The organism is Blautia sp. 1033sp1_1033st1_G9_1033SCRN_220408, from assembly GCF_040929965.1.
In the GTDB taxonomy this organism is placed as follows: Bacteria; Bacillota; Clostridia; order Lachnospirales; family Lachnospiraceae; genus Blautia_A; species Blautia_A ammoniilytica.
In genome coordinates this window covers 115,343-171,864 of sequence record NZ_JBFKZO010000006.1, presented here as the reverse complement: position 1 = coordinate 171,864, position 56,522 = coordinate 115,343, and the positions used below count along the sequence as shown (strand labels likewise).

The 56,522-nt window shown below is 39.6% G+C and carries 58 protein-coding genes, 5 pseudogenes and 1 riboswitch (1 of these 64 cut by a window edge); of the genes and pseudogenes, 45 read left to right on the top strand and 18 right to left on the bottom strand.

Going from position 1 to position 56,522, the window contains the following annotated elements:
* The first annotated feature begins 437 nt into the window (after positions 1-437).
* The 5 genes from AB5916_RS07015 to AB5916_RS06995 all read left to right on the top strand — a co-directional run bounded on the left by AB5916_RS07015 (position 438) and on the right by AB5916_RS06995 (position 3,797).
* Positions 438-908 (top strand): LURP-one-related/scramblase family protein, encoded by a 471-nt coding sequence (locus AB5916_RS07015; RefSeq protein ID WP_368189945.1) that lies wholly within the window; start codon positions 438-440, stop codon positions 906-908.
* A 45-nt stretch (positions 909-953) separates the two neighbouring features.
* Positions 954-1,172 (top strand): aspartate dehydrogenase, encoded by a 219-nt coding sequence (locus AB5916_RS07010; protein ID WP_226845395.1) that lies wholly within the window; start codon positions 954-956, stop codon positions 1,170-1,172.
* A 78-nt stretch (positions 1,173-1,250) separates the two neighbouring features.
* Positions 1,251-1,937 carry an MBL fold metallo-hydrolase gene (locus AB5916_RS07005; protein WP_117526569.1) on the top strand — a complete coding sequence of 229 codons (687 nt, stop codon included), beginning with the start codon at positions 1,251-1,253 and terminating at the stop codon, positions 1,935-1,937.
* On the top strand, positions 1,934-2,290 hold the full coding sequence (locus AB5916_RS07000) for a VOC family protein (protein ID WP_158422941.1): 357 nt from the start codon (positions 1,934-1,936) through the stop codon (positions 2,288-2,290). Before AB5916_RS07005 ends, AB5916_RS07000 begins: the two co-directional genes overlap by 4 nt.
* A 163-nt stretch (positions 2,291-2,453) precedes the next feature.
* Entirely contained in the window at positions 2,454-3,797 is a 1,344-nt protein-coding gene (locus AB5916_RS06995) for a transposase (RefSeq protein ID WP_368189942.1), read from the top strand.
* Positions 3,798-3,824: 27 nt separating this feature from the next.
* Here the strand turns inward: AB5916_RS06995 and AB5916_RS06990 are convergent.
* Positions 3,825-4,049 (bottom strand): annotated as a pseudogene (locus AB5916_RS06990) (transposase); the annotation flags it as partial.
* Between the two features lie 107 nt (positions 4,050-4,156).
* On the opposite strand from AB5916_RS06990, the gene AB5916_RS06985 reads away from it, so the two are divergent.
* From AB5916_RS06985 to AB5916_RS06905, 17 genes and pseudogenes are all read left to right on the top strand, one after another.
* Positions 4,157-4,567 carry a peptide deformylase gene (locus AB5916_RS06985; RefSeq protein ID WP_158422678.1) on the top strand — a complete coding sequence of 137 codons (411 nt, stop codon included), beginning with the start codon at positions 4,157-4,159 and terminating at the stop codon, positions 4,565-4,567.
* A 29-nt stretch (positions 4,568-4,596) separates the two neighbouring features.
* The gene (locus AB5916_RS06980; protein WP_158422679.1) at positions 4,597-4,869 is read left to right on the top strand and encodes a hypothetical protein; all 273 of its coding nucleotides are present in this window, start codon (positions 4,597-4,599) and stop codon (positions 4,867-4,869) included.
* Positions 4,870-4,898: 29 nt separating this feature from the next.
* Complete coding sequence (locus AB5916_RS06975; protein ID WP_158422680.1) at positions 4,899-5,321, top strand: N-acetyltransferase; 423 nt, start codon at positions 4,899-4,901, stop codon at positions 5,319-5,321.
* A gap of 13 nt (positions 5,322-5,334) precedes the next feature.
* Complete coding sequence (locus AB5916_RS06970) at positions 5,335-5,769, top strand: flavodoxin family protein (RefSeq protein WP_368189939.1); 435 nt, start codon at positions 5,335-5,337, stop codon at positions 5,767-5,769.
* Between the two features lie 63 nt (positions 5,770-5,832).
* Positions 5,833-5,985, top strand: coding sequence for a hypothetical protein (locus AB5916_RS06965; protein ID WP_317258470.1), 153 nt, complete (start codon positions 5,833-5,835; stop codon positions 5,983-5,985).
* Between the two features lie 2 nt (positions 5,986-5,987).
* Positions 5,988-6,512, top strand: a complete 525-nt coding sequence (locus AB5916_RS06960) for a DUF1801 domain-containing protein (protein ID WP_368189937.1) — start codon at positions 5,988-5,990, stop codon at positions 6,510-6,512.
* 166 nt (positions 6,513-6,678) lie between these two features.
* Entirely contained in the window at positions 6,679-7,272 is a 594-nt protein-coding gene (locus tag AB5916_RS06955) for a class I SAM-dependent methyltransferase (RefSeq protein WP_368189935.1), read from the top strand.
* Positions 7,236-9,710 (top strand): DEAD/DEAH box helicase family protein, encoded by a 2,475-nt coding sequence (locus AB5916_RS06950; RefSeq protein WP_368189934.1) that lies wholly within the window; start codon positions 7,236-7,238, stop codon positions 9,708-9,710. The genes AB5916_RS06955 and AB5916_RS06950 overlap by 37 nt, the downstream gene beginning before the upstream one ends.
* A 31-nt stretch (positions 9,711-9,741) precedes the next feature.
* Positions 9,742-9,957, top strand: a complete 216-nt coding sequence (locus AB5916_RS06945; protein ID WP_118051491.1) for a hypothetical protein — start codon at positions 9,742-9,744, stop codon at positions 9,955-9,957.
* A 208-nt stretch (positions 9,958-10,165) separates the two neighbouring features.
* Positions 10,166-10,534, top strand: a complete 369-nt coding sequence (locus AB5916_RS06940) for a VOC family protein (protein WP_173729182.1) — start codon at positions 10,166-10,168, stop codon at positions 10,532-10,534.
* A 16-nt stretch (positions 10,535-10,550) separates the two neighbouring features.
* Positions 10,551-10,920 (top strand): annotated as a pseudogene (locus tag AB5916_RS06935) (DUF188 domain-containing protein); the annotation flags it as partial.
* A 1-nt stretch (position 10,921) separates the two neighbouring features.
* Positions 10,922-11,317: pseudogene (locus AB5916_RS06930) on the top strand (arsenate reductase family protein).
* 97 nt (positions 11,318-11,414) lie between these two features.
* Entirely contained in the window at positions 11,415-12,392 is a 978-nt protein-coding gene (locus tag AB5916_RS06925; protein WP_368189955.1) for a bifunctional oligoribonuclease/PAP phosphatase NrnA, read from the top strand.
* A 42-nt stretch (positions 12,393-12,434) separates the two neighbouring features.
* Positions 12,435-13,961 (top strand): DNA methylase, encoded by a 1,527-nt coding sequence (locus AB5916_RS06920; protein WP_368189953.1) that lies wholly within the window; start codon positions 12,435-12,437, stop codon positions 13,959-13,961.
* A 15-nt stretch (positions 13,962-13,976) separates the two neighbouring features.
* On the top strand, positions 13,977-14,390 hold the full coding sequence (locus AB5916_RS06915) for a hypothetical protein (protein WP_173729180.1): 414 nt from the start codon (positions 13,977-13,979) through the stop codon (positions 14,388-14,390).
* 73 nt (positions 14,391-14,463) lie between these two features.
* Positions 14,464-15,453 carry a helix-turn-helix transcriptional regulator gene (locus AB5916_RS06910; protein WP_368189932.1) on the top strand — a complete coding sequence of 330 codons (990 nt, stop codon included), beginning with the start codon at positions 14,464-14,466 and terminating at the stop codon, positions 15,451-15,453.
* A 327-nt stretch (positions 15,454-15,780) separates the two neighbouring features.
* Positions 15,781-15,990, top strand: a complete 210-nt coding sequence (locus AB5916_RS06905) for a helix-turn-helix transcriptional regulator (protein WP_262583227.1) — start codon at positions 15,781-15,783, stop codon at positions 15,988-15,990.
* A gap of 102 nt (positions 15,991-16,092) precedes the next feature.
* Here AB5916_RS06905 and AB5916_RS06900 read toward each other — a convergent pair whose 3' ends face one another.
* Positions 16,093-16,707, bottom strand: a complete 615-nt coding sequence (locus AB5916_RS06900; protein ID WP_317258471.1) for a sugar O-acetyltransferase — start codon at positions 16,705-16,707, stop codon at positions 16,093-16,095.
* Positions 16,708-17,030: 323 nt separating this feature from the next.
* On the opposite strand from AB5916_RS06900, the gene AB5916_RS06895 reads away from it, so the two are divergent.
* From AB5916_RS06895 to AB5916_RS06855, 9 genes are all read left to right on the top strand, one after another.
* Entirely contained in the window at positions 17,031-18,008 is a 978-nt protein-coding gene (locus AB5916_RS06895) for a LacI family DNA-binding transcriptional regulator (RefSeq protein WP_158422690.1), read from the top strand.
* A gap of 92 nt (positions 18,009-18,100) precedes the next feature.
* A complete protein-coding gene (locus tag AB5916_RS06890) occupies positions 18,101-19,045 on the top strand; it encodes a sugar ABC transporter substrate-binding protein (protein ID WP_158422691.1) in 945 nt (314 codons plus the stop codon).
* Between the two features lie 82 nt (positions 19,046-19,127).
* On the top strand, positions 19,128-20,606 hold the full coding sequence (locus AB5916_RS06885; RefSeq protein ID WP_158422692.1) for a sugar ABC transporter ATP-binding protein: 1,479 nt from the start codon (positions 19,128-19,130) through the stop codon (positions 20,604-20,606).
* 12 nt (positions 20,607-20,618) lie between these two features.
* Complete coding sequence (locus tag AB5916_RS06880; protein WP_368189929.1) at positions 20,619-21,575, top strand: ABC transporter permease; 957 nt, start codon at positions 20,619-20,621, stop codon at positions 21,573-21,575.
* Between the two features lie 16 nt (positions 21,576-21,591).
* Entirely contained in the window at positions 21,592-22,974 is a 1,383-nt protein-coding gene (locus AB5916_RS06875; RefSeq protein ID WP_368189927.1) for a hypothetical protein, read from the top strand.
* Positions 22,975-23,041: 67 nt separating this feature from the next.
* Positions 23,042-23,935 (top strand): hypothetical protein, encoded by an 894-nt coding sequence (locus AB5916_RS06870; RefSeq protein WP_158422695.1) that lies wholly within the window; start codon positions 23,042-23,044, stop codon positions 23,933-23,935.
* Positions 23,932-24,975: a carbohydrate kinase family protein gene (locus AB5916_RS06865; protein WP_368189925.1), complete on the top strand. Its 1,044-nt coding sequence runs from the start codon at positions 23,932-23,934 to the stop codon at positions 24,973-24,975. Before AB5916_RS06870 ends, AB5916_RS06865 begins: the two co-directional genes overlap by 4 nt.
* Before the next feature lie 255 nt (positions 24,976-25,230).
* Positions 25,231-25,515, top strand: coding sequence for a transposase (locus tag AB5916_RS06860; protein ID WP_158422697.1), 285 nt, complete (start codon positions 25,231-25,233; stop codon positions 25,513-25,515).
* Between the two features lie 292 nt (positions 25,516-25,807).
* Positions 25,808-26,182 (top strand): transposase, encoded by a 375-nt coding sequence (locus AB5916_RS06855; protein ID WP_368189923.1) that lies wholly within the window; start codon positions 25,808-25,810, stop codon positions 26,180-26,182.
* Positions 26,183-26,203: 21 nt separating this feature from the next.
* Here AB5916_RS06855 and AB5916_RS06850 read toward each other — a convergent pair whose 3' ends face one another.
* Together AB5916_RS06850 and AB5916_RS06845 are read right to left on the bottom strand one after the other, a co-directional pair.
* A complete protein-coding gene (locus AB5916_RS06850) occupies positions 26,204-26,782 on the bottom strand; it encodes a helix-turn-helix domain-containing protein (protein WP_158422701.1) in 579 nt (192 codons plus the stop codon).
* Positions 26,776-27,081, bottom strand: coding sequence for a hypothetical protein (locus tag AB5916_RS06845; protein ID WP_368189921.1), 306 nt, complete (start codon positions 27,079-27,081; stop codon positions 26,776-26,778). Before AB5916_RS06845 ends, AB5916_RS06850 begins: the two co-directional genes overlap by 7 nt.
* Positions 27,082-27,423: 342 nt before the next feature.
* Between AB5916_RS06845 and AB5916_RS06840 the strand changes: the two genes are divergently transcribed.
* The 4 genes and pseudogenes from AB5916_RS06840 to AB5916_RS06825 all read left to right on the top strand — a co-directional run.
* Positions 27,424-27,723 carry a maltose acetyltransferase domain-containing protein gene (locus AB5916_RS06840; RefSeq protein WP_368189920.1) on the top strand — a complete coding sequence of 100 codons (300 nt, stop codon included), beginning with the start codon at positions 27,424-27,426 and terminating at the stop codon, positions 27,721-27,723.
* Between the two features lie 98 nt (positions 27,724-27,821).
* The gene (tnpA, locus tag AB5916_RS06835; protein ID WP_368189918.1) at positions 27,822-28,229 is read left to right on the top strand and encodes an IS200/IS605 family transposase; all 408 of its coding nucleotides are present in this window, start codon (positions 27,822-27,824) and stop codon (positions 28,227-28,229) included.
* Complete coding sequence (locus tag AB5916_RS06830) at positions 28,226-29,329, top strand: RNA-guided endonuclease TnpB family protein (RefSeq protein WP_368189917.1); 1,104 nt, start codon at positions 28,226-28,228, stop codon at positions 29,327-29,329. The genes tnpA and AB5916_RS06830 overlap by 4 nt, the downstream gene beginning before the upstream one ends.
* 89 nt (positions 29,330-29,418) lie before the next feature.
* Positions 29,419-29,838: pseudogene (locus AB5916_RS06825) on the top strand (DapH/DapD/GlmU-related protein); the annotation flags it as partial.
* A gap of 172 nt (positions 29,839-30,010) precedes the next feature.
* Here the strand turns inward: AB5916_RS06825 and AB5916_RS06820 are convergent.
* Entirely contained in the window at positions 30,011-30,469 is a 459-nt protein-coding gene (locus AB5916_RS06820; protein WP_158422868.1) for an Lrp/AsnC family transcriptional regulator, read from the bottom strand.
* 205 nt (positions 30,470-30,674) lie between these two features.
* Between AB5916_RS06820 and AB5916_RS06815 the strand changes: the two genes are divergently transcribed.
* The 3 genes from AB5916_RS06815 to AB5916_RS06805 all read left to right on the top strand — a co-directional run bounded on the left by AB5916_RS06815 (position 30,675) and on the right by AB5916_RS06805 (position 33,304).
* Positions 30,675-32,018, top strand: a complete 1,344-nt coding sequence (locus AB5916_RS06815) for an MATE family efflux transporter (RefSeq protein WP_368189915.1) — start codon at positions 30,675-30,677, stop codon at positions 32,016-32,018.
* Positions 32,019-32,050: 32 nt separating this feature from the next.
* A complete protein-coding gene (locus AB5916_RS06810; protein WP_368189913.1) occupies positions 32,051-32,221 on the top strand; it encodes a hypothetical protein in 171 nt (56 codons plus the stop codon).
* Between the two features lie 102 nt (positions 32,222-32,323).
* On the top strand, positions 32,324-33,304 hold the full coding sequence (locus tag AB5916_RS06805; protein ID WP_368189911.1) for a toxic anion resistance protein: 981 nt from the start codon (positions 32,324-32,326) through the stop codon (positions 33,302-33,304).
* A 245-nt stretch (positions 33,305-33,549) separates the two neighbouring features.
* Here AB5916_RS06805 and lpdA read toward each other — a convergent pair whose 3' ends face one another.
* The 6 genes from lpdA to gcvT all read right to left on the bottom strand — a co-directional run bounded on the left by lpdA (position 33,550) and on the right by gcvT (position 40,524).
* Entirely contained in the window at positions 33,550-34,998 is a 1,449-nt protein-coding gene (gene lpdA, locus AB5916_RS06800; RefSeq protein WP_368189909.1) for a dihydrolipoyl dehydrogenase, read from the bottom strand.
* A 21-nt stretch (positions 34,999-35,019) separates the two neighbouring features.
* Entirely contained in the window at positions 35,020-36,015 is a 996-nt protein-coding gene (locus AB5916_RS06795) for a lipoate--protein ligase (RefSeq protein WP_368189908.1), read from the bottom strand.
* A gap of 216 nt (positions 36,016-36,231) precedes the next feature.
* Positions 36,232-37,662: an aminomethyl-transferring glycine dehydrogenase subunit GcvPB gene (gene gcvPB, locus AB5916_RS06790; RefSeq protein WP_368189906.1), complete on the bottom strand. Its 1,431-nt coding sequence runs from the start codon at positions 37,660-37,662 to the stop codon at positions 36,232-36,234.
* Positions 37,659-38,975 carry an aminomethyl-transferring glycine dehydrogenase subunit GcvPA gene (gene gcvPA, locus AB5916_RS06785; RefSeq protein ID WP_368189904.1) on the bottom strand — a complete coding sequence of 439 codons (1,317 nt, stop codon included), beginning with the start codon at positions 38,973-38,975 and terminating at the stop codon, positions 37,659-37,661. Before gcvPA ends, gcvPB begins: the two co-directional genes overlap by 4 nt.
* Positions 38,976-39,008: 33 nt before the next feature.
* Positions 39,009-39,392: a glycine cleavage system protein GcvH gene (gene gcvH / locus AB5916_RS06780; protein ID WP_158422860.1), complete on the bottom strand. Its 384-nt coding sequence runs from the start codon at positions 39,390-39,392 to the stop codon at positions 39,009-39,011.
* A 37-nt stretch (positions 39,393-39,429) separates the two neighbouring features.
* Positions 39,430-40,524, bottom strand: a complete 1,095-nt coding sequence (gene gcvT / locus AB5916_RS06775; RefSeq protein WP_368189902.1) for a glycine cleavage system aminomethyltransferase GcvT — start codon at positions 40,522-40,524, stop codon at positions 39,430-39,432.
* A gap of 157 nt (positions 40,525-40,681) precedes the next feature.
* Positions 40,682-40,760, bottom strand: a riboswitch (glycine riboswitch).
* A gap of 410 nt (positions 40,761-41,170) precedes the next feature.
* Here gcvT and AB5916_RS06770 point away from each other — a divergent pair.
* The 3 genes from AB5916_RS06770 to AB5916_RS06760 are packed head-to-tail and all read left to right on the top strand — an operon-like array spanning position 41,171 to position 43,879.
* Positions 41,171-42,487, top strand: coding sequence for an MATE family efflux transporter (locus tag AB5916_RS06770; protein WP_368189900.1), 1,317 nt, complete (start codon positions 41,171-41,173; stop codon positions 42,485-42,487).
* 14 nt (positions 42,488-42,501) lie between these two features.
* Positions 42,502-43,353 (top strand): helix-turn-helix domain-containing protein, encoded by an 852-nt coding sequence (locus AB5916_RS06765; RefSeq protein ID WP_368189899.1) that lies wholly within the window; start codon positions 42,502-42,504, stop codon positions 43,351-43,353.
* Between the two features lie 49 nt (positions 43,354-43,402).
* The gene (locus AB5916_RS06760) at positions 43,403-43,879 is read left to right on the top strand and encodes an N-acetyltransferase family protein (RefSeq protein ID WP_368189951.1); all 477 of its coding nucleotides are present in this window, start codon (positions 43,403-43,405) and stop codon (positions 43,877-43,879) included.
* Positions 43,880-44,206: 327 nt separating this feature from the next.
* On the opposite strand, the gene AB5916_RS06755 is transcribed toward AB5916_RS06760, so the two are convergent.
* The 5 genes from AB5916_RS06755 to AB5916_RS06735 all read right to left on the bottom strand — a co-directional run bounded on the left by AB5916_RS06755 (position 44,207) and on the right by AB5916_RS06735 (position 50,445).
* Positions 44,207-47,758, bottom strand: coding sequence for a leucine-rich repeat protein (locus AB5916_RS06755; protein WP_368189897.1), 3,552 nt, complete (start codon positions 47,756-47,758; stop codon positions 44,207-44,209).
* Positions 47,759-47,777: 19 nt separating this feature from the next.
* Complete coding sequence (locus AB5916_RS06750) at positions 47,778-49,364, bottom strand: AAA family ATPase (RefSeq protein WP_368189895.1); 1,587 nt, start codon at positions 49,362-49,364, stop codon at positions 47,778-47,780.
* A gap of 46 nt (positions 49,365-49,410) precedes the next feature.
* Complete coding sequence (locus AB5916_RS06745; protein WP_368189893.1) at positions 49,411-49,605, bottom strand: Ig-like domain-containing protein; 195 nt, start codon at positions 49,603-49,605, stop codon at positions 49,411-49,413.
* Complete coding sequence (locus tag AB5916_RS06740; protein WP_368189892.1) at positions 49,556-49,951, bottom strand: hypothetical protein; 396 nt, start codon at positions 49,949-49,951, stop codon at positions 49,556-49,558. Before AB5916_RS06740 ends, AB5916_RS06745 begins: the two co-directional genes overlap by 50 nt.
* A 140-nt stretch (positions 49,952-50,091) precedes the next feature.
* Positions 50,092-50,445 (bottom strand): hypothetical protein, encoded by a 354-nt coding sequence (locus tag AB5916_RS06735; RefSeq protein WP_368189890.1) that lies wholly within the window; start codon positions 50,443-50,445, stop codon positions 50,092-50,094.
* 628 nt (positions 50,446-51,073) lie between these two features.
* Here AB5916_RS06735 and AB5916_RS06730 point away from each other — a divergent pair.
* The 3 genes and pseudogenes from AB5916_RS06730 to AB5916_RS06720 form a co-directional block, all read left to right on the top strand.
* On the top strand, positions 51,074-51,238 hold the full coding sequence (locus AB5916_RS06730) for a hypothetical protein (RefSeq protein WP_368189888.1): 165 nt from the start codon (positions 51,074-51,076) through the stop codon (positions 51,236-51,238).
* A gap of 25 nt (positions 51,239-51,263) precedes the next feature.
* Positions 51,264-52,274 carry a hypothetical protein gene (locus AB5916_RS06725; protein ID WP_368189886.1) on the top strand — a complete coding sequence of 337 codons (1,011 nt, stop codon included), beginning with the start codon at positions 51,264-51,266 and terminating at the stop codon, positions 52,272-52,274.
* Positions 52,275-52,289: 15 nt separating this feature from the next.
* Positions 52,290-52,937, top strand: a pseudogene (locus tag AB5916_RS06720) (transposase); the annotation flags it as partial.
* A gap of 94 nt (positions 52,938-53,031) precedes the next feature.
* Here the strand turns inward: AB5916_RS06720 and AB5916_RS06715 are convergent.
* The gene (locus AB5916_RS06715) at positions 53,032-54,393 is read right to left on the bottom strand and encodes an MATE family efflux transporter (RefSeq protein ID WP_368189884.1); all 1,362 of its coding nucleotides are present in this window, start codon (positions 54,391-54,393) and stop codon (positions 53,032-53,034) included.
* Between the two features lie 56 nt (positions 54,394-54,449).
* The gene (locus AB5916_RS06710; protein ID WP_158422619.1) at positions 54,450-54,884 is read right to left on the bottom strand and encodes a MarR family winged helix-turn-helix transcriptional regulator; all 435 of its coding nucleotides are present in this window, start codon (positions 54,882-54,884) and stop codon (positions 54,450-54,452) included.
* Positions 54,885-55,288: 404 nt separating this feature from the next.
* On the opposite strand from AB5916_RS06710, the gene AB5916_RS06705 reads away from it, so the two are divergent.
* Positions 55,289-56,522: the 5' portion of a UvrD-helicase domain-containing protein gene (locus tag AB5916_RS06705; RefSeq protein WP_368189882.1), read on the top strand. The gene runs 1,226 nt beyond the window's last position; 1,234 of the gene's 2,460 nt are visible here — the first part of the coding sequence; its start codon is at positions 55,289-55,291; its stop codon lies beyond the right edge, outside the window.

The following is a 56,522-nucleotide window of genomic DNA, read 5'->3' as shown; positions in this document are numbered from 1 at the left end:
TGATAAACTTAAGGAAAAGAGCAACGATTGAATCCCCATAGCTATCGGCTAAAGGGACGCGACTTTGTTCACCAAGGTAAAATCGAAATTGATGTAAACGAAAGGGCAGTTTTTATCAGAACTCAAGGCTGCTTTTTCGTTTACACCAACTCCGATTGTTTCCTTAACAGTTTGCGTGGGTGACAAGCGGCTCAGTATGATATTTAATTAAATGTTGCAATGAAAAGATCATTTACCGTAAACAAGCAGTAGATGGTCTTTTTTATATCTTTTTGTGAACAAGTAGAGATTTATAGCTGGTAATATGTGTTTTATCATAATCCGTGAAATAAGATGGGTTAATTCTTCGATTTACATGTTTTTTAAGGTGTAATGGCATGGTATTATGGTACTTATAAAGAACCTATTATGTCTGTTGGAGAGAGCGATGAAAAGTTATGAAGCTATTATTTAAACAACGGTTGTTTTCATGGTTTGACAGCTATGATATCTATGACGAAGCAGGCAACACTGTTTATGTAGTAAAAGGTCAGTTGTCCTGGGGACATAAACTTGTAATTTATGATGCCTATGGAAACGAAGTAGGAATGGTTGTTCAGAAAGTATTTACTTTTCTTCCTAAATTCGAAATTTATAAAAACGGCAGTTATATCGGATGCCTAAGCAAAGAATTTTCATTCCTGACGCCACATTATAATATTGATTACAATGGATGGCATATTGATGGAACCATTATGGAATGGGACTATAGCATTCTTAATCAAAGCGGTTATTCAATTGCACGGGTTAGTAAAGAATTGTTTCATATGACTGATACATATGTTATTGATGTGCAGGATTCAGGAAATGCATTGGATGCGTTGATGTTCGTACTTGCGATTGATGCAGAAAAATGTTCCAGGAATTAGATAGTTGATCTTGTTGTCGAAGATATTCGGAGATGGGGAGGTAGCATGGGATTATTTAAAAAGAAAATCGTGAAAAAAACATATGACCGAGAACATATGAAACCAGTTATTCGTGCAAGTATTTGTACCGGAGAAGAAGTAGCAGGGTTCAAAGACATACGGACCGGAAAAATCGAAGAGATCATGCTGATCAGATCGTCGGAAGACTTAGAAAAATTCAAAGAGATATATGAGATAACAGAGGAAATCTCAAAAGAATATTAGACATCTTCTGGGTTGTGGATGAACGCCAGGTATTCGTCTGTAAGCTTATAGGGAAAAAGGAGTTATTTTATAAAGGTGATGAAAATTACTTACATTAACCACAGTGGATTTTTAATTGAAACTAAAGATTGCTACTATATTTTTGACTATTATAAGGGTGAATTACCACTTCTTGACAAGAAAAAAGAAGTAATTGTTTTTTGCAGTCATTTTCATAAGGATCATTTTAATCCTGTGATTTTTGAGATCCTTGATGATATGAGCATGACATATCAGGCAATTTTGGCGAAAGATATACGCAAAAGAAAACATTTGTCAGATATGAAGATCACATATGTTTATCATGATCAGACTTATAATCTGGATAATGGCACTCAAGTCGATACATTGCTATCTAACGATAGTGGTGTAGCATTTATTGTCAAAACAAAGGAAGGCACCATTTATCATGCCGGTGACTTAAATGACTGGTATTGGGATGGTGAGCCAAAAGCTGATAACCAGAGACTTACTTCAGCATATCGTGCGGAGATCAGGAAAATCAAGGGTATGCATTTTGATGCTGCATTTGTCCCATTAGATCCAAGACAGGGAAATCACTATGCCGACGGGATACTGTATTTCCTTAAAAATGTAGATTGCAATGTCATTTTTCCAATGCATTACTGGAATGATGCCAATGTCATTAAGCGGTTTATTACGGAATATCCGCAATATAAATCACGCATTAAAAACACAGAATGTGCAAAAGGAGAAGAATTATGAAGTTTAAGATGATTCACGAAAACTACAATGTATCAGACCTGGACCGATCTATTAAATTTTACAACGAGGCCCTTGATCTGCACGAAGTGAGAAGAAAGACTACCGATGATTTTATCATTGTGTATTTGAGCAATGATGTAAGTGATTTTGAGTTGGAACTTACCTGGCTTAAAGATCATCCACAGCCATATAATCTGGGTGAATGCGAATTCCACCTGGCATTCCAGGCAGAGAATTACGAGGTAGCGCATAAGAAGCATGAAGAGATGGGATGTATTTGTTTCGAAAATGAAACAATGGGAATCTATTTCATTGTAGATCCAGATGGATACTGGCTTGAGATACTGCCGTAAAGCTAGAGTATATTGGGAATTTTAAGAATTTATCCATATAAATAACGAAAGGCTTCCGTAGGAGCCTTTCGTAGACTGTAGACAAAGCCCTGCTTTTGCAGGGTTTTGCTATTGTTGGAACCGCTTTTCTGATATAATAAATATCAGAAGGGCGGTGTTTTTTATGATGACGAAAAATACAGATAAAAAAAGAGAACAAATGATGATGTTTTCCATGGATGACATGGTACCTCAAAACCATATGCTGCGATTAATTGATAGGGCAATCGATTGGAATTTTATTTATGATCTGGTTGAAGAAAAATACTGTCCGGATAACGGTCGTCCCAGTATGGATCCCGTCATGCTGATAAAGATACCATTCATTCAGTATCTCTATGGGATAAAAAGTATGCGTCAGACCATGAAAGAGATCGAGGTAAACGTTGCATACCGTTGGTTTCTCGGACTAGACATGTTAGATCCAGTACCTCATTTCTCTACATTTGGAAAGAATTATACCCGCCGTTTCAAAGATACAGACCTTTTTGAGCAGATCTTTTCAAAGATTCTGGAAGATTGTATGAAATATAAGTTTGTAAATACAGAACAGATCTTCGTGGATGCAACACATGTAAAAGCCTGTGCAAACAGTAAAAAAATGCGTAAGCGGGTTGCGCACGAACAGGCTCTCTGGTATGAAGAGGAATTAAATAGAGAGATTGAAAAAGATCGTCTGGCACATGGAAAAAAAACATTAAAGAAAAAAGATGATAACCAGCCACCTGCATCCGGTGGAACCGGAAATGATAAAGATTCTATATCTGAAGAACTTCCTGAAGATGTGAAAACACAAAAATGCAGCATCAGCGATCCGGAAAGTGGATGGTTTCGAAAGGGTGAACATAAACACGTTTTTGCAGATGCAGGATATAAAACTCCGGCAATCGCCCATCGGCTGTTGGAAGATGGAATTCAACCACTTTTTCCGTATACCCGTCCCAAGACCAAAGAAGGCTTTTTCGGAAAACACGAATTCGCATATGATGAATACTATGATTGTTATATATGTCCGGGAGCACATATATTGACATACAGTACAACAAACAGAAGTGGATATAAAGAGTATAAAAGCTGCAGTGAACATTGTGCTGAATGCCAATGTCTTTCAAAATGTACAGAAAGTAAGGATCATGTAAAACTGATCACACGTCATGTATGGGAAGAATATATGGAAGTGGCAGAAGACATTCGGCACACGATCGGAAACAGACAGATCTACCAGTTAAGAAAAGAAACCATAGAGCGGATCTTCGGTACAGCGAAAGAACAGCATGGATTTCGATATACACAGTATGTAGGAAAAGCACGGATGGAAATGAAAGCCGGGCTTACCTTTGCATGCATGAATTTGAAAAAACTGACAAAGATTTTGGAAAAACGAGGTTGGAACACAGCCAGATTTTTGTTGATTTTGAAGAAAAAAAAAAGAAAAGAAGTTTTAAAAGAAAAATGGTGCTGGGCATAATCCCCAACACCAAGTTTGTCTACAGTCTGAGATGATCTGATAGATCATCTGTAACAGGTTTTCATGGTCTTTGTGAAACCGGATAGACTTATCATTGGTTTTAAACTTCTTTTTGATCAGCTTTGTAAAGCCGATCTTTGCAGCGAATTCTTTTATCAAAAGAAGACCTGCATCGGAGGATAGATCACCTCCATCAAAATTTATTTTAATTTGCCTATTGCTTTGAAGTGAAAAGCAATGTGCAATTAAAATACAGTAACTATGTGGCTTTCAACCACTTTTACGGCAAAGCCGTGAATAATTCAAGATAAAAAAGGTAGTTGACTTGACACTACCTAGCTGACATGGAGGAATGATAGATGGTAAAACCGATAATGAAAGATGTGTTCTTTTTAGGACAAAAGTCAGAACCTGCCACAAAGGCAGATCTGCAAGTGGGAAAGGATCTACAGGATACCCTACAGGCAAATCGTGCCGGGTGTGTGGGTATGGCTGCAAATATGATTGGTGTGAAAAAGAGAGCAATCATTGTAAATATGGGATTCGTAGATGTTGTGATGTTTAATCCGGTTCTTCTGAGCAAGGATACTCCATATGAAACAGAAGAAGGATGTCTATCGCTTACCGGTGTGAGGAAAACAACACGATATGAAAATATCGAAGTGGAATATTATGATATGAATTGGAAAAAGCAGCGGCAGAAACTGAGTGGATGGCCGGCACAAATTTGTCAGCATGAACTGGATCATCTGGAAGGCATTTTAATTTAAGTTTTTTGAAATTACGGGGGTGATCGATTATGGCATCGGAACGAACCGATGAATTATACAAGCTTTTACTGGGAAGAGGATATCCTAAAGAGTTCTGTGCGGAAATTGCCTATAAAAATATGAATACAGATTACACTGCCACCCGGATGCTTGGCTATTTGTACCGGGTAAGTGATCCCCGAATCGAGGATCTGGTGGATGAGATGCTTGCAATCTTAAGTGACAGAGATGCAATTATTCAGAAAAAAGAAATGGAACATGCCCAGGCTGTGATCAATGAGATTTACAGAAATGGATTGTAAAAAAGTTTAGTAATTATGGTATAAGAAAAATGATTCGAAGATTTGAAACAAGAGATCTGAATGAGATAATGGACTTATGGCTTCATGCAAATATAGAGAGCCATTCTTTTATAGAAGCAGATTACTGGAAAAAGAATTATGATATGGTCAGAAAATTGATTTCTGAAGCAGAAATGTATGTGGCAGAAGAAAATGAGGAGATTCAAGGCTTTATTGGTTTAATAGATACTTATATAGCCGGGATCTTTGTAAAGGCAAAAGAACAATCAAAAGGAATCGGAACAGAGCTGCTTCGCACCGTTACGAAGCTAAAGGATCAATTGAATCTTAACGTGTATAAGAAAAATATGAGAGCGGTAGTGTTCTATCAGCATCGTGGATTTAAAATTGTGAATCAGAAAATAGATGAAAATACATCAGAAGAAGAATATACGATGGAATGGCATCGTTAGGCGGGAGGTAAAAATGAAGACAGTAATTGTTTATGCGTCTGTACATCACGGAAATACAAAGAAACTGGTGGAGAAAATTGTAGAGGAATGTAAAGTTGATCTGATTGATGCCGTGCAGCAGCCAAAGGCAGATTTGGCGGATTATGACCGGATTGGTTTTGCATCCGGTATTTATTTTTCAAAATTTCATCAGACAATCTTAAAGTTTGCTTCAGAAAATCTGCCGGAAAATAAAAAGGTATTTATGATCTGTACTTATGGTGGAAATGCAGCATATAAATCACTGGAAGTTATTTTGAAAGAAAAGAAAACGGACATTATTGGAAAATTTGGCTGTAAAGGATATGACACTTTTGGACCGTTTAAATTGGTGGGTGGTATTGCAAAAGGTCATCCGGATGAAAAAGATCTGGAAGCAGCGGTCTCCTTCGTGGCTGGATTGCAGTGATCAGGACGATAAGAAAATCAGGATTTGCGGAGGATAATATTCACAGAATGAAAGGAAAAAAATATGGAATTAAAATTTTGTGCAAGAATTCTTCAAAATGAGAATATGGATGCTGCCTATGTAGAGGTTCCTTACGATATCAAAGAGCTTTTTGGAAAAGGGCGTTTGTTGGTAAATGCTACATTGACGGTATTCCATATCGTGGGCAAGTGGTAAAAATGGGAACTCCATGTTACATTATCGGCGTTACAAAACAGATACGTAAGCAGATTGGCAAGAGCTTTGGAGATATGGTTGAAGTGGTTCTTCACGAAAGAGACAGTGAGAAAAGCCCAATGTGGCAATGTCCCAAATGTGGCAGAGAGTTTAAGAAAAAAGGGCAAAGTCATTACTGCGGTGAAAAGCCAAAGTCGATTGATGAATATATCCTGAGCCAGGATGAGGAGAAACAGGAATATCTGCGCTATATGCGTCAGATTCTTCGCAGTGCATTACCGGAAGCGGAAGAACGCATTTCATGGAGTATGCCGACCAACCGGAAAGGTCGTAACATTGTTCATTTTGCTGCTTCGAAGAAACACATCGGATTGTATCCGGACCCTGCAGCAGTTGAAGAATTTGCCGAAGCATTGAAAGGGTATAAGACGGATAAAGGAACGATTCGTATTCCGTACGGCAAGGTTGATGCAGAATTGATAAAAAGAATTGTCTTGTGGTGCTACGAAACCGGAACCCATGCATGAGGAGAAATATCATGAAGCAGATAGAAGAGATCATACGAAATACAACAGAAGAAGAACAGGAAAAGGTGGACTGGACCAAGGCCTGGAGTACAGATGATACTTACTTATATTGGTTTCCTTGATGCCACAAAGGATTAGAAAGTTGTCTTAAATGAGAAAGGAAATTATGAACACTACAATTAATTATTACAACCTAAATGCAAAAAATTTCATAGAAAACACTCAGAATGCAGATATGCATCTGGCACAAGAGGCGTTTCTCCAACTATTGCCTGGGAGCGCGTCAATTCTTGATTTTGGTTGTGGTTCCGGTCGTGATACAAAATATTTCCTTGAGAAGGGGTACCAGGTGGCGGCAACCGACGGATCCGCAGAACTCTGTCAATTGGCAGGTAGCTTTACAGGGATTAAAGTAAAGAAAATGCTATTTCAGGAATTGGATGAAATTGGAGTGTATGATGGCATCTGGGCATGTTCCTCTATTTTGCATTTGCCAAAGCAGGAACTTCTTCCCGTAATCCAAAAAATGTGTATTGCACTTAAAGATAACGGGGTGATTTATACGTCCTTCAAATATAGTAATTTTGAAGGGGAACGAAATGGTCGTTATTTTACTGATTTTATGGAAGATACATTTCGGGAATTTATCAAGGTGATACCGGAACTTACGGTAGAAGATCAGTGGATTACGTTGGATGTGCGTCCGGGAAGAGGAGAAGAAAAATGGCTCAATTTAATTTTGCGGAAAAATCAGAAATAGAGGAACTCCATATAGAACCAACAGATGTTATGACCGGAGACAGAAATAAAAGCAGATATTTGCTGTATCAGTTAAAGCTTAGCATGGCACGGGCAAAACAGATTGATATTATTGTCTCATTCCTCATGGAATCAGGTGTAAGAATGCTGCTCTCAGATTTAAAGGCAGCTTTGCAGCGTGGTGTTCGGATTCGCATTCTTACTGGCAATTACTTAGGAATTACGCAGCCTTCAGCACTATATCTCCTTAAAAAGGAATTGGGCGATAAGGTAGAATTGCGTTTTTATAGTGATAAATGGCGTTCTTTCCATCCCAAGTCATACATATTTCATTATGATAACATGAGTGAGATTTATATTGGTTCATCCAATATTTCCAGAAGTGCATTAACATCTGGAATTGAATGGAATTATCGTTTTAATAATAATCAGGATAGTCAGAATTTTAATTTGTTTTATGAAACGTTTGAGGATTTATTTAAAAATCATTCCTACGTGATTGATGATGCAGAATTGAAAGCGTATTCAAAGAACTGGCATAAACCTGCGGTTGCAAAAGATCTTGCACGATATGACCAGGTTGATCCGAATACAAAAGTTGAAATGTTGTTTCAACCAAGAGGGGCACAGATAGAAGCACTTTGTGCACTGGAGAATAGCAGAGCGGAGGGCGCTGTGCGTGGTTTGGTTCACGCTGCGACTGGTGTAGGAAAAACATATTTGGCTGCATTTGATTCTGCAAAGTATGAGAGAGTCTTGTTTGTTGCACATAGAGAAGAAATCCTGAAGCAGGCAGCAGTATCTTTTAAGAATGTACGTCATTCAGATGATTATGGCTTTTTTGACGGAAAGCAAAAGGATACTGGAAAATCTGTGATTTTTGCTTCTGTAGCAACGCTTGGCAGAAGCGAATATTTAACAGAGGAGTATTTTGCTCCAGATTACTTTACTTATTTGGTGATCGATGAGTTTCATCATGCAGTTACGGATCAGTACCAGCGAATTGTGAATTATTTCAAACCACAGTTTATGCTAGGACTTACTGCCACTCCGGAAAGAATGGACGGGAAGTCTATTTATGAGATCTGTGACTATAATGTTCCATATGAGATTACATTGAAAGAAGCAATTAATAAAGGGGCATTAGTTCCATTCCATTATTATGGTATTTACGATGAAACGGATTATTCGACACTCAAATTGGTAAAAGGAAGATACAATGAGAATGACTTGAATGATAAATATATCGGCAATGTAAAACGATATGATTTGATTTATAAATATTATAAAAAATATCATTCCAAACGTGCTTTAGGTTTTTGTAGTTCAAGAATGCATGCCGAAGAAATGGCAAAGGAATTCTGCAGGCGAGGCGTAAAATCCGTTGCTGTGTACAGCAATGCAGATGGGGAATTTTCAGAAGAAAGAAATCGGGCAATTGAGCAATTAAAGAATCAGGAGATAAAGGTTATTTTCTCTGTAGATATGTTCAATGAAGGAGTGGATATTGCTTCTCTTGATATGGTTATGTTTTTGAGACCGACGGAATCACCTACTGTGTTTTTACAGCAGTTGGGTCGTGGCTTGCGTATCAGCAAGGGTAAAGAGTATGTAAACGTACTTGATTTTATTGGAAATTACGAAAAAGCCGGGCGTGCACCGTTTTTGTTAAACGGAAGTGCCTGTGTCGGAGAAAGAACTGCATATGACTATTCTGAAATTGAATACCCCGATGATTGTATCGTGGATTTTGATATGCGTTTGATTGATCTCTTCAGAGAAATGGACAAAAAGTCATTGTCTATTCAGGAAAAAATTAAACAGGAATATTATCGCGTGAAAGAATTGCTTGATGGAAAAGTTCCCACACGTATGGAACTTTTTACGAATATGGATGATAATATTTACGAATACTGTATGAAACATTCGAAAGAAAATCCGTTTAAACGATATATGGATTTTTTATATGAAATTCATGAATTATCGGCGGAAGAACTTCAGGTTTACTCTGGAATTGGAAGAGAGTTTCTGCAGTTGATTGAAACAACGGATATGCAGAAAGTGTATAAGATGCCGATTCTGTACAGCTTCTATAACGAGGGAGACGTACGGCTGGCTGTTACAGATGATGAGGTAGTGGAGAACTGGAAAAAGTTCTTTGATCGAGGAACGAATTGGAAGGATTTTCCAAAAGTAACTTCATACGAAGAGTATCGGAAGATAACAGACAAACAGCATTTAAGCAAGGCAAAAAGTATGCCGATTAAATTTCTAAAAGCTTCAGGTAAAGGATTTTTTATAGATAAGGACGGCTATGCACTGGGAATACGAGATGAATTGGCAGATGTAATTAAAGTTGATGCATTTAAGCATCAGATGAAAGATATTATTGAGTATCGTACGATGGAATATTATCGGAGAAGGTATGTAGAAAACTGATTCTTAATATTATCTCCAGGGGAATTGAGTTATGATGTACACAGTAAAACGAATCGATGAAGACCTGAATTTTGGTTGTGAAGAACGACCGGATGATGCACCAGTCATGGCAATAGTGACTCTTGTGGATTCTTCAGGAAAAGAAGTGACAGTAAAAGCGGAGGACGCCAGGCTCTATGAGCGTAATATCAATGAAGGAGACAAAGTTTGTTTCGATGTAAATAATAAATTGGAAAAAGTAGAATGAAAGCTACAGGGAGAAAAAATGGTAAAGCAAATTGTAAGAGACGTTTTCTTTTTAGGCCAGCCATCCGAACCAGCCACGAAAGCTGACCTCCAGGATGGACAGCACAGATTTGCCAGCATGAAATTGATCATTTGTCTGGAAAGATTATTTAACCGCATGCGGATTGCGAATATTCGCTTGACTCAAAGCGGATTGTGAGGTGACGGATATGCTGAAAAACGTACTGATCGTGGTGGATGATATAGAAAAATCCATAGAGTTTTATAAAGACTTATTTGGACTGCAAGTGATTCTTAAGAATGAAGGGAATGTGATCTTATCGGAGGGACTTGTTTTGCAGGATGCCGACGTATGGGGGAAAACATTGAATGAAACTTCTACGCCATTTAATAACAGGATGGAATTGTATTTCGAGGATTTTGATATAGATGGATTGCTTGCAAAATATGAATCTGGTAAGTATTTTGTTCGATATGCCACAGAATTAACAGAACTTGCAGGTGGACAGAAGCTTGTAAGACTGTATGATCCCAGTGGTAATCTTATTGAGGTTCGCACTCCATTCAGGTGTAATTAAAGGAGAGAACATGCAGATTTTTGCTGATGCAGATGCCGTGGATTATAAACTGATCAGCATTTGCCATAGGGGCGATATTGTTGTATCACAGGATTATGGCGTGGCTGCAATGGCACTTGGAAAGGGGCTCACAAGGTCCAGTGGACCTTGGATTTGAGCCGACCGAAGCGGAGCGTAGACCATATGCGATTCATCAATCGGGGAAATGGTATACGAATGAAAATATTGACCCGATGCTTATGGAACGGCATCTGAATAAGAAGGTACGAAGGGCATCCGGAAAGAAACATTTAAAAGGACCTAGAAAACGAACATCGGAGGATGATGAGCATTTCAGAGCGTCTTTTGAAAAAATGATACATATGGCGATGGACAAGGAGAAATAATTTGAATATACAGATTTTTGGAACAAAAAAGTGCAATGATACAAAGAAAGCAGAACGTTTCTTTAAGGAACGTGGGATCAAGTTTCAGTTTATTGATATGAAAGAAAAAGGGTGAGTGTCGTCCAGTGGACGACGTGCTACGAACCGACCGAGCCGGAAGGCGAGACTGAGCAAGGGCGAATTTAATTCAGTTGCTCAGGCAAATGGTGGACTGGAAAATATGATCAACTGGGAGGGCAAGGATAAGGATCTACTTGCGTTCATTAAGTACATTGCAGAGGAAGATAAACTTGAGAAGGTACTGGAAAACCCGCAGGTGATTAAGACACCGGTGGTTCGTAATGGAAAACAATCCACTCTTGGATATCAGCCGGATATCTGGAAAACGTGGAAGTAAGAGTGCCGGTAGATTTTGACCAAGATAAATAAAACAAATGACTCAATTGAAAGGCAATTAAATGACATTCAATTTTGACAGAGAATTTCAATCTATGATGCAAGTGAATGATTTAAATACCGTGATTCTTCTAGGACACTTGAACCCGGATGGCGATGCTGCCGGATCGGTGATGGGACTTGCACATTATATAAAGGTAAACTATTCGCAGTACAAAGTGCTGCCATATCTGGCAGATACGTTGGATAAAGGACCAAAGAAGCAGGTAAAACTGGATAAGGTCTTCGATCCGTTTGAGAAGCCGGATGTAAAAGAAAAATATGCGGTTATCGTATGTGATACTGCAGTTTTAGCAAGAATGATTGGCAGGGAATACTACGAGGGCGCAGAAGCAAGTATAGTAATTGATCACCATGCCTCTAATGAAGGTTATGGAGTTGTGAACTATACAAAAATATCGGAAGCCTGTGCAGAGAATGTTTATTACATTTTGGATCCGGTAAAGTTGAAGCGTACAGTCGATTGCGAAGTAAATCCGACTGCAGCAGATTATATTTATATGGGTATCCTGCATGATACAGGATGTTTTACCAGGGCGAAAGTAAGCACCATGCAGGCCGTAACTGAATTGCTCGAGATGGGAGTAGATCATAGTTATGTAATGCAGACCATGCATAATGATACGCTGGGAAGTTTGCAGAAGGGGTCGGAGCTGTTGAAGCGGGCAGAACGTCTGTTGGATGGGAATGTTGCCTGTGTGTGTATCAATCGTGCCGAGAGCGAGGCAGAAGGAATCAGCTACGAGGATATCCACCCAATCAGCGGCTTTCTCAGAGACTGCGAAGATATTCAGCTTGGTTTTACCATGTATGAGGAAGAAGAAAATCGCTGGCGTTGTTCCTTCCGGTCTGATGGAAAATGGATCAATGTGAATGAACTCCTGCAGGCGTTTGGCGGAGGTGGACATGCTGCGGCAGCAGGTGTGCGCAAGCGGACGAATGATGTTGAAAAATTCAGGCAGGAAATACTTGAGCGGATTGTTATGATGAGAAAAATTTCCGGTCAGGATAAATAAGAATTAGAAACAGAACACAAGAGAATCGGGAGGTGTAGAATGATGGAAAAGGAAAGAACCTATATTGCAATCGATCTTAAGTCATTCTATGCGTCTGTGGAATGTAAAGAACGAAATAGGGATCCTTTGACGACCAATCTTGTAGTTGCGGATAAAAGCAGAACAGAAAAAACCATCTGTCTTGCGGTATCTCCAGCATTAAAGTGTTATGGGATACCCGGAAGGGCTCGTTTATTTGAGGTTGTTCAAAAAGTAAAAGAAGCCAACAGCGCCCGCAGATGGAAAGCGTCGAACAGAACATTTAGTGGTTCTTCTGATGACAGTACAGAATTAAATAGCAATCCTGCACTGGAGATTGATTATATTGTTGCTCCTCCCCGGATGGCTCTTTATCTGGAATACAGCACCAGGATTTACAGCATTTATCTGAAATATATTGCACCAGAAGATATTTTTCCGTATTCGATCGACGAAGTATTTATGGATGTAACGGATTATCTGCATACTTATAATATGACAGCAAGGGAACTTGCCATGACCATGATACAGGATGTGCTGAAAACGACAGGTATAACAGCAACTGCAGGAATCGGAACGAATATGTATTTATGCAAGATTGCGATGGATATCGTGGCGAAGCACATTAAAGCAGATAAAGATGGTGTACGAATTGCGGAATTGGATGAAATGTCATACCGAAGGAAACTCTGGAGCCACAGACCTCTTACTGATTTCTGGAGAGTCGGAAAGGGATATGCAAAGAAGCTGGAAGAATACGGGCTTTATACAATGGGCGATATTGCAAGATGTTCCATCGGAAAAGAGAATGAATTATACAACGAAGATCTGTTATACAGGCTGTTTGGCGTTAATGCAGAGCTGCTGATCGATCATGCCTGGGGGTATGAACCCTGTACCATGGAAATGGTCAAGGCCTACAAACCGGAAACGAACAGTGTTTGTTCTGGGCAGGTACTTCATTGCTCTTATGATTTTGAAAAAGCAAAATTAGTCGTCAAAGAGATGACGGACCAGATGGTTTTGGATTTGGTGGATAAGAAGCTTGTAACGGATCAGATCGTGTTGACAGTTGGTTATGATATTGAGAATTTGAACAATCCTGACCGGAGAAAGAAATACCATGGAGAGGTTACGATCGACCGTTATGGAAGAAGAATTCCGAAACATGCACATGGAACGACCAATCTGAAACGGCAGACTTCCTCAACAAAACTGATAATGGATGCAGTAATAGAGCTATATGACAGGATTGTTGACAGAAACCTGCTTATCAGAAGAATCAATATCACAGCGAACAGGCTTATGGATGAGAGTTCTGTAAAGAAAGAAGAAGTGTATGAACAGCTGGATCTTTTTACGGATTATGAGGCGCAAAGGAAAAAGCAGGAAGAGGAAGAGGTTGCGCTGGATCGGGAAAAACGTATGCAGGAAGCAATGCTCAGTATTAAAAAGAAATTTGGAAAAAACGCTGTGCTGAAGGGGATGAATCTTCAGGAAGGTGCAACCGCCAGGGACAGAAATGAACAAATTGGCGGACATAAGGCGTAAAGGAGTTGAAAGAGGATGAAAAATAATTCTTATGAAGATATCATCAATTTACCACATCCGGTCTCTAAGAATCATCCGCAAATGCCACTTCGGGATCGGGCAGCGCAGTTTGCTCCTTTTGCAGCCTTGACTGGGCATGATGCTGCGATAAAAGAAACAGCAAGATTAACCGATGAAAGATTGGAACTGAGTGAAGAAGCGATTGCTCAGCTGAACGAAAAAATCAATATAATCAGAAATAATATCGGTATAGAACAGAAAGTATCGATAACTTATTTTATTCCCGATGCAAAAAAAGCCGGCGGATCCTATGTTGCGTATTCTGGTATTGTAAAAAAGATAGACGAATATGAGCATACCATAATCATGACAGATCAAACGGTCATTCCAATCGAGCAGATAAGTGATATTAAATGTGAAGAGTGGTAAATGTGAAAACAGATACAAAGAATATAGAATGTTTCACTAGGAAAAGTTGAGACAGAAAGTGGAGGTGACCACGATGGGTTCATTTGATCAGAAGCTCCGTACGTTATATCTGATGGAAATCCTGCTGGAACGTACCGATGATGAACATATGTTAAATGCATCGGAGTTGTGCACGATTCTGGATCAGGAATATGGAATCAGTACGGACCGAAGAACAATTTATACAGAGATGGAAATCCTTGAAAAATTCGGACTGGATATCCAGCAGAAGAAAGGCAAGTGTCCGGGCTATTATATCGGTGCCAGGGATTTTGAACTGCCGGAGTTGAAGCTTTTGGTGGATGCAGTTCAGTCTTCTAAATTTATTACAGAAAAGAAATCCAAGGAATTGATACAGAAACTGGAGAAGCTCTGCTGTAAGACAGATGCCGAAATGCTTTCCAGATATGTCTTCATCGTAAACCGGCCGAAGACAGAGAATGAAACGGTGTATTATAACGTAGATTATATTCACAATGCTATCTTTGAAAATAAAGAGATCAAATTTCATTATGCGGAATGGACAGTTAAGAAAGAACTGAAATTAAAAAAGAATGGCGCTTTCTATGTTGTCAGTCCGTGGGCGTTGACATGGGATGATGAAAACTACTATTTGGTTGCTTATGATGCAGCGGCCGGAATTATCAAGCATTATCGTGTAGATAAAATGCGGGATGCGGAGATTATGGAGGCTGATCGTAAAGGAGAAGAGTCCTTCAAAAATTTTGATCTGGCTGCATATGCCAAGAAAACGTTTGGTATGTATGGCGGTGTTGATGCGGAAGTCACACTGGAATGCAGAAATGAACTGGCCGGTGTTGTGATTGATCGCTTTGGCCATGATGTATGGATGTGTCCTCATGGAGAAGAGCATTTCAGAGCCAGAGTGCCAGTGGCGGTAAGTTCACAGTTCTTTGGTTGGATTACCGGTATTGGCCCCAGGATGAGGATTGTGGGACCGGAAGATGTACGGCAGCAGTATAAGGAGTACCTGCAAAATGTGGTTCAGAACTATGTGGATTGACGAATCCAGTTGGTTGTGCGATTTTGACATCCCTATTTTGCGATAATATGATCATCAGTTAAAGGCACCAGGGGTGCTAAAGTAAAATGATTGAGAAAGCATTTATCAGGAGGAAGGTACAATGAGTAAGAAAGATGGATATAGCAGACCGGGATTATTTGGAAGTATAAATATTACGACAGCAAAGGTAACAAGGTTGGAGAAACAAGACCGGGGTTCTTTGGCGGAATGAATCATTATGATGACAGAGGCCGTAAGACTGGACATAGTGATAGGAATTTTCTGGAAGACTGGAATCATTATGATGATTAATGGGAGATGTTATCTGTGAGAGAACTTAGGACTAGTCTGAAGGAGCTTCGCATGGAAGCCGGGTTTACACAGTCAGAACTTACTGAGATCGTAGGAAACTGCAGAGACAATATAAGCAGGCTGGAAAGGAATAAATTTAAAAATCCGACATATCAGCTGCTGTATGATATTGCAGAGTATTTTGGTAAATCAGTAGAAGAAATTCTTTGGTATGAAGAGGTATAGGAAAAGGCTGATGCATAAGTGGCAAGAAAAGTCACTATTGCATCAGCCTTTTGGTACTTTCTCAACTGTTGATTGTCCATTTTACTTGACAATCAACAAATGTTAATATAAGTCTTTGCGATACTTTAAAGAGTCTTTTTCTATAATTTTTCGGATAACTTTACATGGATTTCCAGCGGCAAAAGAATTATCAGGGATATTTTTGGTAACAACGCTTCCGGCTCCAATTACACAATTATTCCCTATGGTGACACCGCCACATACAACAACATTTGAGGCTAGCCAACAACCATTACCGATGGTAATTGGTTTTGCATATTCCATATCATATAAAGTTCCATCTTCTTTTGTTCTCATTTTTCGTTCATTAGTTAAGAAGGGATGAATAGGTGTAACAAGTGTACAATTTGGTCCGAAAAACACATCATTACCAATTGTAACCCAGGCACCGTCTAATATAGTAAGATTGTAATTGGCATAGCAGTTAGTTCCCATTTTGGTAAAGCATCCATAATCAAATTGAATAGGTCCTTGTATATACGTACCAGCTCCCATATGAGGCATAAGCTCTGCTAAAATTTTGTTACGCTTTTGTGTTTCAGTATCAAAGGTATCATTGTAAGTTTTTGTTAGTTGTCGTGCTCTGATACGAAGAGTTTCTAATTCCTTATCTGATATATCATAGATTTTTCCATTAAGCATTTTTTCTCGTTCCACAGTATTTTCCTCCGGTTATTGTAACTATTTGATAGAAAATGAACTATAAGAATAGTTGTATTTGAATGGAGGAAAAGAATATATGTATGAAGTGGAATAAAAAGAGGGAATAACACATCTTCATAATATAATAATATAATAGATAAGTAAATAGTATTTATTCGCAAAAACGCACAAGATACTGAAAATAAAAAAATAATTTAAAAAATGTACAAATATATTGACAAAAAGGAAATGGAAATATATAATACAAATATGCGAAACGTTTCGATTAAAAAGAGAGGAAGGAATAGAAGTGTACGAAGGATAAAGAGAGGGTAACAATTAAAGATGTAGCACGAGTTGCGAAGGTATCTTTATCTACCGCCTCATTGGCTTTGAACGGAAAGCCAGGAGTTACTCAGAAAACGAAAGAACATATTATTTCAATTGCAAAAGAACTTAATTATAAGCCGAATAGCTCTGCTAGAAGTTTGAGGGTCTCAAAGACAAAAATGATAGGACTGATTATCCCTGATATTGTGAATAATTTTTACGGTGTAATAGTAGAGTATGTGAGAAAAGAAGTGGAAAGTTATGGATATTTTTTGCTTCTTGGAATTACTGGCAGTAATAGTGCAAACGAAGAAAAATATATCAATGAGTTTATTACGCGTGGAGTAGATGGTGTTATTTATATTCCGCAATTAAAACATTCTGATATTAGATATGTAGAACAGTTTGATGAGTGTAAAATACCGTATTTATTTTTGACGGCACGATATGAAGAACTAGATGTTCCGTATGTTTTGTGTGATCTGAAAAAAGGATTTTATGAAATGACAAAGCATCTTTTGGAGCAAGGACTTACAGAAATATATGTTATGGTTGGAGATAAAAAGGTGGATCAACCGTATATTTCTGGTTTTTATGAGGCGTGTAGAGAATTTGGGATATGCCCAGATGAAACAGTTATAGTTGAAAGTTCATTTGAATTTGAAGCAATTCAGGAAGTCGCAGATGAAATTTTTTTTAAAGGACCACAGGCAATTATGACTATTTCTGACATAATGGCATGCGGTGTAATGCAACAGGCGAGAAAGCGAGGAATTCGTATACCTGAAGAGCTTTCAGTAACTGGATATGATGATGTGATATATTCGATAATTAATCATATTCCTATATCGACAGTTATGCAACCAATTAAAGAAATGTGTGTCATAGCTGTAAATAATTTGATGAATATTATGAAATATGGAATTGTACCACCGTCAGTCATATTGGAACCCAAACTAGTATTAAGAGAAACAACAAGGGATTAGATGAGAAAGGATATCTGCATCCCTTGTTTTAACCTCAAAAAACGAAACGTTTCGATTCTGCGAAATGTATATTTTTAAAAGGAGGAACGGAAATGAAAAAAAGAACAATAGCGTATTTATTAACATTAACAATTTGCAGCATTACATCCATGTCAGTGTATGCTGAGGAAAAGCCAGGCGAAGATATGGAATTTGTATATGTAACACAGGATATTGCAAATCCGTATTTTATTGAAGTTTACAACGGTTTTGAGGCGGCATGTAAAGAATTAGGAATATCTACGCAGGTTTTGGATGCAAAATATGATGTAGCAACCCAGAAAACATATGTGGAAGATGTAATTGGTCGTAAAGTTGATGGAATTATGATTTCTCCTTTAGATGAAAATGCATTGAAAGATGTAGTTGATGAAGCGAAGAAAGCAGGGATTGTGATTTCTGCGGAAGCGCAACCTATTAGTAATGCTCAGATTGATGGATCCTTGGATGAGTATTCCATCGGGTATGCTATAGGAAGTGCAGCGGCTGATTGGATTAACATGAACTTAGATGGAAAGGGAAAAGCACTTGTTTTAGCTCAAGATGATGTTGAAGCAGTTATTCGTAGAGGAGATGGAATTGTAGATGGAATTACAGAGAATGCTCCAGATTCAGAAATTATTGCAAGACAGAATGCTAGTAATACGGATCTTGGAATGAAAGTATCTGAATCAGTAATGCTTGCACATCCAGAAGTGAATGTTGTATGTGCTTGTGATGATTACACTGCAATTGGGGCTTATGAAGCAATACGAGCAATGGGAGATATTGATGAAAACTTTTATGTCGGAGGTTGTGATGCAACTGATGAAGGCAAAGAGAAAATGAAAGCAGATAATAGTATATATCGTTCATCCATTAATTTGTTCCCCTATGATGCAGGATATGAGATTGCATATGCAATGTTTGAATATTTAACAGAAAATCAGGAAGACGCAGTTGTGGAGCGCCATTATGAGCCGGTATGGCAGACGGATGTAGCAGGAGAAGAAAAATGATAAGTATATTTGTTGCAGAGGTTGAATAGTAGTCAGCCTCTGTGACAAGAAAACAGGATGATATTTATGGAGGAGGCATCCTATGGAAGATACGATATTGGAAGTTAAAGGGATTTGTAAAAGGTTTGGAGGGGTACTAGCTCTGAACGATGTTAATCTTCAGATTACCAGAGGGGAAGTACATGCTCTTGTTGGTGAAAATGGTGCGGGCAAAAGTACATTGATTAAAATTTTAACTGGTGCGACAGAGCCTTCTTCAGGAACTATTGTTTTCGAAGGAAACGAATATACAGAGTTTACACCAGTAAAGTCTTCAGAGTTGGGAATTACCGCAATATATCAGGAATTTAATTTGATTCCGTTTTTGAGCGTAGTTGAAAATATTTATTTTGGCTGTGAAAGACTAAAAAATGGACTCCTTGATAAGAAAATGATGCAAGAAGAATGTCAGAGATTATTTAATGAGATTGGCATAGATATAGATCCAAAAGAAAAGGTAAAAAATCTGGGTATTGCACAGCAACAGTTAGTAGAGATTGCAAAAGCAATTTCGAAGAATGCAAAACTTATTATTATGGATGAGCCAACGGCACCACTTACAGATCGTGAGACAGAGACATTGCATAGACTTGTAAGGCAATTTAAAGAAAAAGGCATTACTATTATATATATATCACACCGTATGGAAGAAATCTTTGATATATGTGATAGAGTTTCAGTGTTGCGTGATGGACATTGGATTTCTACCGGCAGGGTTTCTGATACGAATAGAAGCAAATTAATTGCAGATATGGTTGGTAGAAGTCTTGGAGAAAGTTATCCTAGATCATCAGAAAAACATGTAGAAACAGTATTAGAGGTAAAGGGACTTACAAATAGTAGAATAGAGAATGTTTCTTTTTCATTAAAAAGAGGAGAAATTCTAGGAATTGGTGGTTTAGTTGGAGCTGGAAGAACAGAGGTAGTCAGAGCAATATTTGGAGCGGATAATCTTTATAATGGAGAGATTATTAAAGATGGAAAGGAGATAATAATTAAAACTCCACAAGATGCTTTGAAGCATAATATAGCATTACTTCCAGAGGACAGGAAGACGCAAGGGGTGGTTATGAATTTAAGTATTCGTGATAATATCTCATTGTGTATTCTTGAAAGGCTTTCAAGGTTTTCAATCTTAAATGCAGCAAAAGAAAAAGCTCTTTGTGAAAGACTTGTTGCTGATTTGAAAATAAAGATTAGTTCATTACGCCAAGCAGTGCAGAATTTATCAGGAGGTAATCAGCAGAAAGTAGTTCTTGCAAAATGTCTTGCGACAGAATGTGATATTTTGATGATTGATGAACCTACGAGAGGCATTGATGTTGGTGCGAAACAGGAAATATATAAAATTATGAGAGCATTAGCAGATAGTGGAAAGAGTATCATTATGGTATCTTCTGAAATGCCTGAATTAATTGGGATGTCTGACAGAATTATGGTAATGCGAGATGGTAAAATAGCAGGCGAATTGTATCCAGAAGATTATTCACAGGAAGCTATCTTGAATTACGCGTCGCTTTAAAGGAGGACCATAATGCAAAAAAAAATAGATTTTGGAAAAATGTTAGCAGAATATGCAATCATTGTCATTTTCATTGTGTTATTTGTAGTTATGAGTATTTTTGCCCCAAATTTCTTTACTGGAAATAATATGGTGAATATTTTAAGACAAGTATCAATTAGTGGTATTTGTGCAGTTGGAATGACATTTGTTATGTTGACAGGTGGAATTGATCTTTCTGTAGGAGCTATTCTTGGAGTGAGTGGCGTTTTGACTGCAATGATGATGTTAAAGGGAATTCCATCTTTATTAGCTTCAATAATAGCATTAGCATTGGGAGTCGTAATTGGAGGAATAACAGGTGCAATTATACACTATATTGAGATTCCACCAATGATAGCAACACTTGGAACAATGACTTCTTTGAGAGGCGTTGCTTATTTAATTACGGGGGGTACACCGGTATTTGGATTTGATGAGTCTTACTCAAAAATAGGACAAGGTCATGTTGGAGTGATTCCTATTCCAGTAATTATTCTTGCAATCGTATATGTGATAGGAATATTTGTTCTGTCAAAAACAAAATTCAGCAGATATGTTTATGGCATTGGAGGAAACCAGGAAGTTGCAAGACTTTCAGGAATTAAGGTCGCGAGAGTAAAGATTGCAGTATATGCTATTAGTGGATTTTGTAGTGCACTTGCTGGACTTGTTACGCTTGGAAGAGTAAATAGTGGGCAGCCAAGAGCTGGAGAAAGTTACGAGATGGATGTAATTACGGCGGTTGTTCTTGGTGGTGTTAGTTTAAATGGCGGTGTTGGAAATCTTAGTCATGTTATTTTTGGAGTCCTTATTATAGGTGTCTTGACAAATGGAATGACAATGATGGCAGTGGACGATTACTGGCAGCGTGTAGTAAAAGGATTGATTTTGTTGCTTGCAGTAAGTTTTGATCATTATATTCAGAAAAAAAATATAGGAAGAAAATAAAAAGGAGGATAAGATTATGATGATTAGACCTAAAATGGGATTTGTTGTGTTTGGAGTACATAAAGATGGACTTGAAGATCCTATGGGAGTAAAATTTATTAATGATGAGTTGATTGAACAGGGAAAATCTGCGATTAAAGCAAAAGGTGTAGATCTTGTTGAAAATGACATAGTAGTAGCATACAAAAAAGAAGCAAAGGCGGCTTTAGCAAAGCTGAAACATGATGATTCAGTAGATGGTGTTATTTTATATTCAGGGACATGGGTATGGGCATCAGAGATTGTTGCCGCAGTTAGAGATTTTGAACGTTGTGGAAAAGGTGTGATTATATGGACTGCTCCTGGATCACAGGGGTGGAGGCTTGTGGGAACTCTTGCATTAGGGGCATCATTTAAAGAAATTGGAATGAAATATCGTTCAGTGTACGGATTGGATGATGAAACAGTGGAAAAAGTTGCATGCTTCTCAAGGGCATGTGCATTACGCAATAAATTGAATCTTTCTACAGTTGGCGCTTTTGGTGGCCGTGGAATGGGATTGACATGTGGTGTGGCGGATCCATCACAATGGATGAAGAAATTTGGCGTAGATATTGATTCAAGAGATTCTATGGCAATCTTGAAAGCTGCAGATGAAGCAACTTTGGAGGAAATCGAAGAAGTTAAGGAGACATTAATTAAGCCTTATTTTGAGGAGTTACCACCAGATGATGTATGTACTGAACGTTCAATTAGATTATATCTTGGACTTAAAAAGGTTATTGAAGAAGAAGACTTTGATATGTATGTTATTCAGTCATTTCCAGGAGTTGCAGATATGTATGCAGCAAGTTGCTTTGCTCAGAGTATGATGTTACAGAAGGGAATACCGACAGCTACATTATGTGATTATAATAATGTAATGACTGTATTTTTACTTAGTAATTTATCCAATGATCCAGTTTATTATGGAGATTTTCAGTGTATTGATAAAGAGAAAAAAGAAGTCAAAGTTATTGGAGATGGGGCATGTGCTCCTTCATTGAGCGGTCCAATGAAAGCCAAATTTGCACATCATGGACTTCCAACAGAAGGAGAAGCGGGAGGACTTTCTGTAGAGGCTGTTCTGAAGCCTGGTAAAGTTGTAATGGCAAGAGTTGGAAGAGATAATGGTGAGTTCGAAGTAATTCTCCATAGAGGAACGGTATATACACCAGATCCAGAAGAACTTGAGCGTCAGAGAAAGATATCTGGTATGTGGTTTTGGCCACATGCGTTTATTAAAATGGATGTAGATTATGATCTTGGAGTACAGATATGGAATGGAGAGTATATCACCCTTGCATATGGAGATACAGAAATTTACGATACAATTAAAGAGTTCTGCTATTTGATGGATATTAGACTTATTGAAATGTAAAATGATAAGTTAGAGAAGTCGGAGACTGTTATTAAGAGCAGTCTCTGACTGTAAATGGAGGGTACTAATGGTAGATCGAAAGTTGTTATATCGTTGGTGTAGTATTCGTGTAGAGGATTTAGAAAATCATCCGGATTTGAAACTACCTTTTCGTTTAGTGAAAAATTCTGAAGAAATGGGAGAGCTAATGGCAAAAGAGTTAGCAGAGGATATCAAGAAAGCAAATATAGAGGGAAGAAGCTATAGAGCAATTATTCCATGTGGTCCTAAATGCTGGTATGAGCCATTTGCAAAATATATTAATGAAAATCGTATTAGTTTGCAAAATGTAGAAATTTTTCATATGGATGAGTGCTTAGATTGGCAAGGAAATTTGTTGGCAGAAAATGATCCATATAATTTTTGCTCTTTTATGAAGAAATATTTTTATGGCCCAATTTTACCAGAGTTAAATGTAAAGGAAGAAAATAGAAATTTTTTAAGACCTAATAATATAGAGAGCATTAGAGAGAAGATTGAATTAAAACCTATTGATTTCACATTGGGTGGATGGGGACAAGATGGTCATATTGCGTATAATCAGAGTAAAAGACATCCATTTTGTCATGTTTCAATTGAAGAATTAAAAAATTCGTCTATTCGTATTCAAGAGAACAATTTAGATACTATAATCACTCTTGGTCAAAGAAGTTATGGTGCAGCTTATCAGTTTGTTCCCCCTATGTCAGTGACGTTAGGAATAAAAGAATGTTTATCCGCAAAAAAAGTAAGGTTATTTAGTGATACTGGAACGTGGAAACAGACTGCTCTTAGAGTAGCATTGTTTTCAGATGTTGATGCCGAATATCCGATGACATTATTACAAAATCATCCAGATGCAGTTATAACCGCAACGTATGAAACGGCATGTCACCCTATTTCAGAACATCCAGAATGGGAATTTAAGGGAATCAATATATGAAATCAAAAAAATTTGATTATGTAGTAGGCACAGGAGGAATTGGAACAGGGATTCTGTTTAAATTTCAAGAGAATACAACTTTGGGGCGGGATGAATCACGGTTTGCGAAGCTGGCAGATGCTAAAGATTATTGTAAGTTACATATTATTTTGCATTATGTAGCGACACTTGGGCCCGATATTCCAATTTATACGATTGGAAAAGTGGGGAATGATGATGCGGGCAATAATATAATAAAAATGATGAAACAAGCTAGAATCAATACAGACTATATAGGTGTAGTTGAAGATGTTCCAACTTTGTATTCGGTGTGTTTTACATATCCAGACAGTGATGGAGGGAATATTACAGCTTGCAATAGTGCGAGTAATCAAGTTGAGAAAAAAGATATAGATAATTTTTTTGAGAAAATTTCGGATGAAAATGTGGGACTTGTGCTTGCTGCACCAGAAGTACCTTTGGAAGTAAGAGAGCATTTACTATTATGTGGAAGAAAGCGAGGGTGTTTTAATACGGCATCATTTACCTCATCAGAAGTTCCATTTTGCGTAGATAGGGAAATGTTAAGATATATAGATTTTTTATCTATTAACAAAGATGAAATGCGAACATTTATGCAAGAGTTTGGATGTAAAAACATTCAGGATCCATATGAATGTTATTTACAGATGCGAAAATTTAATCCGCATATTATTGTAGTTATTACATGGGGGAAAGAAGGAGCATTTGTTTTTGGAGAAGGACAAAAAATGAAAGTCCCGGCTATATGGAAAAAGGCAGTGAACTCAGCGGGAGCAGGAGATTGCTATATGGGAACAATGATTGCTGCATTTTTAAAGGGAATTCCGATTTTTGATAATAGTGACGGAGTAGGGATTGCTGGATTGGCAGCTTTGGCATCTTCTATAAAGGTAGAGTGTAAAGATACAATCGATACACAGATTACATTAGAAAGACTATTGTTATGTGCTGATGCCTTAGGAATTCAGTTTACACGGAAGATATACCATAATTTTTTTGGCATAGAACGTGTTTATTAATTAAACTCCTCAGCTACACATGTGGCACCATTATAAATGAAACTGTATGTTAATTTGAAAAAATATTTCAATGCAGAGGTAAATTCCATCACGCCTTGTTTTTTGCGGATTTCACAGGAGGGTTTTGGATAATCAAAGTTCTTGAGGATTTGCCGAACTAATTGGTGCTAGAATATAAATAGTACAAGCCAAAATGAGAAATTCCAAATACACATAAGCATGATACAATAGAGGCATGCTGAAGAAGGATCTCATATGGCAAAGCAACATGACAAACAATTTAAACTTGATGCAGTCCAGTACTACGAGGATCATAAAGATCTTGGTGTACGTGGATGTGCAGAAAATCTTGGCATCGGATACAGCACATTAACGAAATGGCTGAAAGACGTCCGGGAATCAGGTGATATTTCTGTTCGTGGTTCTGGTAATTATGCATCTGATGAGCAGAAGGAAATTGCCTGTCTCAGACGTGAATTACGTGATGCCCAAGATGCACTTGATGTGTTAAAAAAAGCAATCAACATTCTGGGAAAATGACGGAAGCCATTTATCTCGAAGTGTCTGAGAAGACGGAAGCTGCCAAAAAGGCTGGACGTCGGGTTTCCGTCTCCGGAATGTTGAAATTTTTAGGAGTCTCTCACTCAGGATATCTTGCATGACTCCGCCACGTACCTTCTGATACAGAAAAACGTCGTGAAGCTGTAAAAGCAAAAATACAGGATATTTATGATAATTCCAAGCAGAACTACGGTGCTCCGAAAATCACTGTAGAACTTCGAAAACTGGTGAAGTCATTTCGGAAAGAACCGTTGGTACATATATGCACCAAGTGGGAATCCGTGCACAGTGGAGCAAACCATGGACAATTACCACAAAAGATTTCGATTTCAGCACTGAATTACAAAATATCCTTGATGAGCAATTTAATCCTGATCGTCCGAATGCAGTCTGGTGTTCAGATATTACCTACATCTGGACAATAGATGGATTTGTCTATCTGACCAGTGTTATGGATTTATTTTCCAGAAAAATCATAGCCTGGACGCTTTCAGAAACACTGGAAGTATCTTGCGTGATTGATACTATAAACAAAGCCAAAGCTCGTCGAAATATCGTTCAACCATTAATTATCCATTCGGATCGTGGCAGCCAATATGTTGCAAAGGAATATAAAAACCTGCTAACAAAAGTCAAGGCTTTTTAGCAGGTTTTTAAAGCATCGTCTCTATTTTTGCATCTTTAAGCATCGCAGACAAATTCGTAAATAAAGTCTGTAATTTGGGTCATCTAATGAATGATTCAGAAGTTTTTCTATTCTTGCCAAACGTTTAACGAGACTAGTTCTGTGAAGATAGAGTTCCTGAGCAGTTAATGTTACATTGCATTCGTTGTCCAAGTATCGAATTAATGTGTTTAACAAGTCTATTTTCTTCTTTTTCTCATAATGCTGCAGCCGTTTAATATCAGACGTAAACAGCGATGCTTCTGGAATAATATCTGTACAAATTTGTAAGATATAATCCATGATGTAATCATTGAAATGATATATTAGCTTTGCGGATGATGTGTTGATACAATTCTCGCACAAAAATGTAATCTGTTGATAATACACATCTGCATGAAGCAAGTCTGTCATCTCATTGCTGATAGCTGCAATATATCCCATTTCTTTTAACAAATCTTGAAAATATACAGAAATCTGTTGTTCAATGCGAGGGTCATTTACCTGACTGCGCATTATGCCAATAATATTTCCATTATATACAGTGGCAAGTATGTGCGGAGGTATTGAAAGATTCAGCATAGAATCATAATCTCAGCCTGAAGAGCTCTTGCCTCTTGACTTTTCTCAAGCCGGAATAGAGACCATGCTTCATTTTCCTGTAAAGAAAGCTGTGCATATTCCTCACTGCTTAGGGACTGGTTTGTAAGAATATGATATAGGGATTGACCGTGCATAGCATAATTGTTCGCATTTTGTAAATTTTTTAAATATACTTTGCGAAATAAGTTAAAAAAGGCATTGGCCAGGAATAAATCTTTGTCATCAAAGGGTCTATGCGGATCTTCAATAAAAAAACTGCAACAGGCAAAATGTTCCATGGCATAGATATTATAGCAGTAGCAAAGTCTCTTTTATTAAAAAACAGTATTGACAGTGATTCTTTACCTATATACTATTGCAGTAGTAAAAACTTATCAAATACGCAGAAAAAACTAACTTGGTAATATAATCCTTACTGGAGGAGTGAGAATGAAAGAGGTTAATTACCAACATGATGAATGCCCTGTGCAAAGGACATTAAACTTATTTCAGGGAAAATGAAATCTGAGAATCATTTACGAATTATAAAAACAGGAAACGCAGGGACTTGTTTTAAGACAACAGTTTAACGAGGTACTGCCTCATGTTGAATATTAATGAGGATCAGGAGGTTATCAGAAATGACAGAAAGAGAAAAAATGATAAGTGGGAAGTTGTACGATCCAACGGATAAAGAATTGGAACAATTACGCTTGAATGCGCGTAAATTAGCAAGAAAATATAATTTGACAGATGAAGATCAGCAAGAGGAGCAAATGCAGATATTACGACAATTATTGCCAGCAACAGAGGAACTTCCGTATTTGCAGGCGCCTGTTTATTTTGATTATGGATGTAATACTTTCTTTGGAAAATTCAGTTCTGTTAATTTTAACATAATATATAGCAAGAATTCTCCTTCCTCTACAGGTGGGAGATGAATTGCATAAAAACAAAAAGAACACTTGTTCTTCAATACGAACCATGGTATAATAGAATCAGTCGATAAAATAAATATTCGAAAAAAAGGACTGATTTTATGGAAAAAACAGATCACAATGCACATTCGGTATATTTGATGTATTATCATCTGATTATGGTGGTAAAATATCGAAGAAAAGTTATCAATGATCCAATTTCAGAAAGAGCAAAAGAAATATGGGAATATATTGCTCCCCGATATGGGATTGTTTTGGAGGAATGGAATCATGATATTGACCATGTGCATGTAATGTTTCGCGCACAGCCTAAAACGGAACTCAGTAAATTTATCAATGCATATAAAAGTGCCAGCAGCAGGCTGCTGAAAAAAGAGTATCCGGAAATCCGGGAAAAACTTTGGAAAGAAGCATTCTGGAGCCAGAGTTTCTGCCTTTTGACGGCAGGAGGGGCACCAGTTGAAGTAATCCGAAGGTACATCGGAACCCAGGGAGAGAAAAAGTATTGAACATAGCATATCGTTTCCGAATTTATCCAACAGATGAACAGAAAATACTTCTTGGAAAAACATTTGGCTGCTGTCGTTTTCTGTACAACCAGATGCTTAATGACAAGATCCAGGAGTATAAAAAGACAAAAAAGATGTTAAAGAATACACCAGCTATGTATAAAAAGGCGTATCCATTTCTGAAAGAAGTTGATTCGCTGGCACTGGCAAATGTTCAGCTTCATCTGGAGAAAGCATATAAGAACTTTTTCCGTGATCCGAAGATTGGATTTCCACGTTTCAAGTCAAAACATCACACCAAAAACAGCTACACAACAAATGTGGTCAACGGAAACATTCTGGTAGATGGAAGCCGGATCCGGCTTCCAAAATTAAAATGGATCTCCATGAAAAAACACAGGGAGCCTGCAGAAAATTGTCGCCTGAAATCAGTGACAGTCAGTATGGAGCCGTCCGGAAAGTATTTTGCAAGTCTGCTGTATGAAGGATACAGCTGTGAAAACCAAGCGGCAGATAAGGATTACAGCAATGCTAAAATACTGGGGATTGATTATGCGATGCATGGGATGGCAGTGTTTTCAGAAGAGATTGAGATGGAAGAAGCAGGATACTTCAGAAAAAATGAAAAAAGGCTGGCAAGGGAACAGCGAAAACTGTCGAGATGTGTAAAAGGAAGTCATAATTATGTGCGGCAGAAAAAGAAAGTTGCCAGGTGCCATGAAAAAATACGCAGCCAGAGAAGGGATTATCTGCATAAACTGAGCCGCAGGATCACAGATCAGTACGATATAGTTGCGGTGGAAGATATTGATATGAAAGCGATGAGCCAGTGCCTGCATTTTGGGAAAAGTGTGCAGGATAATGGATACGGGATGTTCCGGAATATGCTGGACTATAAGCTTTCCTGGAAGGGAAAAGAATTAGTACAGATAGACCGCTTTTTCCCTTCAAGCAAAAAATGCAGTAAATGCGGAAAGATAAAAAAAGAGCTGAAATTATCCGAAAGAGTTTACCGCTGTACGTGCGGAAATGAGATGGACAGAGACCGAAATGCAGCAATCAACATCCGTGAAGAGGCAAGAAGAATGCTGACAGCATAAAGCGTCCGTATCCGGACAATAAGCAAAAACAAGAAAAAATGCCCGTATCCGGGCGAAAGAATCGCGGGACACGCGAGGATAGCTTGTAGATACTTGGCTCAGTAGAGCCATTGAGCAAGAAGCCCCCACTTCAAAATCTGAGATTTAAGTGGTGTGAGCATGTCACTTTTACATGCTTAGACGTATGTGAAATACATATAGGAGATAATGTGATGATCGGTCCTAACGTTACATTGGCAACTCCTATGCATCCATTATTACCTGAAGAACGTAATATCAGGAAAAGAGAAGATGGAAGTTTTTATAATCTTGAATATGCGAAGCCAATAACTATAAAAGATAATTGCTGGCTGGCATCCAATGTGGTTGTTTGTGGTGGCGTTAGTATAGGAGAGGGCTGTGTAATAGGCGCAGGAAGTGTTGTGACAAGAGATATTCCTCCCTATAGTCTGGCAGCTGGAAATCCATGCCGGGTTATTCGCAAAATAACTGAAAAAGACCATATGTAAAAAGAAAAAATCTTTCTCTGGAAAGATACTTTCATAAAGAGATCGCCAGAGTGCAGTCTGTATGGTATGCGCAGCAATGGATGGAAAGTCTATTTATGAAGAATCAACTGGAGTCTGAATTCGGAGGAGACAGATGCCTAGAGCAGTCAGTGTAATCCGAGCAATCTGATTTCTATAGCCGTAATCCTTTAATATCTTTAATACGTGATAAGATTGTATTGCAGCTGCAGCTGATAACTCCGGGCAGTGTATCAATAACATTGAGCAGGAAGCGTTCCATCTCATCACTTGATGAAGCGACAGCATGTACATGCAGCTTGTCTCTTCCGGTGACACGGTAAATCTGTGTGACTGTATCATTTTTATATAATATATCTGTTACCTGCGGCAGATGGCCTGGCTTTGTTTCAATTTCAAAATAGCATGATACAGCACCATTGATTTTTTGAGGGTTTATTATTGTTGTATATTCTTCAATCACGCCTTTTTTCTCCAGAGCCTGAATTCGGGCCTTTACTGCTACTCTGGAAATGCCAGTTTTTTCACCGATATCAGAGTAAGAGATACGTGCATTTTCTATAAGCAGCTGGATAATCTTCTGATCCAGTGCATCTAAACCGTCCAGGTACATAAGTGTTCCTCCTGTAAAATAATATAGCGTTTCTAAAATATCATATCATTCATATTACCAAAAGTAAACAGTAGCTTGACTAAATTGCTGCAACTGCATATAATTATTACACAACGTAATTTAAAAATTGCATTTTGAATGTACGATTTGATTTAGATGAAGAGAAGAACACGTGAAATTATGAAACCTGTGGAGGAATATGATAATGTCAAAAGATGAGTATTTAATCACAGATGCGCCTCTTAAAGCACTGACGGTTTTTGCAATGCCGATGATTCTCGGCAGCTTTTTTCAGCAAATATATAATATGGCTGACTCTATTATCGTTGGTCAGTTTGTGGGCTCCTCCGCTCTTGCAGCTGTGGGTGCTTGTGCAGCGCTGACCAATGTTTTCATTTGTGTGGCACTGGGTGCCGGTGTAGGTGCCGGTGTGCTGGTGAGCCGCTATTTCGGTGCCAGGGAGTATGGAAAAATGAAAACTATTGTATCAACATCCTTACTTAGCTTTTTAATTCTGAGTATCGTCCTTAGTGTTTTTGGTTTTGGCTTTTCTCACTGGATGATGAGTGCGTTACAAACCCCTGTCGATATAATGGATGATGCAGTGCTGTATTTGCGGGTCTATTTTGTGGGTTTTCTATTTTTGTTTATGTACAACATCCTTTCAACGATGTTCACTTCCATAGGCGAATCAAAAATTCCACTGGGACTCCTGATATTCTCGTCACTCTTAAACATCTTTATGGATCTTTGGATGGTGGCCGGTCTTGGCCTGGGTGTGTTTGGTGCGGCGCTTGCAACCTTGATTGCGCAAGGCATTTCTGCCGTGTTTTCGCTTCTGATTTTTTTACATCGGATGAGGCGATATAAAAGTCACTTTGACTGGTTTGACCGGCAGGAGTTACATTCCATGTTTCAAATTGCTGTACCTTCGGTTCTTCAGCAGTCTACAGTGTCTATTGGTATGATGATCGTGCAGGCAGTTGTAAATCCGTTCGGCACGCAGGCACTTGCTGGGTATGCGGCAACGATGCGGGTAGAGAATGTTTTTTCACTGATTTTTGTTTCCATCGGAAATGCAGTTTCGCCATATGTTTCCCAGAACTTGGGCGCAAACAAACCCCAGCGTATCAAAAAAGGTTACCAAGCTGCATTGGTGCTGGATGTGTGTTTTGCAGCCATTGCTTTTATTGTCATTGAAACGCTGCATACGCAAATTTCCTCGTTGTTTCTTGGTAAAGACGGAACAGCCCTGGCCTATCAGGTATCCGAGGATTATATGAGATGGCTTGGCTATTTCTTCATCTTTATGGGAATCAAAATGGCAACGGATGGAGTTCTTCGGGGTCTGGGAATTATGCGGCCGTTCCTCATTGCAAACATGGTGAACCTGGCGATTCGTCTGTCTGTTGCGTTGATTTTTGCACCGCGTTTTGGCATTGCATTTGTCTGGCTTGCTGTACCCGCTGGCTGGCTTGCCAATTTTTTAATATCCTATGTGGCTCTCAGGAAATCATGGCCAACTGATAAAGTGGTGCTATCTCAATAACTTAAAGTAATTTACAAGGAAAAATGAATATTATGAATGATGAATGTGTGGTATTGAATGCAAAGAAAATGAATTTTGATGGAAAGCTGGATTTTTCATTTTATCTTTTGATGTTACAGTATATGATGATATTGAATCTGAGTTCTGCAATGCAGGTACAGATGAAGATGTTGGCATGTGGAAACCATCCGCGTTTATTATAAATACTTCAAGAGGCACACCTGTAGATCATAACAGCAATCATACAAAAAATGCAAATGCGAGAATGTTTTTATGATTTGCGGATTTTATCCGGAGGGAAAAACATGAGTGATACAAGAGAAATAACGGCTGCGATGGGGCAGAAGGCAGGAGCTGTTGATGAATCTATATTGTCAGACGAAGAAAAGCAGCGGGTGGATGCATTTGCCAAAAAGATTGATATTTTGAATATTAAAATGGTCAATTCTTATGGCACTGCAGCACAGAAGGGCATTTCGGCTTTTTCTTCGTCAATGATGGGAACTGTAAAGACAAAAGAATTCGGTGAAGTGGGTGACTGCCTACGTGAACTTCAAGTGGCAATTAACAGTACGGCTGTACCACAGAAAAAAGGATTACTTGGTCTTTTTAGGAAGGGAAAACAGAAAGCTGCATATGTGATCGCAAATTATGAAAGTGCTGAGACGATTATTAAAAAGATTGAAAAAGATCTGAAGAGACATCAGCAAACTTTGACAAAAGATATTTATGTGTTTGAGCAGATGTATGATCTGAATTTGGAATGCTATAAAGAACTGACAATGTATATTCTTGCAGGGAAGAAAGCCCTTGAAATTGCAAGAAATACAAAACTGGCTGAACTTAGAAACAAAGCAGAATTAACACAGGATCAGTTGGATATTCAGCTTTGTAAAGACTACGAGGACGCATGTCAACGTTTTGAAAAGAGAGTTTTTGATCTGGAAACAACCAGACTTATATCTATTCAGATGGCACCACAGATCAGAATACTTCAGAATGCTGATCAGCAAGTAGTAGCCAGGCTTCGTTCTGACATTATTAATACCATTCCGCTTTGGAGAAATCAGATGATACTGGCATTGGGCATTGAACATACAGCAAAAGCTCTTAATGCTGCATTGGCATCAGAAAGAGCTAATGTTGATGTAGAGACTCTTCGCAAGGTAAATGCTGATATCATTACTTCCATTCATGAAGTGGTTAAGATTCATGAAGAAGGGGCAAAACACCGTGCAGAAGCACAAGCAGAATTTGCTAAGATTGAAGATGACCTGAATAGATAAGGAAATACTTCTCTGTATGGCGCTGGTATCAATTCCGCATAGCGTTTAAGAGTTTGAACTGTATCAGATGTACAACCGGATAAACCAACAATAACTGTCAGAATGAATATTCCTAAATATCGTTTCATAAGGCTCCTCCTGCTTGCTGTATAATTATTTTATCTGATGTCTTTCTATATAATTAAGTCACAAGCAGGAGAAAACGTTACAAAAAATTTAATCATAGTTTTTGTATGGAGATTTCATTATAAGGTGGTGACCTGGGTGATCATTTCGCTGAAAGAAGGATGGGGACGGATCACAGAAGCCATTTCTTCCAGAGTGAGCTTTTGGGCAATGGCAACAGCAAATTCACTGATCATATCAGTGGCTCTGGCGCAAAGAAGCTGTGCACCGATGATCACATGAGTTTCTTCCAGATAGACCACCTTCATAAACCCGCGTTCCTGTAGGGATAATACGGATTTTCCATTGGCAGAGCTTAAAATTTTATGACTTTTGGCGGCAAGTCCCTGTTCTTTTGCCTGATCCAGTGTGAGACCTATGGAAGCAATTTCCGGAGCAGCATAGATACAGGAGGGAACAAGATCAAGGACAGGGATACTTATATGTGAGACAGCACTGCTGGATGTATCATTTGATAATGCTGCTGCAATCTGATGGACAGCATGAACTCCTTGTGCAGTGGCAGCATGTGCCAGCTGCAGTTTTCCATTTACATCGCCGATGGCATAAATACCGGGAAGGCTGGTCTGAAAATGTTCGTCTGTCAGGATACGGCCACGTTCCATGGAAGGAGCAAGACCATCAGCAAATAGCCCATCTGTATAAGGCTTTCGGCCGGTAGCGATCAAAACCGCCTGTGCAGTGCAAGTGCAGACCGTATCTTTTTCCGTGTAAGTGCATAAGAGGCCCTCATCCGTAGATTCCAGAGACTGTACTTTGGCTCCGGTATGGATATCTGCACCTTTTTTCTTCAGGGATTGCTTCAGACTCTGCCCTAGCTCCTTGTCCATGTTGGCAATCAAAGAAGGAAGTGCTTCCAGGATCGTGACTTTGGTTCCAAGTGCCTGCCAGATTCCGGCAAATTCTACACCGATCACACCGCCACCAATGATCAGCAGAGAAGAAAATGGTTCCTGATTCCAGGAGAGCAGCTCATCACTGGTCATTACACCAGGCAGATCATGTCCGGGAATCGGTGGAACAGAAGGAATACTGCCGGAGGCTAACAGAATCTGCCGCGTCTCAATGATAACAGGATCAGCCCCATCGGATGTGATCTGTACCTGCTTGATCCCTTTATTGTCGGATGCATCAGTGCCGGTATGGATAACTGTTCCCAGGCCTTGATACATAGTAACTTTTGCAGCTTTTAAAAGAGCTGAAATCCCTTTTTGTAAAGTGGTGATCGTTGTCTGTTTATGTTGCTGAATCTTGTTAAGATCGGCCTGGACATGCTCTGCAGAGACACCAAAACGTTCTGCATTACAGATTTCCTTATAGAGTTCTGAAGAATGGAGCAGTGTTTTGGTAGGGATACATCCCCGGTTCAGGCAGGTTCCTCCCAGAGAATCCTTTTCGATCAGAGCAGTGCGAAGCCCAAGCTTTGCTGCTTCCAGAGCTGCTTCATATCCGCCTGGGCCGGCACCGATGACAGTCAGGTCATAGATGGTTGTTGTCATTTCTGCCATGGATAAATTCTCTCCTTTTCATTAGATTTGTTCTTGTACCATCCGACTTAAGTCAGAACGGACATTTTCAGGAACCATATGTTGTTCCAGAGATCGGTCTAATGCTTTGCAAAGTACATCAGTACGATAAGGGAGACCCTGAAATTCCGTACCGATATCAGAAAACCAGTCTGCCTCCATGGAATCAGAAGAAAGCAGTGCTTCGGTGATCATTCCTTCGTTTACATGAAGATCAAGATTAACCTCACCCCATGAAAAACGTTGTTCCAGCCGATTAGTGAACGGAATCTTTGGCCCGTATTTCCAACGATCCGAGGAGAAACGCTCTCTGCCTTTGCAAATGGCAGTCTGCGCTAACCGATCTGCACACAAAGGTACAGCAGGTAATCCATATACTTTGGAAAATGCGGTAAACATAGCCTGTTTCATGGTGTCCACGGTGATGTGAGGACAAAGGGAAGACAGATTTACTACTCTGGAGCGGACGGAGCTTACACCTTTTGACTGCAATTTTGCTTTGGAAGGATTCAAAAAACGGGACATGGAAGCTGTATCTACATTCAGCAGCAGTGTCCCATGATGGTAATAACATCCCTTGGAGTCAAAAAATGCATTTCCGGAAAACTTCTGTCCGTTGATGGCCACATCATTTCGACCGGTCTTCTCAGCAGTCAGTCCAAAGGAAGCAACTGCTTCTACGATCACCTGTAGCTGACGGTCTACATCTGCATCTTCTTTGCGCATACAGAAAGTAAAATTCAGATTTCCCAGATCATGGTAGACGGCTCCCCCGCCGGAGAGGCGGCGGACCAGATGGCCGCCGTCTGCTTCCAGTTCTGATACACGGCACTCCTTCCAGCAATTCTGATTTCGCCCGATCACAACCGTATGTGCATTTTGCCATAAGTATAAAATGCATTCTCCCGGTTCTGCGTGAAAGGTCAGATATTCTTCCTCTGCAAGATTTGTATAAGGATCGGTAGTCATGCTTTCGTATGTGGTCAGAGTCTGTATCATCGTGGATTCCTCCTGCTAGAGATTAGTTCGATATTATTCGGGATTATAATTCAAGAATGCCTCGGCATTCTTGCTGCGAGGTGCGCGTCATGCAATTGCATGACATACTTCTACTGCGCACCTCTGCAATCCTGCCGGAGGCTATATCAGCTGGGGGATTGACTCCCACCACTGATACTAGCTTGTTTCTCACCCTATAGAGGTGGGAGTCATCTCTCAGCTGATATAACGTACCACAGGTTTTCGTGCGGCACCGACTTCGTCCAACCTGCGGACAGGTGTTTCAAATGGATATTCATGCATTTTTTCCGGATGGGTCTGGGACTCTGTTAGTACATCCAGGAAGATCTGTACTGCTTCATCCAATGTTTCGCGGCTTTCTGTCTCAGTAGGCTCGATCATCAACGCTTCATGGACGATCAGCGGGAAGTACATAGTAGGCGGATGGATACCGTGATCCAGCAATGCCTTGGCAATATCAAGGGCTGAAACATTCCGCTCATGCTTTTCCTGTTCCAATGTCATGACAAACTCATGCATGCAGGTGTGATCGTATGCCATCCTGTAGTGGCCGGTCAGCTTGTGCATCATATAGTTGGCATTCAGCACTGCAGTAGTGGCTGCTTCCGGAATACCTTCACGGCCAAGAGTCAGGATATAGCAGAAAGCACGGACCACAACCAGGAAATTGGAAGAGAAGCTGCGTACATTCCCAATAGCATGGGCAGCAGTCTTGGCTGTGAAAGTACCGTCTGTCTGTTTGTTAATGCGAAGTCCAGGAAGGAATGGCGTCAGAAAATCTTTGCAGGCAACTGGTCCGCTTCCAGGCCCGCCTCCACCGTGAGGGGTGGAAAATGTTTTATGCAGATTCAGATGCATTACATCAAAGCCCATGTCGCCAGGACGGGTAATGCCCATAACTGCATTTAAGTTTGCTCCATCGTAATAGCATAATCCGCCGGCATCATGAACGATCCGGGTGATCTCTGCAATATTTGGATCAAACAGACCAACTGTATTTGGATTCGTGAGCATCAGGCCGGCAGTGTCATCACCTACAGCGGCTTTTAATGCTTCCAAATCTACACACCCATGCTCATCGGACGGGATATTGATCACATCGAAGTCAGCCATAGCTGCACTGGCAGGATTGGTGCCATGGGCAGAATCCGGAACAATGATCTTTGTACGTTTGCTGTCACCACGGCTTTCATGCCATGCTTTGATCAGAAGGAGACCGGTAAACTCACCGTGAGCACCTGCTGCAGGCTGAAGAGTACATGCCTGCATTCCGGTGATCTCACATAATGCTTCTTCAATGGAAGAGAGTACTTCCAGACATCCCTGCACATCCTTGGTATCCTGCAAAGGATGAATGTTGGTAAATCCAGGGAGAAGAGAGGCAGCATCGTTGATCTTCGGATTGTATTTCATGGTACAGGAGCCAAGAGGATAAAAACCATCATTAACTCCATGTGTCTGTTTTGCCAGATCCGTATAGTGACGGCTGAGTTCTGTCTCAGATACCTCCGGGAGATGCAGTGCTTTTTTACGCATTGGTACTTTGATAGTTACTTCAGGGGTCGTGCAGGACGGGATCAGGTCGCAGCCTCTTCCGGGTGCCCCCATTTCAAATATAAGTTTCATGCAAGCACCTCCTTTATCACAGCAATAAGACTATCGATCTCAGATTTTGTATTCATTTCAGTGGTGCACCAGAGCATTTCAGACTGTCCGGTCACAAGTCCTGATAAATATCCGTGTGCAGCCAGCTTTTCAGAGAGAACAGCTGCATCACAGGGACAGGTGGTTACAAATTCATGAAAAAATTCACCGGTATATTTCCTGGTAAATCCCAGGGCAGTCAATTCATCCAGCAGATAGCGGGCATTGGCCATACAGGAAACAGCCACTTTTTCAAGTCCGGCACTACCCATAGCCGACAGATAGACTGCGGCGGTCATAGCACAAAGTGCTTCGTTGGAACAGATATTGGAGCTTGCTTTCTCTCGGCGGATGTGCTGCTCACGTGCCTGAAGAGTAAGGACATAAGCCCGTTTGCCATCCACATCGGTGGTCTGACCTACGATCCGGCCAGGAAGCTTTCTCATCATGTCTTTGGTAGAAGCCATGAATCCAAGATAAGGTCCACCAAATCCTATAGGAAGTCCCAATGGCTGGCCTTCACCTACCGCTACATCGGCACCAAATTCTCCCGGAGTTTCAAGAAGACCAAGGGCAATGGGGTTGCAGCTGGCGATCAGTTTGGCACCGGAATTGTGTACAGCATTCGCAATGGCAGCTCCATCTTCGATCAATCCATGATAGTTTGGGGTCTGAATGATCAGACAGGCGATGGAGGAAGTATCCATAGCGTTCCAGCTTTCCAAATCTGTAAGACCATCTTTCTCGGGAAGGATCACAAGGGAGGCTCCGGAACCAAAGCAGTAGGTACGGATCACAGATAAGGTTTTGGGATCCACAGAAGCACTGACACAGACAGTTCCTCGTTTTCGGTCACGACACATGGCGGCAGCCTCTGCGGCAGCGGTTGCACCGTCATAAACAGATGCATTGGAAACATCCATTCCTGTTAGTTCACAGATCATGGTCTGATATTCAAAAATCGACTGCAGCAATCCCTGGCTGATCTCTGCCTGATAAGGGGTATATGCAGTGACAAATTCTTCTTTTGAAGTGACTTGTTTCACGATGGCCGGAATATAGTGCTGATAGGATCCGGCGCCTCGGAAAATATGAGAAAAACGTGTGTTTTTCTCTGAGATTTCCTCCATTTTCCTGGCTACTTCCATTTCAGACAGGCCGACCGGTAAAGACAGTCCGTCTTTTAAACGAAGAGACTCAGGAATATCCGCATACAGTTCATCGAAAGAATGCATTCCGATGGAGTGCAGCATATCCAGTCGTTCTTCTCTGGTGCTAGGTATGTAAGAACCCATGACAGTTACCTCCTGTAGATAAATTCCGGCTGATCAGCCGTTACTTTCTGACTGACAGTGAGCTTCATACTCAGCAGCACTGATCAGCTCTTCTTCATCAGTGATATCTTTTACCTTGATGAGCCATGCATCATAAGGTGCTTCGTTGATCAGTTCCGGGTGATCCAGAAGCTCTTCATTGATTTCGCAGACAGTTCCGGATACCGGGGAGAAAATATCGGATACAGCTTTGACAGACTCTACATCACCTAAAGCTTCTCCGGCAGTAACGGTATCATCGATCTCCGGCAGATTGACAAATACCAGATCACCAAGCTCGCTCTGTGCAAAGTCAGTAAGACCGATCAAAGTGATATCGCCTTCTTTTTTAACCCATTCATGTGATTTGGAATAACGTAATGTTTCTGGACAGTTCATAATAGAAATCCTCCGTAATTTTATTATTATATGAAATTTATTTTTTTGTTTTTGAATAGAATGGAAGAGAGACAACTTCCATCTCAACTTTTCTGCCGCGTACATCGGCGGTAAGCTTGGTTCCCACAGCTGCGTATGCCTTGTCTACCAGCGCCATGGCAATAGGATATCCAAGATAGGGGGCATGGGTGCCGGAAGTGGTCATGCCAACCTTTATATCACCGGAGAAGACAGGCATGTGTTCTCTGACAATGCCGCGGCCGGTAATTTTCAGTCCTATGCGTGTTCGTGCAGGCTCGCTTGCCTCCAGGGCTTCTTTGCCGATAAACTCTTCTTTGGAAAACTTTACACAGAAGCCAAGGCCGCTTTCCAGAGGAGTGATGGTCTCATTCATTTCATGTCCATATAAAGGCATTCCGGCTTCCAGACGCAGTGTGTCCCGGGCTCCAAGTCCGCAGCAGGTCAGACCTTCTTCTTTTCCTGTTTCCAGCAGAAGCTCCCACATGGCTGCAGCATTCTCAGCATCAAGATAAAGCTCGTATCCTGCGGAACCGGTATAACCGGTCTTGGAGACTATGCAGTGCATACCGCCGATGGTACGGTCAAAGCAGGCACTATAGTATTTTACCGGAAATTCGTCTTCCGGAAGAAGCTTTGCCAGGATCTCATGGGCTTTTGGACCTTGTACAGCGATCTGGGCAACAGAGTGGGAAATGTCTGTGAATGTGGCTCCTCCAACATCCTGCTCATGAGCTTTCATCCATGTAAAGTCCTTATCTTTGTTGGCAGCGTTCACTACGATAAAATAACGCTCATCCCGGACCTTATAAACGATCAGATCATCTACGCAGCAGCCGTTTTCATAGCACATGAGACTGTATCTTGCCTGGCCGTCGTACATATTTGTGAAATCGTTGGTCAGCAGATGATTCAGCAGCTTTAGTGCCCCGGGACCTTCGCAAAGAATTTCTCCCATATGGGATACATCAAAGAGGCCACAGGATTCCCGAACTGCCATATGCTCTGCAATCACACCAGTCTGGTACTGGACAGGAAGAAGATATCCGGCAAAGGGAACGATCTTGCCTCCGTGTGCCTGATGGGTGGAATAGAGCGGTGTTGTTTTTTCCATAGGTGATTCCTCCTTATCTCACATCAGAATGACAAACAAAAAAGCACAGAACAAATAGATACTTGTTCTGCGCTCTGTCATCTTAACCTGAAAGATTACCCGAAACTTGTGATCGGTTGCTTCTTCGGTGCAACTTTGCTGTTGCTTTCCAGAGGTTCGTCGGAAACTGGTCCGTTTGCCTGAGAGTTCTTCAGCCCCTTCGGCGCACATTTCTGTGTCTCTCCCAGTTTCGTCATCCGATGTCTTTAATTACCCTCATGCTAACATAAAATGCCGAGAACGTCAATGAAAAGCATACATATTTTCAGAAAAAACAACCAAAAATACTGAAGTCAAACCAATGTATACTGGACAAATTTAACAATGCAACACTGCGAATGAAGAAAGAACCTTGATAGGTATGCAAATTTTTTGCCCACGCCTGATGGAGCTGAAAGCGCAGGAAACAGAAATACAATTGGCATTTTTTACAGTTTATTTATCTAAAAGTAGAAATAGTGCAATTTTTGCAGGATATTATACAAGAAATACATGACAATATATCGTATTATTGATAAGATGATTACAGTGTCAAAAGGGCTGATCCCACCTGTGCTTGCACAAGGGTGGGAGAATGATTTTGGAGATAGTATGTGAGGAGAAAAATATGGCAGTTGAAAGAAAAACACTAACGCAATTATCTATACCGATATGCTTGGAAACTTTGTTATATATGCTTTCTGGTATGGTGGATACACTTATGTTATCGTCTGTCAGTGATCAGGCGGTGGGAGCAGTGGGAACAGCAAATACATATATAGGCGTTTTTATCATTATGTTTGGAGTAATATCATCGGGTATGATAGCTGTTATGTCACAAAATATTGGAGCAGAAAGGCCTGGGATCGCATATCAGGCCAGACAGCTTGGACTGATATTTAATGCAGTGATAGGTATCCTGATGTCTATTGTTCTTGCTGCTTTTTCTGGCAATATACTTAGAATCGTAAGTATTGCCCCGGCTTTGCTTGAGCCGGCGGAAACATACCTTAAAATTGTTGGAGGTGCATGTTTTTTAAATGCGCTTATTCCTATTTTTGCCAGCTATTTGAGAGTGTTTGGATATACAAAGCATTCATTAATAGGAACTATTGTTGGAAATGTTCTTAATTTAATACTGAACTCAGTATTCTTGTTTATATTTAACTGGGGAGTTATGGGAGTTGCTGTTGCCACAGTTATTTCAAGGGTTGTCAATCTTATTATTGTAGCGATTATGGGAGCTGTACTTATAAAAGCAAAGCAGAATCCTCAGCGTATTGCACCACGAAGGATACTTGCGCAGATTGTTAAGATAGGTTTTCCTTCTGCTTTTGAAACAGCACTTTATAATGTGGCACTGACATTCATCGTGCGTTTTATGAATCAGATGGATGCCAATGGAATGAATGTTACAGCTCGTTCATATACTCTGCAGATTTCAAACTTTTCGTATTGTGTAGGTGCTGCACTTGCACAGGCGAATGCGATTATGACCGGCTGGAGAATTGGAGCAAAGGAGTTTGAAGATTGCGACAGGGGTACGAGAAAAGCTGTGTTCTATGGCCTTGTAACAGCCGCCTGCTTTTCTGTCACATTTGCACTGTCCGGACATTTTATAGTGCATTTATTTACAAATGATACACAAATGATAAATCTTGTGGTAAAGTTGTTAATAGTAGACATATTCCTTGAATTTGGAAGGGTGACAAATCTTGTATACGGACAGGCGTTAAAAACCAGCGGAGATGCACTTTTTCCTGTTATAATGGGGGCAATTTTTATGTATCTGTTTGCTGTTGGCGGGACATACTTTCTCGGAATACATATGGGACTTCTGGCGGTAGGATCCTATATTGCCATGGCAGCAGATGAATGTGCCAGAGCCGTTGGAATGGCACTTAGATGGAAGAGTGGAAAATGGAAAAGTAAGAGTCTTGTATAACCTTAGGAGAGATTATGTACTTTGAATTAAAGGAAAACAAACCACATGGTACAAAGGACGATCCATTTAGTATATATCATATGAGGAATGGGGGCAGGTCATTTCAGGTACCGGTGCATTGGCATGATGAATTTGAAATTGTATATGTAAAAAGTGGCCTTCTGACTGTAAGTATATCAGGTGAGAACTATATAGGAAAACCTGGGGATGCCTTTGTAGTGTCACCGGGCAATCTGCATTTTATGGGTTCACAGGCTGGTGCTGTGAATTATTTTACTTTTCTTTTTCCGTTAAAATATATATCCTTTCGTACAGATGATATGTTAGATGAGCGATTGCTTGAGCCATTAAACAGCGGTCATCTGATGATAACTCCAAGAGTGAAAGATACGGTAAAAGAACTATGCCAGCAGTTAATTGAGATATATGTGACAGAAAATGATGAAAGTCAGTCAAAAATAACTGCTCAGATCAAAACAAAAATAGTTCTTTTACAAATCATCCTTGAAATGTGGAAACAGGGATTTATAGTTGAAAATGATACCAGCGGCAGAAATACTATAGAAAAAGAGATGGTTTCGTATATACAGCAGAATTTTACAGGGAAGATATTGTTAAGGGAATTTGGGGCACAGTTTCATCTTTCAGAAAAATATATATCCCGGTATTTTAAGGAACATTTTCATATTACCCTTTCACAATATGTGACATATTTACGATTAGAGCATGCAAAACAGCTGCTGCAAGACACGGATATTTCTGTTACAGAGGCAGCCTTGCAAAGTGGTTATCAGAATGTAAGTTATTTTATCAGAAGTTTCAAAAAAGCATACGGAGTGTCGCCGTTAAAATATAGAAAAAATTAATGAGGACGGTCACTGGGATAAGCTTGATGTATATATGAAGGAGACAAAAATAATGATCAGAAAAGCAGAAGAAAGAGACATTCCAAGGATTATTGAATTACTGGGACAGGTGTTACAAATTCATGCCGATATAAGGCCTGATATTTTCATTCCAGGCACAACAAAATATACGGTAGACGAATTGAAAGAGCTTTTGAAAAACAAAGAGAATCCAATCTATGTTGCAGTGAACAAGGCAGATGTTTGTGTAGGTTATGCATTTTGCCAACTACGGGAACAGCCATTTTCAAATAATATGGTGCCGTTTAAGTCTCTTTTTATTGATGATCTATGTGTTGATCGACAGGAGCGAGGTCAGCATATCGGAGAAAGTCTGTTTAACTATGTAAAAAACGAAGCGAAGCGGCTGGGCTGCTATGAAGTGACATTAAATGTATGGGCAGGAAATACTTCAGCAGAAAAATTTTATGAAAAAATGGGAATGAAAACAAAAGAAAGACAGATGGAATATATTTTATCCGATTGATGTACGATCCGAAACTGGATGGAGATTACAACAAGGTCAGTGCTTACGGTCACTTCGGTAAGGCTGGTTTTCCTTCCTAGAAAAGAAAGGCTCACCTTTCGGCAAGCCTTTCCTACACGTAAGCGATATTCTGCGCTTTGCAGCACCCCGTCGTTTGCGGAAGCTAAACATACACGTTCATCATATTCTAGCCGTGATGACCGACAAGCCATTGGCTCATTTATAGTATACTCAATAATCGACGAAAATGCCACGATTTGAAAAAGTATTTTTTACTATGGCAACCAGGTGTTACTGTTCATAGCAATCTTATTTACTATGTAAATGTTATTTCACAGTTACTTTGCAAGTCTGTTTTTTGGAGCCACTCTGAACGGTAATAGTGACAGTTCCCTTCTTAATACCTTTCACAACACCTTTGGAAGTGACTGTAGCAATCTTTTTGTTGGAAGTTTTGTAGGTAACTTTTTTATCACTGTTCTTCGGAGTAACGGAAGCCTTGATAGTAAAAGTCTTTCCTTTTTTCACTGTTTTGGAAGACGGTACACCACTGAGTTTTGTGGTTTTCACTTTTTTCACTTTCACTGTCACAGTTGCCTTTTTGCTACCTGATTTTACGGTGATCTTGGCAGTTCCTGCAGCTTTTGCAGTGATCACACCTTTGCTGCTGACTGTGGCAATCTTAGTGTTGGATGATCTGTAAGTTACCTTTTCCTGGCTGGTGATCGGATCCAGGCCTGGTTTCAGGGTGTATGTTTTTCCTTTGGATACGTTCACTGATTTTTTCAGACCAGTGATGTAATTTGTTTTTACAGTTCCACTCTGGACGGTAATCTGGACATCTGCTGCCAGTCCGCTGGATAATTCTATATGAACCAGAGTCTTCCCGGATTTCTTTCCTGCTGTAAGCTTAAACGTTCCTTTTTTGCTAACATCGGAAACTTTAACGATACTGGTGTTTTGGGATGTTACACTCTTTAGATAATCACTGGAGTTCATTTCTGTAACCCTGACTCCTGTAGTGGACTGACCATATTTCAGAGTTGCTTTGTGGGCGTTAATAATAAGTGTATATGTTACCTGTCTATAAGATTTTTGTAATCCGCAAAATTCACAGCGTACTTCTTTATATACCACTTGATATTTTCTAATTGAATACGTTTTTTCACCGTGTGGTGCATAGATGCTTCCACCTCCAGGTTCTGTAACCTCAATCCATTTATGATCTGTTCTTGGAATACGAAGTTCTTTATCCGGATCAGTTACTTCCTGGCTACCTTTTTCATCAAGGAAAATTTTTCCACACATTGCACATTGATAATAATCTTTCCGACCTTCACCATAGCATGTTGCCTTATGTCCCTGACATAATCTCAGATCATGGTTATTATTCTTCGGAATAATCAAATCTTCTTCTGTAACCTCCTGTGTTCCCTTTTCATCGAGAAAAATCTTATCACAATTATCACAGCGGTAACAATCTTTTTCTCCCTCTATTTCACAGGTTGCCTCATGTCCCTGACATAATCTCAGATCATGGTTATTATTCTTCGGAATAATCAAATCTTCCTGAGTAACCTCCTGTGTTCCCTTTTCATCAAGAAAATACTTTCCACAATTATCGCAACGATAGTAACCTTTCCTGCCTTCACCATAACAGGTTGCCTCGTCTCCTTCTTCAAAATACATATCATGCCCTATTGCAGGAATCACAACATCTTCTATTTCATATGTACCATCAGAATATTCAAAATTCTTACCACAGGAATTGCAGTGCCAGTGGTAGCGGATTCCTGTTTCTGTACAGGTAGGATATGCTTCATCTACCAGTACCAGATCATGAGAGATAATTTCTGTCTCAATCTGATCCAATGCCATAGTTCCTTCTTCATTGCTGAAGTTTGTATTACATGTATCACAATGCCAGTATTCTACATTTCCCTTTGCAAGACAGGTGGCAGCTACAGCAGGTACACGTGTCAACTTGTCTGCTATATTATGGAATGTAAAGTCGTTTTTCCTTGCATATGTTTCAGTGGTGGAACCAGCTTTTCCTATAAGAACAATATTGTCATATTTGGTATTGTCGCTTTTATATCCAATAGCTCTCGTTGCCAGCTCCACGTCAGTGCCTGGGATGTAAACACTTCTCAGATTTGTACAATTTTTAAATGCATCTGTGTCAACGGTCTGCATTTTTTCCGGAAGGCTTATATTTGCCAAATCACAGCCATTAAACGCCCCATATCCTATAGAAGTGAGATTCTGAGGGAAATTAATACTCTTTATATTACAAGATTGGAAAGCATACTCATCAATTTCATTTATATTATCTGGTAGCTCTATACTTTCCAGTGCAAAACAATTCCAGAATGCATTTTTACCAATCTTTTTCAAACTGTCTGGTAGTGTAACATTTTTCAGGCTATTGCACCATTCAAACGTTTCTTCTTTTAATTCAGTGATATTTGCTTTAATTACAACTGTATTAAGAGAATAACAATTCACAAATTCCCCACTTCCAAGATCTGTTACCGACTCAGGAATTGTAATTGTTTTTAAATTAGTAGATGCAAATGCTCCATTTCCGATTTTTGTTACACTTTCTGGAATCTCTATAGTTGTAATCTCTGTGTCATAAAATGATCCATTTCCAATATTTTGCAATCCTGTGGGCAATTTAAACTCTGTTATTCCTGTTCCAGAAAATGCAGAATCTCCGATACTGGTAAGTCCCTCTGGTAAAGCAATTTCCGTCAGAGCATTACATCCGGCAAACGCACTATCTCCAATTTCTTTTACACTGGCAGGAATCTCAAATTCACTGAATCTTTTGCAATTATTAAACATTCCATTGCTGATCTTCTCAATATTAGATGGTAGTTTTGCACTTCGGAGATTTTCACAACCAGAAAATACATTGTTACCAATATTGGTAAAATTTTCTGGAAGAGTAATCGTTTTTAATCCGGAGCCACGAAAAGCATAATCACCGATACTTGTAATATGTGAAAAATCAAAACTGGTAAGATTGCTACAACTCCTGAATGCCTCTGCCTCAATACGAGTACTATTTGTTGGCAATACAATATCCGACAAACTAGTACAATTTGAGAATGCTCTAACTCCAATACTAGTTAATTTTTCTGGCAAATTTATGTTTTTCAAACTACTACACTGTAAAAATGCATTCTGCCCTATACTAGTAAGTCCCTCTGGTAAATTTATATTGCTCAGACTCGTACAACATGAAAATACTTCCTGCTCTATACTGGTAAGTTCCTCTGGTAAATATACTGTAGTAAGGTTATTGCAATACATAAACGTTTCAATTCCTAGATTTGTCAAACTCTTTGGCAATGAAACAGTAACAAGTTCCCCATCTTGTGCGAACATACCATAACTATATATAGATGTTATTCCTTCTTCAATTATAATCGATTTAATATCATTTCTATAGCTAAAAAAGCCCTTTATCGCCCCGGTACCCTCAATATACAATGTTCCATCTGCATACAGTTTATAAGTTGCATCATCACCGCAGGAACCATTTTCTACAGGTTCTCCTTTTTCATCCTCCCCAACAGCAGCATTCTCCTCATCGGAAAATGCACTTACTTCACATTCAGATTCGTTTTCTCCATTCTGTGTCTCTACACTGACTTCTTCGTCAGAACTGCCATCTCCGAAATCATCTGTGTCTTCCTCTACATCTGTTTCCTGATCTTCTGGCTCTGACTCTTCTGATGAACCAACCTCATCAGTTTCTTCTGCTGATATCTGAATATCGTCCATGGCATATGCCATGGATGATGGCATCGCTGTACCTGACAGAATCATGACAGCTGACATCAGCATTGCAATTTTCTTCTTCCCCATAAAAATCCCCTTTCTGCTTTTATTTGGTTATTTTCTCTATTACGCAGGTGTGTACTTTTGTTTTCTTATCATAGTTAATACCAGCCAGTAAAAGATTACCATGATAATCCTTCAGGGCATCTGTGTATTTTTTCTCTTTGATTTGGGAAATTGCACCTTCAGCACTCTGATCCCATTTCAGCTCAATCACCGCTGCCGGTTTATCTGTGTGAATCTTTCTCGGAATCAGGCAGATATCTGCAAATCCCTTTCCTGTTGGTAATTCCCGTACAATGGTATAATATTCTCTTGCAAAATAAAATGCCAGATTAATCGTGCAGCTCAGAGAATTTTCGTCATTATACTGTAAAACAGAAATTTCCCTGTGCGCCTGGTCTATCCCCTTAGCCACCTGAGCTCCATCCTGATTCCAAAGTGCTTCCAGTAATTTTCTGGAATTTTCTACAGAATGAATGACTTCATGCCAGTCCATAGTGCTGATGGCATTTACATATTCCAGTGAAACCTCTTTATTTGGGATGGATACTGTCTCATTGTCACTGTCATAGGTAAGATATCCCAGATGAGTCAGCAACGTGAGCACATCATCCTTTGTAGCAAAAGTAGTCATATCATTACTGAATGTTCCGGTATTGATTCTCACACTGTCACCTGCCAGCATTCGGATTATGGAATCTTTCAGACCATCCATGTTCATCTGAATATAGATTTTCAGTGCTTCATAGGTTTCCGTCTGATTCCAGTAGGTGCCGAATTTGTGTTTCAACATAGCTTCCACTACAGATTTGGGGCTGTACATGGAATATAGTTTATCTCCAAACCGACTGTGTGTCCGAAGCCCATAACCATCATACCAAGTTTTTGTTTCCTCAAAATTCATATTGTACTCTGTGCAGAGTGTCTGAACTTCCTCTTCTGTGAATCCAAAATATTTCGCCATTTCTCCCGGATCTGTCATGGAATATTCTATAAACATATTTAATGCAGAATGTGAACCATATTTTTTGATTGGAAGAATTCCAGTCATATAAGCCAGTCCTACATAAGCCTGATCCTTCAGCCATGCACGAAGAAAATCAAGATATTTTTTCTGAGCATCTTTATCATTCTGATATTCCCGGAACATGCAGTCCCATTCATCTACAAGTATTACAAAAGGACGGTTCGTCTGTGCAAAAATATCTTTCATCATAAAAATAAGATTCTCTTCATCCTCATAACCTGTATATTCTCTTTTCAATTCTCTGATAACTTTTGTCTGTAACATTGACAGCATCTCATCCATACTGTGTGTTGCACTCAGAAATTCCTGCATATTCACACGAATTACATCATATTGATTCAGATGTTCTTTGTAACTTTCTTCCTGACTGATCTTGAGATTTTTGAATAATCCTTCTGAATCCACACTTCTGTCGTAATAGGCAGCAAGCATATTGGCAGCCATAGACTTACCGAAACGTCTTGGTCTGCTGACACAGATATACTTCTGCTCTGACCAGAAGAGATCATTGGTTCTGGCAATCAGAAGGCTTTTGTCCACATAGATTTTTGATCTTAAACTTCCTCTGTATAATATATTTCCAGGATTCAGATAACTTCCCATAAATATCCCCTTTATAAAATATATCTTTCCAAAAGACACTTGGCCATTATTTGATCACTACAGCGATTTTCTTTTTGATTTTTCCGGACCTTACGGTTATGGTTGTTTTTCCTGTTTTTTTGCCAGCTGTGATTTTACCGGAACTGCTGACCTTCGCAATGGAGGTATTATTTGACTTCCAGGATTTTACTTTAAAGCCAGAAGACGGACTTGTATTCAATATCTCCTGGAATCCATCCATTACCGTCAAATCTGTATTTCTGGAAAAATACATACATGGTATAAGTAGATGCATTAGTAACGCCTTTGGCAGAACCAATCTTCCAGGTTCTATTCTTTGCATGTTCCGTTGGAGTTTTAGATGTACTCCAGTAAAGAGTTTCGTATTTTTCATCTCCTGCCACAGGCTTGACGATCTCTGTGCCTGCACCAATTGCCTTAAAAGAATAAAATTTGTTTGGATAAAATTTCAGTGGTTTTTTTGTTTTGGCCTTATCAGCTTTATAGGCATTCTTCACATCAGCGGAACTGGTATCTGCCTTGGTAATCGTATAATAATAAAAGAACGGATGATTGGCAGAAAGCATAAACTGTACAGTGTTGTGGTCTGTCCAGGTAACACCACTGATACTCGGCAGGAAAAGCGCTTCCTTGAGACAGCTGACATATCCGTCCGGCCACTGGAAATATACCCAAAGATCCGTGAACTTGTCATAATTCTTGAAAATTACAGGTTTCTTTGTGTTGGCAGCAACCTTGTTGGTTGCCTTGCTCTTGTCGAATTTGGATTTACTGTTTTTTCGTCTATTCCAATCTGGAATGCAGCTACATAATAGGTAAATTCCTTTGTTCCCATAATGTTAAAGGTTACTGATCTCTCACTGGGATTGTATTTCGGAACGCCAACCTCGCCTGTTCCCTTTTCGGATCCCACTGGTTCATCAGTAAAATCATCTGATGGTGTTGGTGTCACGGAAACTTCTGGTGTTTCTGGTTCTGGTGTCACTGTGGGGTCTGGTTCCCCTGGTACTGGAGTAACTATGGGTTCAGGGAATGCTTCTTCTCCTGGTGTCGGCGTCACAGAGGGACTTGGTGTTGAAATATTTTCTGAAAACTCTGAAATACTGTCTCCCTGAACTTCTGTTTCATTTCTTTCCTCTACAACTTCCTCCCTGCAAAATCTGTAACATCTGCTGCCAAAACTCCTGCCGGCACACTGCTTCCCATCATCGTAGTCGCCAGTAACATGATCATTACTTTTTTCCTCATAAAAATCCCCGTCTCTTCATAAAAAAATAGTTTCGCAATAAGATATCTCTTACGAGTATTCTACCATAAAACTATTTTAACGTAAACCATATATGAAACTGTCTTTTTTTATTTAGGTCTACCAGGTTACTGTTCAGGGGTATGCATAAGTCATTGTAAAAAATGACGAAATTTATTTTTTTATTTTGTGGATAATCATTTTCAGCTGGAAAAACTGTGTTTACAGTTTTTCCGGCTGTTCTTTTTGTGAAAAGTTATACACCAGATTCTGGTTTTGAGACCCCTTTCTTGAACTCACAAGACCCGCTTTAGTACTTTTTTTATCATAAAACAAAATAGTTATCCACAGTCAGATTAACGAAAGGGGGATTTCTGGTAATTCGCTTTTTTTCCATGCTTTTGTTATACTCTTGTTAACAAAAAATAAGAGAGGTTTCTTCATGGACATTGATTTAAGAGAAGAACTTAAGAAACGCGATGAACTTCTTGCTGGTTATCTCAAACAGATTGAGATCCAGGAGGAATTTATCCAGAAACAAAAAGAATTAATCGAATATCTGGAAGATCATATTTCTAAGATCACAGACATAATCAGCGGCGTTTGATTAATAACTGTGCTGGGGGAAATGTATGCCTGACGCGTATGATTACATCACACTTATGTGCCGGCTGAAAGCCGCACAGGCCAGAAATAAAGAACTGGAATCCGGCGAAAGATATATCCAGCTGAATGAATTCCATCAAAAGGAATGCAGGGTTTATGAACATAAGATCCGAAAACTGGAAGCTGCGATAGCAGATGCACATAAAGAGACAATCCGTGTACGTAACTACTGGTTTCAGGTTCTGGAAGACATGCTTTTGGAGTTTGAGGCTATGCAGAAAAAGGCAGCCCAGGAACTTCAGGAGATGGAGAAGCGAGCCCTTGTTGCTGAAAAACAAAGAGATGATGCACTGGATAAGGTAAAAGAACTCCGGCTTCAGTTTTACGAAACAGCTGCCAGACTGGAAGAAGAACAGGGAAAGAATCTGAAATTCCGTGCACAGATAAACCGGGATTATGAAAACTCATCGATTCCTTCCTCAAAGACCATTAAGCGTAAAAAGATCACAAACAGCAGGGAAAAATCAGGTAGAAAGCCAGGCGGTCAACCCGGTCATAAAGGACACAGCCGAAAGAAACATGAGCCTACACATCCTATAATATTTCTTTCTCCACCAGAAGCGGTAACTGAAGACTGTGCTTTTAAAAAGACTGGAAAAACGATCATAAAACAGCTGATAAACATCCGTATGATACTGGATGTGACGGAATATCATGCAGATGTTTATTATAACAGTAAAACGGGCGAACGTATACATGCTGCATTTCCGGATGGTGTTGTTGATGATGTAAACTACGATGGCAGCATTCGTGCATTTTTGTTTCTCCTGAACAATGACTGTTGTACTTTAATTGATAAGAGCAGAAAGTTCCTGTCAGATCTGACAGGTGGAAAATTAAACATTTCTAAAAGAATGGTAAGTAAACTCAGCAAAGAGTTTGCTTTAAAAACTGAGCCTGAGCGCAGGTCTGTTTGTGCAGATATGCTGCTTTCTCCAGTTATGCATACAGACTGTACAAATGCCAGAGAGAACTGAAAAAGCTGTTATGTATATGTCTGTGCAACACCTGACGGAAAAGCTCTTTATTTTGCGCGCAGAAAAAAGGGTCACGAAGGTGTAAAAGGAACTGTTACTGAGGATTATCAGGGGATCCTTGTCCATGATCATGATATCACCTTCTACAACTATGGAGAAGATCATCAGGAATGTCTTGCACATGTGCTGAGATACCTGAAATCCAGCATCGAAAATGAACCGGATCGAACCTGGAACAAAAAGATGCATTCATTGATACAGGAAATGATCCACTTTCGAAATAAGTCCCAGGTGCCATATACCCCAGAGACGGAAAAATCTTCCGAGTTTGAAAAACAATACCTGAAGATACTGGAAATTGGACGAAAGGAATACGAGAACATTCCAGCAAACACTTATTATAGAGAAGGATATAATTTATTCCTGAGAATGGAGAAATACATGCGGAATCATCTGCTGTTTTTGCATGATCTCCGGATACCTGTTACTAATAACGAAGCGGAAAGGCTTCTGAAGAATTATAAGCGGAAACAGGCGCAGGCCGTAACATTTAGGAGTTTCGAAAGTATCGATTATTTCTGTCAATGCATGAGCATGCTTATTTTGATGCGGCTAGAAGAACCAGAGAATATATTTGACAGAGTGTCCAGAATATTTGGATAAGAAAACCGATGGCTTTGACTGTTATTAGTCTACCCCATCGGCTTTCGCATGTCCAGCTAACCTCTGAACAGCAACAACCAGGTTATTATTTTACTTAATTCTGAATTTCTGCAAGTGTTTTTTTGAACTGACCTGCAAATAAAACAGATGTAAAGGTTACTGCGATCAGATCAGCAATAGGCTCGGCCATATATACGCCTGCAGTTGGATTGGATACAACATGAGGCATGATATAGATAAGCGGAAGCAATAGTACAAATTTGCGGACAACGGCAACAATAATAGAGCAGACTGCTTTACCAAGTGAGGTAAATGTCATCTGGCACGCAATCTGGATACCAAACAGGAACAGCGAACCCAGATAGATCTTTAACATTGGTGCAGTAAAATCAATAAGACTTGCATCAGCAGTAAAAATACTTACAAATAATCTTGGGGCAAGCTGTACGGATGCCCAGAGTAATGCAGCATATGCGGAACAGGTAATCAACAGTAAACGGAAAGTTTTCTTTACCCTGTCTGCATTTTTTGCTCCGTAATTGTAACTGGAAATAGGCTGTGCTCCTTGTGCGATTCCCTGAAGAGGAAGCATAGCAAATTGCATAACGCTGGTTAAGATCGTCATTGCTCCCACGGCAATATCGCCTCCATAACGGAGCAGGGATGAATTAAAACAAACGGTTACAACACTTTCGCTTGCCTGCATGATGAATGGAGCAAGTCCAAGTGCAACGCAAGGGAGAATGACCTTTGGCACAAGGCGCATGTATTTTTTCCTAAGATGGAGCTGTGTCTTTTTACCACAAAGAAACAAGATGATCCAAAGCGTAGAAACTGCCTGTGATATTACAGTTGCCAGGGCTGCACCTTTTACCCCCATGTGGAAGGCAAAGATAAATACAGGATCTAAAACAATATTGCAAATAGCACCGATCAGAACGGAAACCATCGAAATGGTTGTGAATCCCTGGGCAGTAATAAAGGCGTTCATACCAAGAGTCAGCTGAACAAACAGTGTACCGAAGGCATAGATACGCATGTAATTGGATGCATAGCTGATGGTATTTTCACTGGCACCAAAGGCCAGCAATATATCTTTGCCCCAGAACAGTAAAACAGCAGTCAGGATAAAGGAAACGATGATCTGGAGAAAGAAGCAGCTGCCTAATATTTTCTCCGCTGATTGGTTGTCCTGTTTTCCCATGTAAATAGATGCTCTTGGTGCACCACCGGAGCTGACCAGTGCTGCAAAAGCAGATACGATCATGATGATTGGCATACAGACGCCTACACCGGTAAGAGCCAGACTGCCATCACCAGGGATGTGTCCGATATAGATTCGGTCGACGATGTTATAAAGCATATTGATAAGTTGGGCAATTACTGTGGGAATAGACAGTTTGAGAAGAAGCTTTCCAATAGGTTCTGTACCTAGAAAATTTTTATTATTTTGCATGGGCAATATCTCCTTTTTGTGTTTTGTGTTATTCATTTAGAAGTATTCTTTTAACATTATTCATTGAGCATCTGGCGAGTATTCGCGGCCATAGATTCGGTGATTTCCTTGAAAATATTCATATATTTTTGGGGGATATCCAGGGTAAGCTTCTGGTTAAAATCTTGCTGCATTTCCAGGCCGGCCTTGAGAATTGGCTGGGCTTTTTCCGTGCAGGAGAGCAGAACTTTGCGCCTGTCTCCGGCTACAGTTCCCCGTTGCAGATAACCGGCAGTTACCAGTTTCTCAACATGGACAGATACTAAGTTCTTTTTTATGTTCCGAAATTCACTTATTTGCTGAGCTGTACATAAATCCGGATTATTATTCAGAAACATCAAAATATCAAAAGATACCTGTGGAATATCAAATTCGTGAAGAATAGGTTCGCACATTTTATTGTAAGCGTTTAATGCATCGTGAAAAAAAGTTATGAATGCTGAGGAACGCATATATGCTGCACCTCCTTACCTTATATGGTATTTATTTGAACTGTATTAAATAATACGATGCACAGGTAAGAAAGTCAAGACCAATGTCCTGTGGATATTCTTCCTGTGATACGGAATATGTGTGATGCACTGAAAGACAACGGTGTGATTTATACATCTTTCAAGTACGGTGAGTTTGAGGGGAAGTTGCAGAAGTGGTTTATGGAACTCTGATGACTTTCAGGCTGATTGATGATATAATCGATAATCATAGCGAGGTGCTATTACCTACAATCAAGTGGAACTCTGGGGGATCTTGCTAAAGATTCCCCTATATTTTTGAAATGTTTTTTAAAAGTAATTTCTTATGAATAGTATCAGAAGATAACAGACGAACAGCATTTACGAAGCAGATAGGAGCTGATATGGAACCGCGATATTCAATCTTATATTTCAAAGAAGAACTACTCCTGTATCATGATAAAATCAGGACATATTTACTGAATGGAATAAAGGTATTCTGGTTTGGCGAAACCCATGATTGTGAAGCTTTGCGAAAAGAGTTTCCTGGATTTGTAAAAGGATTATTTTTGCAGACCTATGATATTAGCAGTTTTGAAGGCTGGGCATCAATACCATCATCTAAAGTGGTTGATGGTATTGGCTTGGATACTGACTACAGAGCTTTGTTTGAATGGTTTGAGAATAACATATATTCATTTAATACAGCACAGTACCGGGTTGAACATTGTGATAAAGCATCTAACATTGTGGTAAAGGCTTCTGCAGGAACAGGAAAAACTACAGTTATGATCGACAGGATCCTGTATTTAATGCATATGGTTCCTGATCTGAATATGTCTGAGATATATATGATCACCTTTACCAACGAAGCAACCAATCAGATGAATGATAAGCTACAGGAGAAGCTATTAAGCAAGTATTCCCTGACAAAGAATAAAAAGTATTTGTCATGGCTGGAACAGCAGTCACAGATGCATATCAGCACCATTGACAGCCTTGCTTATGATCTTTTCAGGCGATTTGGTACAGGGGTAGGATTTGGCCGTGATTTACAGATTCAACCCATGGAAAAAGAACGAAAAGATTTGATCAAGGATCTTCTTTCTGATTGCCTTAACGAACAAAAATCAATTGATGCACAGATTGGCATGACATATTCGGAGGCGAGTCGTCTGATAGACAGTTATTGGCGGGAACTGACCAGAAAAGGATATACGATCGATCAGATCCTGGAAAAGGATTGGGGTAATGCGGATCAAAATCAGGTAGTCGCAAATTTCCAGAAGATCTTATGTGTTGTATTAAAGCAATTCGAGGAAAAATACAGACAGTTAAAACTGGATGCCAATGCTATTTCCATTAATGACTTGTTTTTTGATTTTGGCCATTATTTATTAGATAAGCGGCTGGATTGTAATGGCTTGGATATGAGATATCTTTTTGTTGATGAGTTTCAGGATACAGATGCAACCCAGATACGCACCTTTGCAAATCTTGCGAGGACAATTGGTACAAGATTATTTGTGGTTGGGGATGTTAAACAGAGTATTTATGCATTTAAAGGCGCTACGGATCAGGCGTTTGACATTCTTGAGTGGGAGATGAAGGGAACGCTTCGTTATTACAGCCTGAGAA

Excerpts from the sequence above, each read along its gene's own strand:
- AB5916_RS07015 (WP_368189945.1), top strand. The coding sequence starts at position 438 with ATGAAGCTATTATTTAAACAACGGTTGTTTTCATGGTTTGACAGCTAT.
- AB5916_RS07010 (WP_226845395.1), top strand. The coding sequence starts at position 954 with ATGGGATTATTTAAAAAGAAAATCGTGAAAAAAACATATGACCGAGAA.
- AB5916_RS07005 (WP_117526569.1), top strand. The coding sequence starts at position 1,251 with ATGAAAATTACTTACATTAACCACAGTGGATTTTTAATTGAAACTAAA.
- AB5916_RS07000 (WP_158422941.1), top strand. The coding sequence starts at position 1,934 with ATGAAGTTTAAGATGATTCACGAAAACTACAATGTATCAGACCTGGAC.
- AB5916_RS06995 (WP_368189942.1), top strand. The coding sequence starts at position 2,454 with ATGATGACGAAAAATACAGATAAAAAAAGAGAACAAATGATGATGTTT.
- AB5916_RS06985 (WP_158422678.1), top strand. The coding sequence starts at position 4,157 with ATGGTAAAACCGATAATGAAAGATGTGTTCTTTTTAGGACAAAAGTCA.
- AB5916_RS06980 (WP_158422679.1), top strand. The coding sequence starts at position 4,597 with ATGGCATCGGAACGAACCGATGAATTATACAAGCTTTTACTGGGAAGA.
- AB5916_RS06975 (WP_158422680.1), top strand. The coding sequence starts at position 4,899 with ATGATTCGAAGATTTGAAACAAGAGATCTGAATGAGATAATGGACTTA.
- AB5916_RS06970 (WP_368189939.1), top strand. The coding sequence starts at position 5,335 with ATGAAGACAGTAATTGTTTATGCGTCTGTACATCACGGAAATACAAAG.
- AB5916_RS06965 (WP_317258470.1), top strand. The coding sequence starts at position 5,833 with ATGGAATTAAAATTTTGTGCAAGAATTCTTCAAAATGAGAATATGGAT.
- AB5916_RS06960 (WP_368189937.1), top strand. The coding sequence starts at position 5,988 with ATGGGAACTCCATGTTACATTATCGGCGTTACAAAACAGATACGTAAG.
- AB5916_RS06955 (WP_368189935.1), top strand. The coding sequence starts at position 6,679 with ATGAACACTACAATTAATTATTACAACCTAAATGCAAAAAATTTCATA.
- AB5916_RS06950 (WP_368189934.1), top strand. The coding sequence starts at position 7,236 with ATGGCTCAATTTAATTTTGCGGAAAAATCAGAAATAGAGGAACTCCAT.
- AB5916_RS06945 (WP_118051491.1), top strand. The coding sequence starts at position 9,742 with ATGATGTACACAGTAAAACGAATCGATGAAGACCTGAATTTTGGTTGT.
- AB5916_RS06940 (WP_173729182.1), top strand. The coding sequence starts at position 10,166 with ATGCTGAAAAACGTACTGATCGTGGTGGATGATATAGAAAAATCCATA.
- AB5916_RS06925 (WP_368189955.1), top strand. The coding sequence starts at position 11,415 with ATGCAAGTGAATGATTTAAATACCGTGATTCTTCTAGGACACTTGAAC.
- AB5916_RS06920 (WP_368189953.1), top strand. The coding sequence starts at position 12,435 with ATGGAAAAGGAAAGAACCTATATTGCAATCGATCTTAAGTCATTCTAT.
- AB5916_RS06915 (WP_173729180.1), top strand. The coding sequence starts at position 13,977 with ATGAAAAATAATTCTTATGAAGATATCATCAATTTACCACATCCGGTC.
- AB5916_RS06910 (WP_368189932.1), top strand. The coding sequence starts at position 14,464 with ATGGGTTCATTTGATCAGAAGCTCCGTACGTTATATCTGATGGAAATC.
- AB5916_RS06890 (WP_158422691.1), top strand. The coding sequence starts at position 18,101 with ATGAAAAAAAGAACAATAGCGTATTTATTAACATTAACAATTTGCAGC.
- AB5916_RS06885 (WP_158422692.1), top strand. The coding sequence starts at position 19,128 with ATGGAAGATACGATATTGGAAGTTAAAGGGATTTGTAAAAGGTTTGGA.
- AB5916_RS06880 (WP_368189929.1), top strand. The coding sequence starts at position 20,619 with ATGCAAAAAAAAATAGATTTTGGAAAAATGTTAGCAGAATATGCAATC.
- AB5916_RS06875 (WP_368189927.1), top strand. The coding sequence starts at position 21,592 with ATGATGATTAGACCTAAAATGGGATTTGTTGTGTTTGGAGTACATAAA.
- AB5916_RS06870 (WP_158422695.1), top strand. The coding sequence starts at position 23,042 with ATGGTAGATCGAAAGTTGTTATATCGTTGGTGTAGTATTCGTGTAGAG.
- AB5916_RS06865 (WP_368189925.1), top strand. The coding sequence starts at position 23,932 with ATGAAATCAAAAAAATTTGATTATGTAGTAGGCACAGGAGGAATTGGA.
- AB5916_RS06860 (WP_158422697.1), top strand. The coding sequence starts at position 25,231 with ATGGCAAAGCAACATGACAAACAATTTAAACTTGATGCAGTCCAGTAC.
- AB5916_RS06850 (WP_158422701.1), bottom strand. The coding sequence starts at position 26,782 with ATGCTGAATCTTTCAATACCTCCGCACATACTTGCCACTGTATATAAT.
- AB5916_RS06845 (WP_368189921.1), bottom strand. The coding sequence starts at position 27,081 with ATGGAACATTTTGCCTGTTGCAGTTTTTTTATTGAAGATCCGCATAGA.
- AB5916_RS06840 (WP_368189920.1), top strand. The coding sequence starts at position 27,424 with ATGACAGAAAGAGAAAAAATGATAAGTGGGAAGTTGTACGATCCAACG.
- tnpA (WP_368189918.1), top strand. The coding sequence starts at position 27,822 with ATGGAAAAAACAGATCACAATGCACATTCGGTATATTTGATGTATTAT.
- AB5916_RS06820 (WP_158422868.1), bottom strand. The coding sequence starts at position 30,469 with ATGTACCTGGACGGTTTAGATGCACTGGATCAGAAGATTATCCAGCTG.
- AB5916_RS06815 (WP_368189915.1), top strand. The coding sequence starts at position 30,675 with ATGTCAAAAGATGAGTATTTAATCACAGATGCGCCTCTTAAAGCACTG.
- AB5916_RS06810 (WP_368189913.1), top strand. The coding sequence starts at position 32,051 with ATGAATGATGAATGTGTGGTATTGAATGCAAAGAAAATGAATTTTGAT.
- AB5916_RS06805 (WP_368189911.1), top strand. The coding sequence starts at position 32,324 with ATGAGTGATACAAGAGAAATAACGGCTGCGATGGGGCAGAAGGCAGGA.
- lpdA (WP_368189909.1), bottom strand. The coding sequence starts at position 34,998 with ATGGCAGAAATGACAACAACCATCTATGACCTGACTGTCATCGGTGCC.
- AB5916_RS06795 (WP_368189908.1), bottom strand. The coding sequence starts at position 36,015 with ATGATACAGACTCTGACCACATACGAAAGCATGACTACCGATCCTTAT.
- gcvPB (WP_368189906.1), bottom strand. The coding sequence starts at position 37,662 with ATGAAACTTATATTTGAAATGGGGGCACCCGGAAGAGGCTGCGACCTG.
- gcvPA (WP_368189904.1), bottom strand. The coding sequence starts at position 38,975 with ATGGGTTCTTACATACCTAGCACCAGAGAAGAACGACTGGATATGCTG.
- gcvH (WP_158422860.1), bottom strand. The coding sequence starts at position 39,392 with ATGAACTGTCCAGAAACATTACGTTATTCCAAATCACATGAATGGGTT.
- gcvT (WP_368189902.1), bottom strand. The coding sequence starts at position 40,524 with ATGGAAAAAACAACACCGCTCTATTCCACCCATCAGGCACACGGAGGC.
- AB5916_RS06770 (WP_368189900.1), top strand. The coding sequence starts at position 41,171 with ATGGCAGTTGAAAGAAAAACACTAACGCAATTATCTATACCGATATGC.
- AB5916_RS06765 (WP_368189899.1), top strand. The coding sequence starts at position 42,502 with ATGTACTTTGAATTAAAGGAAAACAAACCACATGGTACAAAGGACGAT.
- AB5916_RS06755 (WP_368189897.1), bottom strand. The coding sequence starts at position 47,758 with ATGGGGAAGAAGAAAATTGCAATGCTGATGTCAGCTGTCATGATTCTG.
- AB5916_RS06750 (WP_368189895.1), bottom strand. The coding sequence starts at position 49,364 with ATGGGAAGTTATCTGAATCCTGGAAATATATTATACAGAGGAAGTTTA.
- AB5916_RS06745 (WP_368189893.1), bottom strand. The coding sequence starts at position 49,605 with ATGGATGGATTCCAGGAGATATTGAATACAAGTCCGTCTTCTGGCTTT.
- AB5916_RS06740 (WP_368189892.1), bottom strand. The coding sequence starts at position 49,951 with ATGCTTTCTGCCAATCATCCGTTCTTTTATTATTATACGATTACCAAG.
- AB5916_RS06730 (WP_368189888.1), top strand. The coding sequence starts at position 51,074 with ATGGACATTGATTTAAGAGAAGAACTTAAGAAACGCGATGAACTTCTT.
- AB5916_RS06725 (WP_368189886.1), top strand. The coding sequence starts at position 51,264 with ATGCCTGACGCGTATGATTACATCACACTTATGTGCCGGCTGAAAGCC.
- AB5916_RS06715 (WP_368189884.1), bottom strand. The coding sequence starts at position 54,393 with ATGCAAAATAATAAAAATTTTCTAGGTACAGAACCTATTGGAAAGCTT.
- AB5916_RS06710 (WP_158422619.1), bottom strand. The coding sequence starts at position 54,884 with ATGCGTTCCTCAGCATTCATAACTTTTTTTCACGATGCATTAAACGCT.